General features: G+C 51.4%; 59 protein-coding genes and 1 pseudogene (1 of these 60 only partly in view). 19 read left to right on the plus strand and 41 right to left on the minus strand.

What is annotated here, in order from left to right:
* The first annotated feature begins 209 nt into the window (after positions 1-209).
* From V8G57_RS02465 to V8G57_RS02475, 3 genes are all read left to right on the plus strand, one after another.
* On the plus strand, positions 210-755 hold the full coding sequence (locus V8G57_RS02465; RefSeq protein WP_342828062.1) for a hypothetical protein: 546 nt from the start codon (positions 210-212) through the stop codon (positions 753-755).
* Positions 756-860: 105 nt separating this feature from the next.
* Positions 861-1,973: a SagB/ThcOx family dehydrogenase gene (locus V8G57_RS02470; RefSeq protein ID WP_342828063.1), complete on the plus strand. Its 1,113-nt coding sequence runs from the start codon at positions 861-863 to the stop codon at positions 1,971-1,973.
* The gene (locus V8G57_RS02475) at positions 1,970-2,455 is read left to right on the plus strand and encodes a GNAT family N-acetyltransferase (protein ID WP_342828064.1); all 486 of its coding nucleotides are present in this window, start codon (positions 1,970-1,972) and stop codon (positions 2,453-2,455) included. Before V8G57_RS02470 ends, V8G57_RS02475 begins: the two co-directional genes overlap by 4 nt.
* Positions 2,456-2,765: 310 nt before the next feature.
* Here the strand turns inward: V8G57_RS02475 and V8G57_RS02480 are convergent, their stop codons facing one another.
* The 16 genes and pseudogenes from V8G57_RS02480 to V8G57_RS02555 all read right to left on the minus strand — a co-directional run bounded on the left by V8G57_RS02480 (position 2,766) and on the right by V8G57_RS02555 (position 17,896).
* On the minus strand, positions 2,766-3,299 hold the full coding sequence (locus V8G57_RS02480) for a hypothetical protein (RefSeq protein WP_342828065.1): 534 nt from the start codon (positions 3,297-3,299) through the stop codon (positions 2,766-2,768).
* Between the two features lie 269 nt (positions 3,300-3,568).
* On the minus strand, positions 3,569-4,072 hold the full coding sequence (locus V8G57_RS02485) for a hypothetical protein (protein ID WP_342828066.1): 504 nt from the start codon (positions 4,070-4,072) through the stop codon (positions 3,569-3,571).
* A 2-nt stretch (positions 4,073-4,074) separates the two neighbouring features.
* Complete coding sequence (locus tag V8G57_RS02490; protein ID WP_342828067.1) at positions 4,075-5,073, minus strand: hypothetical protein; 999 nt, start codon at positions 5,071-5,073, stop codon at positions 4,075-4,077.
* Positions 5,073-5,372: a hypothetical protein gene (locus V8G57_RS02495; protein WP_092391854.1), complete on the minus strand. Its 300-nt coding sequence runs from the start codon at positions 5,370-5,372 to the stop codon at positions 5,073-5,075. The genes V8G57_RS02490 and V8G57_RS02495 overlap by 1 nt, the downstream gene beginning before the upstream one ends.
* Positions 5,369-5,971 (minus strand): tail fiber assembly protein, encoded by a 603-nt coding sequence (locus V8G57_RS02500; protein WP_342828068.1) that lies wholly within the window; start codon positions 5,969-5,971, stop codon positions 5,369-5,371. The genes V8G57_RS02495 and V8G57_RS02500 overlap by 4 nt, the downstream gene beginning before the upstream one ends.
* Before the next feature lie 11 nt (positions 5,972-5,982).
* Positions 5,983-7,425 (minus strand): phage tail protein, encoded by a 1,443-nt coding sequence (locus tag V8G57_RS02505; protein WP_342828069.1) that lies wholly within the window; start codon positions 7,423-7,425, stop codon positions 5,983-5,985.
* A 74-nt stretch (positions 7,426-7,499) separates the two neighbouring features.
* Positions 7,500-7,934: a hypothetical protein gene (locus V8G57_RS02510; RefSeq protein ID WP_342828070.1), complete on the minus strand. Its 435-nt coding sequence runs from the start codon at positions 7,932-7,934 to the stop codon at positions 7,500-7,502.
* Between the two features lie 53 nt (positions 7,935-7,987).
* Positions 7,988-8,746, minus strand: coding sequence for a hypothetical protein (locus V8G57_RS02515; protein WP_342828071.1), 759 nt, complete (start codon positions 8,744-8,746; stop codon positions 7,988-7,990).
* A gap of 7 nt (positions 8,747-8,753) precedes the next feature.
* The gene (locus V8G57_RS02520; protein ID WP_342828072.1) at positions 8,754-9,584 is read right to left on the minus strand and encodes a hypothetical protein; all 831 of its coding nucleotides are present in this window, start codon (positions 9,582-9,584) and stop codon (positions 8,754-8,756) included.
* Between the two features lie 14 nt (positions 9,585-9,598).
* Positions 9,599-10,243 carry a hypothetical protein gene (locus V8G57_RS02525; protein ID WP_342828073.1) on the minus strand — a complete coding sequence of 215 codons (645 nt, stop codon included), beginning with the start codon at positions 10,241-10,243 and terminating at the stop codon, positions 9,599-9,601.
* Positions 10,243-11,679 carry a hypothetical protein gene (locus V8G57_RS02530; protein ID WP_342828075.1) on the minus strand — a complete coding sequence of 479 codons (1,437 nt, stop codon included), beginning with the start codon at positions 11,677-11,679 and terminating at the stop codon, positions 10,243-10,245. The genes V8G57_RS02525 and V8G57_RS02530 overlap by 1 nt, the downstream gene beginning before the upstream one ends.
* Before the next feature lies 1 nt (position 11,680).
* Positions 11,681-11,968 carry a hypothetical protein gene (locus V8G57_RS02535; RefSeq protein ID WP_342828076.1) on the minus strand — a complete coding sequence of 96 codons (288 nt, stop codon included), beginning with the start codon at positions 11,966-11,968 and terminating at the stop codon, positions 11,681-11,683.
* A gap of 235 nt (positions 11,969-12,203) precedes the next feature.
* Complete coding sequence (locus V8G57_RS02540) at positions 12,204-12,503, minus strand: hypothetical protein (RefSeq protein WP_342828077.1); 300 nt, start codon at positions 12,501-12,503, stop codon at positions 12,204-12,206.
* An 869-nt stretch (positions 12,504-13,372) separates the two neighbouring features.
* Positions 13,373-14,692, minus strand: coding sequence for an SGNH/GDSL hydrolase family protein (locus V8G57_RS02545; protein WP_342828078.1), 1,320 nt, complete (start codon positions 14,690-14,692; stop codon positions 13,373-13,375).
* Between the two features lie 267 nt (positions 14,693-14,959).
* A pseudogene (locus V8G57_RS02550) lies at positions 14,960-15,578 on the minus strand (IS5 family transposase).
* Between the two features lie 47 nt (positions 15,579-15,625).
* Positions 15,626-17,896 carry a M9 family metallopeptidase gene (locus V8G57_RS02555; protein WP_342828080.1) on the minus strand — a complete coding sequence of 757 codons (2,271 nt, stop codon included), beginning with the start codon at positions 17,894-17,896 and terminating at the stop codon, positions 15,626-15,628.
* A gap of 1,131 nt (positions 17,897-19,027) precedes the next feature.
* On the opposite strand from V8G57_RS02555, the gene V8G57_RS02560 reads away from it, so the two are divergent.
* Complete coding sequence (locus tag V8G57_RS02560) at positions 19,028-19,462, plus strand: transposase (RefSeq protein WP_342828081.1); 435 nt, start codon at positions 19,028-19,030, stop codon at positions 19,460-19,462.
* A gap of 351 nt (positions 19,463-19,813) precedes the next feature.
* Positions 19,814-20,302 (plus strand): hypothetical protein, encoded by a 489-nt coding sequence (locus tag V8G57_RS02565; protein ID WP_342828082.1) that lies wholly within the window; start codon positions 19,814-19,816, stop codon positions 20,300-20,302.
* A gap of 268 nt (positions 20,303-20,570) precedes the next feature.
* Here the strand turns inward: V8G57_RS02565 and V8G57_RS02570 are convergent, their stop codons facing one another.
* Positions 20,571-21,470 (minus strand): hypothetical protein, encoded by a 900-nt coding sequence (locus V8G57_RS02570; protein WP_342828083.1) that lies wholly within the window; start codon positions 21,468-21,470, stop codon positions 20,571-20,573.
* Complete coding sequence (locus V8G57_RS02575; RefSeq protein ID WP_342828084.1) at positions 21,467-22,036, minus strand: DUF6932 family protein; 570 nt, start codon at positions 22,034-22,036, stop codon at positions 21,467-21,469. The genes V8G57_RS02570 and V8G57_RS02575 overlap by 4 nt, the downstream gene beginning before the upstream one ends.
* Before the next feature lie 203 nt (positions 22,037-22,239).
* Here V8G57_RS02575 and V8G57_RS02580 point away from each other — a divergent pair, with 203 nt between their 5' ends.
* Positions 22,240-23,880, plus strand: coding sequence for a P-loop ATPase, Sll1717 family (locus V8G57_RS02580; RefSeq protein ID WP_342828085.1), 1,641 nt, complete (start codon positions 22,240-22,242; stop codon positions 23,878-23,880).
* 399 nt (positions 23,881-24,279) lie between these two features.
* Here the strand turns inward: V8G57_RS02580 and V8G57_RS02585 are convergent, their stop codons facing one another.
* Positions 24,280-24,567, minus strand: coding sequence for a hypothetical protein (locus tag V8G57_RS02585; protein WP_342828086.1), 288 nt, complete (start codon positions 24,565-24,567; stop codon positions 24,280-24,282).
* A gap of 129 nt (positions 24,568-24,696) precedes the next feature.
* Here V8G57_RS02585 and V8G57_RS02590 point away from each other — a divergent pair, with 129 nt between their 5' ends.
* From V8G57_RS02590 to V8G57_RS02600, 3 genes are all read left to right on the plus strand, one after another.
* Positions 24,697-25,629, plus strand: coding sequence for a hypothetical protein (locus tag V8G57_RS02590; protein WP_342828087.1), 933 nt, complete (start codon positions 24,697-24,699; stop codon positions 25,627-25,629).
* Between the two features lie 373 nt (positions 25,630-26,002).
* Positions 26,003-26,311, plus strand: coding sequence for a DUF2471 family protein (locus V8G57_RS02595; RefSeq protein ID WP_342828088.1), 309 nt, complete (start codon positions 26,003-26,005; stop codon positions 26,309-26,311).
* Positions 26,312-26,411: 100 nt separating this feature from the next.
* Entirely contained in the window at positions 26,412-27,020 is a 609-nt protein-coding gene (locus V8G57_RS02600; protein ID WP_342828089.1) for a sce7726 family protein, read from the plus strand.
* On the opposite strand, the gene V8G57_RS02605 is transcribed toward V8G57_RS02600, so the two are convergent.
* The 10 genes from V8G57_RS02605 to V8G57_RS02650 form a co-directional block, all read right to left on the minus strand.
* Complete coding sequence (locus V8G57_RS02605; RefSeq protein WP_342828090.1) at positions 26,977-28,050, minus strand: beta family protein; 1,074 nt, start codon at positions 28,048-28,050, stop codon at positions 26,977-26,979. The genes V8G57_RS02600 and V8G57_RS02605 overlap by 44 nt on opposite strands.
* Positions 28,040-28,819, minus strand: a complete 780-nt coding sequence (locus tag V8G57_RS02610) for an ImmA/IrrE family metallo-endopeptidase (RefSeq protein WP_342828091.1) — start codon at positions 28,817-28,819, stop codon at positions 28,040-28,042. Before V8G57_RS02610 ends, V8G57_RS02605 begins: the two co-directional genes overlap by 11 nt.
* Before the next feature lie 89 nt (positions 28,820-28,908).
* Entirely contained in the window at positions 28,909-29,592 is a 684-nt protein-coding gene (locus tag V8G57_RS02615) for a hypothetical protein (protein WP_342828092.1), read from the minus strand.
* A 646-nt stretch (positions 29,593-30,238) separates the two neighbouring features.
* Positions 30,239-31,786: a hypothetical protein gene (locus V8G57_RS02620; protein WP_342828093.1), complete on the minus strand. Its 1,548-nt coding sequence runs from the start codon at positions 31,784-31,786 to the stop codon at positions 30,239-30,241.
* Positions 31,779-32,693: a terminase small subunit gene (locus tag V8G57_RS02625; RefSeq protein ID WP_342828094.1), complete on the minus strand. Its 915-nt coding sequence runs from the start codon at positions 32,691-32,693 to the stop codon at positions 31,779-31,781. The genes V8G57_RS02620 and V8G57_RS02625 overlap by 8 nt, the downstream gene beginning before the upstream one ends.
* Positions 32,686-32,928, minus strand: coding sequence for a helix-turn-helix transcriptional regulator (locus V8G57_RS02630; protein WP_342828095.1), 243 nt, complete (start codon positions 32,926-32,928; stop codon positions 32,686-32,688). Before V8G57_RS02630 ends, V8G57_RS02625 begins: the two co-directional genes overlap by 8 nt.
* Before the next feature lie 708 nt (positions 32,929-33,636).
* Positions 33,637-33,924, minus strand: coding sequence for a DUF4148 domain-containing protein (locus V8G57_RS02635; RefSeq protein ID WP_342828096.1), 288 nt, complete (start codon positions 33,922-33,924; stop codon positions 33,637-33,639).
* A gap of 124 nt (positions 33,925-34,048) precedes the next feature.
* On the minus strand, positions 34,049-34,450 hold the full coding sequence (locus V8G57_RS02640; RefSeq protein WP_342828098.1) for a YgiW/YdeI family stress tolerance OB fold protein: 402 nt from the start codon (positions 34,448-34,450) through the stop codon (positions 34,049-34,051).
* Positions 34,451-34,590: 140 nt separating this feature from the next.
* On the minus strand, positions 34,591-35,976 hold the full coding sequence (locus V8G57_RS02645) for an ATP-binding protein (protein ID WP_342828099.1): 1,386 nt from the start codon (positions 35,974-35,976) through the stop codon (positions 34,591-34,593).
* Positions 35,969-36,631 carry a response regulator gene (locus V8G57_RS02650; protein ID WP_342828100.1) on the minus strand — a complete coding sequence of 221 codons (663 nt, stop codon included), beginning with the start codon at positions 36,629-36,631 and terminating at the stop codon, positions 35,969-35,971. The genes V8G57_RS02645 and V8G57_RS02650 overlap by 8 nt, the downstream gene beginning before the upstream one ends.
* A 256-nt stretch (positions 36,632-36,887) precedes the next feature.
* Here V8G57_RS02650 and V8G57_RS02655 point away from each other — a divergent pair, with 256 nt between their 5' ends.
* On the plus strand, positions 36,888-37,319 hold the full coding sequence (locus V8G57_RS02655; RefSeq protein ID WP_342828101.1) for a universal stress protein: 432 nt from the start codon (positions 36,888-36,890) through the stop codon (positions 37,317-37,319).
* A 104-nt stretch (positions 37,320-37,423) separates the two neighbouring features.
* On the opposite strand, the gene V8G57_RS02660 is transcribed toward V8G57_RS02655, so the two are convergent.
* Both V8G57_RS02660 and V8G57_RS02665 read right to left on the minus strand, forming a co-directional pair.
* A complete protein-coding gene (locus V8G57_RS02660) occupies positions 37,424-38,866 on the minus strand; it encodes a hypothetical protein (RefSeq protein WP_342828102.1) in 1,443 nt (480 codons plus the stop codon).
* Positions 38,867-38,996: 130 nt separating this feature from the next.
* Positions 38,997-39,548: a TetR/AcrR family transcriptional regulator gene (locus V8G57_RS02665; protein ID WP_342828103.1), complete on the minus strand. Its 552-nt coding sequence runs from the start codon at positions 39,546-39,548 to the stop codon at positions 38,997-38,999.
* A gap of 133 nt (positions 39,549-39,681) precedes the next feature.
* Between V8G57_RS02665 and V8G57_RS02670 the strand changes: the two genes are divergently transcribed.
* Together V8G57_RS02670 and V8G57_RS02675 are read left to right on the plus strand one after the other, a co-directional pair.
* Positions 39,682-40,113 carry a VOC family protein gene (locus V8G57_RS02670; RefSeq protein WP_342828104.1) on the plus strand — a complete coding sequence of 144 codons (432 nt, stop codon included), beginning with the start codon at positions 39,682-39,684 and terminating at the stop codon, positions 40,111-40,113.
* A complete protein-coding gene (locus tag V8G57_RS02675) occupies positions 40,028-41,065 on the plus strand; it encodes a hypothetical protein (protein WP_342828105.1) in 1,038 nt (345 codons plus the stop codon). Before V8G57_RS02670 ends, V8G57_RS02675 begins: the two co-directional genes overlap by 86 nt.
* A 31-nt stretch (positions 41,066-41,096) precedes the next feature.
* Here the strand turns inward: V8G57_RS02675 and V8G57_RS02680 are convergent, their stop codons facing one another.
* The 8 genes from V8G57_RS02680 to V8G57_RS02715 form a co-directional block, all read right to left on the minus strand.
* Positions 41,097-41,744, minus strand: a complete 648-nt coding sequence (locus tag V8G57_RS02680) for a hypothetical protein (protein ID WP_342828106.1) — start codon at positions 41,742-41,744, stop codon at positions 41,097-41,099.
* 368 nt (positions 41,745-42,112) lie between these two features.
* Positions 42,113-42,817 carry a helix-turn-helix domain-containing protein gene (locus V8G57_RS02685; protein WP_342828107.1) on the minus strand — a complete coding sequence of 235 codons (705 nt, stop codon included), beginning with the start codon at positions 42,815-42,817 and terminating at the stop codon, positions 42,113-42,115.
* Positions 42,818-43,219: a hypothetical protein gene (locus tag V8G57_RS02690; RefSeq protein WP_342828108.1), complete on the minus strand. Its 402-nt coding sequence runs from the start codon at positions 43,217-43,219 to the stop codon at positions 42,818-42,820.
* Entirely contained in the window at positions 43,219-43,560 is a 342-nt protein-coding gene (locus V8G57_RS02695; protein ID WP_342828109.1) for a DUF1064 domain-containing protein, read from the minus strand. Before V8G57_RS02695 ends, V8G57_RS02690 begins: the two co-directional genes overlap by 1 nt.
* Positions 43,557-44,573 carry a helix-turn-helix domain-containing protein gene (locus V8G57_RS02700; RefSeq protein WP_342828110.1) on the minus strand — a complete coding sequence of 339 codons (1,017 nt, stop codon included), beginning with the start codon at positions 44,571-44,573 and terminating at the stop codon, positions 43,557-43,559. The genes V8G57_RS02695 and V8G57_RS02700 overlap by 4 nt, the downstream gene beginning before the upstream one ends.
* Positions 44,573-45,004 (minus strand): nuclease domain-containing protein, encoded by a 432-nt coding sequence (locus V8G57_RS02705; RefSeq protein WP_342828112.1) that lies wholly within the window; start codon positions 45,002-45,004, stop codon positions 44,573-44,575. The genes V8G57_RS02700 and V8G57_RS02705 overlap by 1 nt, the downstream gene beginning before the upstream one ends.
* A 14-nt stretch (positions 45,005-45,018) precedes the next feature.
* Entirely contained in the window at positions 45,019-46,095 is a 1,077-nt protein-coding gene (locus V8G57_RS02710; RefSeq protein WP_342828114.1) for a phosphoadenosine phosphosulfate reductase domain-containing protein, read from the minus strand.
* Between the two features lie 345 nt (positions 46,096-46,440).
* The gene (locus tag V8G57_RS02715) at positions 46,441-46,905 is read right to left on the minus strand and encodes a YmfL family putative regulatory protein (RefSeq protein WP_342828343.1); all 465 of its coding nucleotides are present in this window, start codon (positions 46,903-46,905) and stop codon (positions 46,441-46,443) included.
* Between the two features lie 1,123 nt (positions 46,906-48,028).
* Here V8G57_RS02715 and V8G57_RS02720 point away from each other — a divergent pair.
* Complete coding sequence (locus V8G57_RS02720) at positions 48,029-48,709, plus strand: S24 family peptidase (protein WP_342828115.1); 681 nt, start codon at positions 48,029-48,031, stop codon at positions 48,707-48,709.
* Between the two features lie 55 nt (positions 48,710-48,764).
* On the opposite strand, the gene mauJ is transcribed toward V8G57_RS02720, so the two are convergent.
* Both mauJ and V8G57_RS02730 read right to left on the minus strand, forming a co-directional pair.
* Entirely contained in the window at positions 48,765-50,015 is a 1,251-nt protein-coding gene (gene mauJ, locus V8G57_RS02725; protein WP_342828116.1) for a methylamine utilization protein MauJ, read from the minus strand.
* Positions 50,016-50,085: 70 nt separating this feature from the next.
* Positions 50,086-51,420 (minus strand): DUF4236 domain-containing protein, encoded by a 1,335-nt coding sequence (locus V8G57_RS02730; protein WP_342828117.1) that lies wholly within the window; start codon positions 51,418-51,420, stop codon positions 50,086-50,088.
* Between the two features lie 743 nt (positions 51,421-52,163).
* On the opposite strand from V8G57_RS02730, the gene V8G57_RS02735 reads away from it, so the two are divergent.
* From V8G57_RS02735 to V8G57_RS02760, 6 genes are all read left to right on the plus strand, one after another.
* Complete coding sequence (locus V8G57_RS02735; RefSeq protein WP_342828118.1) at positions 52,164-52,448, plus strand: hypothetical protein; 285 nt, start codon at positions 52,164-52,166, stop codon at positions 52,446-52,448.
* A 62-nt stretch (positions 52,449-52,510) separates the two neighbouring features.
* Complete coding sequence (locus V8G57_RS02740) at positions 52,511-53,524, plus strand: hypothetical protein (protein ID WP_342828119.1); 1,014 nt, start codon at positions 52,511-52,513, stop codon at positions 53,522-53,524.
* A complete protein-coding gene (locus tag V8G57_RS02745) occupies positions 53,524-54,105 on the plus strand; it encodes a hypothetical protein (protein ID WP_342828120.1) in 582 nt (193 codons plus the stop codon). The genes V8G57_RS02740 and V8G57_RS02745 overlap by 1 nt, the downstream gene beginning before the upstream one ends.
* Positions 54,092-54,970 carry a hypothetical protein gene (locus V8G57_RS02750; protein ID WP_342828121.1) on the plus strand — a complete coding sequence of 293 codons (879 nt, stop codon included), beginning with the start codon at positions 54,092-54,094 and terminating at the stop codon, positions 54,968-54,970. The genes V8G57_RS02745 and V8G57_RS02750 overlap by 14 nt, the downstream gene beginning before the upstream one ends.
* Before the next feature lie 25 nt (positions 54,971-54,995).
* Positions 54,996-55,346 (plus strand): hypothetical protein, encoded by a 351-nt coding sequence (locus tag V8G57_RS02755; protein ID WP_342828122.1) that lies wholly within the window; start codon positions 54,996-54,998, stop codon positions 55,344-55,346.
* 45 nt (positions 55,347-55,391) lie between these two features.
* Positions 55,392-55,566, plus strand: the 5' portion of a protein-coding gene (locus V8G57_RS02760; RefSeq protein ID WP_342828123.1) for a hypothetical protein. It continues 68 nt past the right edge of the window; the window shows 175 of its 243 coding nt (coding positions 1-175); its start codon is at positions 55,392-55,394; the stop codon falls past the right edge of the window.

Consider the following 55,566-nt stretch of genomic DNA (forward strand, 5'->3'; position numbering starts at 1 on the left):
CAGGCTTATCACCATCCGTCGCTAGCAGCGCATCATCCATCACAGGCTTATCACCATCCGTCGCTAGCAGCGCATCATCCATCACAGGCTTATCACCATCCGTCGCTAGCAGCGCATCACCCATCACAGGCTTATCACCATCCGTCGTTGAATGGCGTCGCTTTCTAGTTAAATTAGCCTGTACTCGTGTCTATTGACACGAGTACATCATGTCATTTTTATTAGGAGTAGATCTCATGCCAAATTCAAAAATTCCCAAAGAAAAGAACGAATCAGCTCCCGAATTGCATCATGCCAGTACCGAAACACAAATATCCGAAGACACAAAATCGGCCATTATCGATGCGGTTCAGGAATTTTCCGATTTAGTCAAAAAATATGGTGGTTCCAGCAGCGACCGCTTCGTGCTAACCGCGTTGCTCCATCAAGAGGTACAGCAAAGCTTTGCTCTCCGTATTGAAGCCAAAGACATGTTCATTGGCGTGCAATGCACGCCGTCGATTAGCGAAGAGGTTCACGTGGCATTTGACTTCCGCTGCACACCACCAAAAATTCGTTTTTTACCAACCAGCTTCTTAGTAGTATTGGATGCTTACACAGGGCGTTTGATCCGAATTGTTGACCCATTTAATTCTTTGATCGAACAACACAACAAAGACGCAGCGCGATCAGAAAACGTTTCGTTTAGCCGCCCCCCGTCTCCCCCACCACCACCTTTCTATCCACTTGGTAGGAATCCTTATTACTACGGCTGACCCAGCTCGCGAACTATGGGCACAGCCTAAACATCGCCGGCCCAATCGGCAGTCTTTGCTCGGCCATATCGGCCTATCTACTTACTAGTCTCGAAGGAGATATCGATGATTAGACGTGCGCGTACCATAATTTTGCGATATTCGGATTCGAATCTGGTCGCCGTAAACTATCTTGCAAAGACTTCAATCCAACTTTCCGAACTTGGACGTTGGGTGCTTGCACAGTGCGACCAGTGGCGCCTGCCGTTCACCTTATTTAAGGCGGCACCTACATCGGATCATTCTGCAATTGAGGCAGAACTAGAATTGTTGTCTGCCACATCCTTGCTAATATGGGCAGGTACTCATGCTGCAACACAAGATCTCGAATACGAAAAAAATTTCGCTTGGGGCGACGTGGCCGGTTATTACCATTTCTCTATCCGCAACAGCGAATACATGCACCCGATAATGAGTGCCAGTCGTTTGGCAGAAAAATCGGCAACTACAGAAGCCGTACCACTCTACCTAGACAATCAGGCTTTTGAAAAAATTACCCGTTTGCCACCGCCTGACTTGGATTCGGGGGTATTTCCAATAATGTGTCAACGTCGCAGTTACCGTGGATTTTCGGATGACGAAATTCCGTTAGCATATCTTGCCGAATGCCTGTTCGCAGGATTAGGCATAACAGGCTTCGTCAAACCCTTTGCAGAATCTGAGGAGCAATTGCCATTCAAGATGACGCCATCTGGTGGCGGGCGTAATCCTTACGAGGCATTTGTGTATGTAAGGCGAGTTAACGGATTGGTACCCGGGGTATACCATTACAGTGCCAAGGATCATTCTCTCGGCCTAGTACAAGATCGTGAGCAGCCGTCGGTCGGGGCTGTGGTGGCAGGCCAGGGTTGGTTTGAACATGCGGCGGTATTGGTTGTGCTGGTGGCCAATTTCGACCGCACAATGTGGAAATACCCACATCCAACAGGCTATCGGGTAGTATTGCTTGAAGCAGGTCACATCGCGCAGAATATGCTGCTAGCCGCAACCGCGCGTGGGCTCGCGTGTACACCGACCTGTGCAATTGATGATCGAGTAGCTGTCAAACTAACCGGCTGTGATCGACTCACACAGAGCCACGTTTATACTGTTGCACTAGGAAATCGTTCAGTCATTCCAACGGTAATGGACCCGCTGCAGATCGTGCCGAATGAAATTTCACCACTATTTTCCCAATGACTACCCCTATCATATTGCGCCGCATGGACAAGGAAGATTTCGACGTCTATAGCGTACGCGCGATTCCACTATTAGCAGCCGCTCAAGCGGCAGCATACGGCACAACGCTCGAAGGCGCACGCAACAGCGCTGAAACGGCCTTCCGAAAAATCGACGCCGATGCTGAACCGGCGGCGACAGGACAACACCTGTATGTTGTCGAAGCAGACGGCGCTCCCGTTGGTGCGGTGTGGTTTGATATTCGTCAGAGCGGTAAAGAGCACTATGCGTACTTATATGATTGGGTAATCTGGCCGGAACATCGCGGCAAAGGATATGGCAAGGCCGCAATGCAAGCGACTGAGCAACGTGCGCGCGAAAATAGCGCCAGCCGTCTGATGTTGAACGTCTTTACTCACAATCGCTTTGGCGCCGACTTATATCAACGCTATGGTTTCGTCACCGCATCTTCCATTCTAGTCAAGCGAATTGATACAGAATGAGATAGTGGTATGGACGCCCCTATCGAGGATAAAAAATCGCTTCGAGACGCGATCCCTGGCCGATCTTACCCGCTCCCCTAGCAATATTTAAGAACGGGAATCGACTACAAAGCCGCGCCATACATTGGAAACTAGGTGAGTTTGGGAAGCTTTAGAGCGAACGCTACGCATTTGCCGGATCTTGATCAATGTCGGAAATTTTTTCTTGCTTAAGGTGCCGTAGCTTAATCGGTGCGTCTTCACTACATGCGACAAGCCAAGATCAGAAACATAGTCGGTCCCGCGTTTCTTTTTTCATTCAACAGCGCTCTCACTTGCTAAACCATCGCTTGAATAACGATGGTCTGTCGACCCCATTCAATGGAACTTCCGTGCATCCATCACCATTTTCGTTCCATTTTGTAAGGATTGAGTTACCTTGAGAATCTCGGCCTGTGCAAAACGGAATCCCATATCGTGCACGGTCGCCTGTATCTATGATTCCTAAATAGGGGAAGCCATCACGCAGCGGAGCTGCCGGCTTGATCGTTTTGGTCGACCCGACAGTTTGTCCGTACCGAACGCAACTTTGCACAGTGGAAGGTTTTTCAGCTTTTTCAGGCGTGCTGATTACCCAAACCATACCTGCTGAACTGCCTTTGTTGATTTCCACGGTCAAGTTGTAACCGCTCCAGGGCCTTTCCCCAAAGTCTGAGAAAAAACACGGGGATCCATCTTTCAGAATCACCTGAGCCGGATGCTCGAAAGGACCCGACATCGCCATGGCGCCTGACATGGCCGCGATTGTCAGCACCAAGCCTAAGCTAGTCTTCAATATGAGTCGTTTTTGGAAGGGACGATGCATCTTTAGGATCTTTCAGGAAATTGACTAGTGAACGCGCGTAAAAATTCATATTTCCGACGTGCCGCGAATGGTCTCGGATTGAACCATCGTCGTCAAGAAACATGCCATCAAAAAAACTGGGGAGTATTGCAAGTGGGTAACGTCTAGTATTTAGGGGCTCTGCGGCGCTCTGGTGTGGTTTGTAATGGTTGAGGCGGCGGAAATCGAACCCGCGTCCGTCGTCTTCTTTCAGCTATGCAGATTACCCAAGATGCCAGCGCACAGGTTGTCTACTCATTTTTGAATCCATCGATATAAGTCAAGTCATCACGTTTGTGTAGTATGTATTTTCTGCTGTATGGCGCAATGTTGATATCGCCGTCAATTGCCACAACTTCGTAAGCGATCTTCACCTCCGCATGCAGCAGCATATAAAGCACGTCCTTAGTCTTCGCCGTAAAATGCGCAGGCCCCTCTACCGGTGTCAATGCTTCGATCAGAGCGAAAATTTGCGGCTCGGCATTGTCCAGTGCGTCCCCACGGTCAACAACCGTGGATGGCTGAAAATTTTCCACGATCAACAGCATGGCATCCCCAAGCAACTCCCATTCGACATCCGGCTCATCCGACGAGTCCAGCACACCAAGACCGCCCAGCGTCGGCATGCCGCCCATGTTGCCGTCGGCCTGACGCAAAACCCGTTGCCTGAAGGCGTGACATAGAATGCCATTGGGATGCCGCAATGTGACGATGCGCGCCGCCTTGTTAATTTGCATTGGTACACTGTGCAGCATGACTACCCCTTCAATTTCATCGTGATCACGTCAAAGTCCGCCTGAGAGAGCTGGCCGTCCTCTTTGAGTTTTTGCAGAGTCTTTTGTGCTTCAAAGACCGCCATACTTGCCGCCTTATCTGCCTTCTTTGCTGCGGCTATCACGGCGTTCTTCAGGCTTGCGGCAGATTTGCTCGGCTGCTTGACGTTGATCGCGCGATTTTTACGCGCTTGTGCTGCAGCAATCTCGCGTGCCTTGGTCTGCGCAATCACCGCTGACTGTTTGATAGCGCCCTTTTGTCCACGCTCAACCATGCCTGCCACAATGCCACGCACCGCCAAGCTGCTGCCGAATTCCTTCATCACGCGCAATGCATGCTTGCAAGCCACACCGCTCAACCTGGGATTGCGCAACTTGGGATACGCGGCTTCCTGCCGACCTTTGACGAATCCACCCACAGTAGCGATATAGCGATACCAATATGTGAACCGCCCACAGTCACATTCAAACTTTAAGGGACTGTCCTTGACGAGCCATTTAGCCAGGGCCTTGGGATCTGTTGGCGATGCAACCGCCGCATCAAAATTCATGATCTCAACCGATACATAGTGTCGGGCCACATCCGAGTCAGCTGATGCGTTAGTCACAAACCGGATGTCTCCCCTGTTCGTTCCCGCCGGAACTGCCATTCTGATCTGTTCATTGGCCCGTTCTCGGTCCTCCGGCAAAGACAGGTTGATAATTTGCTGCGCCGTCAGTCCAGGCTTGAGTTTGCTGCCCAACGCCTTGGCATTCTTCCTAAAAACCACGAGGTCATCGTTGGTAATCAGGCGAACCTGACCACCCAGGGAGGTAAGCAACAGCCTCTCAGCGCTGTATTCGCCTTTGACCTCATGCGGACGTAGAAGATTGACGGCCTTGGCACGACGCTCCGCATCGGCCTTCCGGAGTTGATCCGCTGCCTTTGCTGAACCACGAATGCCCAGCACCGCGGCTAATTTTGCGCTATTGATGTTTGCCATTATCCGAAATTTCCAAAACGCGCGGCCGTCTTGAGCGTCAGCAGCTGAGACTCTGTCGGCAACACCAGTAATTGTTCCGGTAGCTCCTGCTCAACGGAATCTAGGCCGGCGGCGGCCATTACGACCAAGAACTCATCCGGGCGCCCATAGATACGCCGCGAGATCAGGGTCATATCAAAACGCTCGTCCGGCTTCGTCTGGTAGCGGATTGCCATACCCCAAACCGGTGTTTTTGCGACGAAATCCCGAACCTGACGATAAAATATCGCCGTTGCGACCGTGTTCTTTTCTTGACTCATTCCGAGAGTCGCGATAAGGGTGCCAGAATAGGATCCTCGTCAGGTTCCGTCGGCCAAACGACAGCGTCGGGAAAGCCGTCTTGCTCAATCGCCCGCACAAGTGCTAGCTGATAGGCGGACCAGAGCCGGAAATGATCAATTTCCACTTCGGAAAGTAAACCAGCCGCATAGGCGTCAGCCCTGCCGGCGTTCTTCGCTCGGGCCAGTGTCATACGCCGCTCGAATTCGACCATCGCTGCTGCCCGTTGTTTTTGCGCGATCACGGCCGGATCGATTTTCCACTCGCCATCGCGCCAAGTGTGATTGTCCGAGGGGCGCGGCACGTCCGTTAAACCCTGTTCGGCGGGTGTCTGACCGGCGACAAGGATCTCGGCCGCCTCGCCGGTGTCCTGACGATACAGGATGCGGCCGCGATAGTCCGGCAGCAGGGTCCAGGCTCCATCACGATAAAACGGCCAGGACAGTGCTGTGCGTTCCGGCATCGTCTCCGTGGTGCTGAATGCTGGTATCAGCCAGCGGTCGAGGTGGCGTGGATCAGCATCGGCCAAACGACTGCTGTGATATTGGCCGTTGTGGTTGTCGTATTGATGAATCAGCATTTTTTTTCTCCTTAAACTGGATAGGCGCGGATCATCGCCAGCATGGCGAGGTTACGTGGGCGGGCTTCATTGCCACCGTCGAGGTTGACCGTAATGGTGTGGGTATGATTGCCGGCCCCGCCGACACCGATGTTGTGTTGGTGATTGCCGGCGCCATCGGTGTCAAACGTGTGGGAATGGCCGCCGGCAACACCGGTGGCCATGCTGCCGCCACTGCTCTGCACGCTGTTACCGCCGGGGGCACCCTGGCCGATACCTGGAGAACTGTTGACGGAGTGCGCGTGATCGCCGGCCCAGGTCGTGCCGCCATGGTGGCCGTGCCAGCCTTGAGCATCCGTCCATCCGGTGTGAATGTGATCGCCGACCGCTCCCGCGCTGGCAGTATGGCCGTGGAGTCGGTTCTGACTATCTTGCCAAGTACCGATACCGCGTGCGGCATCGACGCCGCGCCCATCGTCCCAGCAACGCAGCATTTCCCCACGCAATTCGGGAATGCGGAAATTGCTTGCACCGTCGCCGGTGGAGAAACAACCCCAGTTCCCATTTGCCCAAGTCGCTTCCGCAATGAGAGCGCCGCTTGCTTGAGCGTAGGTCCAGAGGTCGGGATAATCAGCGCGATTGAGCAGCGCGCCGTTGAGTTTCAGATAACCAGCGCGGGCGCTGGTGCGTGCCTCAATCACGATTTGCCCGATCACCACTTGAGTGATGGCCTTCTGTACAAAGGCTGTGTTGGCAATCTTAAGCGAGTTGTCGCCATTGGCTGGCGTCGGCGTCGTCGGTGTACCAGAAAGGGCAGGACTGTCAAGAGGCGCGAAGCGAGTCAAACACTGCGCCAATTTCTTTGCAGTGATCGCGCGCTCGTCATCAGTGCCCGCATCCGTTTCGGCTTGCGTGGCAATTTCGAGTACACCAGTGCGCGTCTCGGTGGCGAGCCTTCGATATTGTGGATGAGGGTCATTAGCGGTTTCATGTGCCCCAATCAGCTGTATGGCGGTATTAATGTTCGGATCAATCAGCACTGTCACGGTATCTGCCGGTAGCGCAAAGAAACCCAAAGTGTACGAGACGGTTGTGACACTATCGTCTGCAAAATAAAGTGTGGGTGCATCTGGCTTGCTATACACCGCAAATAAAATTTCATCGGCAAAAAATCCAACTTCGCCGCACCAGAATGGCGAACCGGTAGGTGCGATCGCTTCCGCATGTACCTGAATCTGCGTAGGGGAAACTTTACCGCCGCCGGCAATAGCAACCCGCATTATTTCGTCTTGCAAAGCTTTCTCAACACCGCTCGCCTTGTATTTCGCCAAACCGAAAGCAATGTGAGTAATCGCAATTTCAATACCAGTGTTCGCAGCATTGGTCGAGGCAATCAACCCTGCCTCTGTAATGGTCGGAATGATCGTTCTTGGTTGCGCCTTGGCTATAGCATTGGTCGAATTAAGGGCTGACATTCTGGCTGCCTTGGTTAAAAATATGAAAGCTATTTTCGGCCAAGCTCGCCCGTGCCATTGCGGCTGTTTTCCATTCAGATCGTCACGAACCCACCCTGGCCAGCAGCGAGAAACCAGTCCTGCATTTCCATCGCGCTGCCGATACCCAATGCCTTCTTGACATATAGCGCCGTCGCCAGCACCGCCACCTGCCCACAAGTGATGTCCGGTGATACGCGGTACAGCCGCTTGCCAAAATCGCTCATGCCATCCGGTTCCAGCTTCTGGCGTGGATCACAGCGCGCGGCCTTGTCGTCAATCAACAGCGTTTTACCGTTGGAGCGAATAAAAAACTCTTCGATGGCGTCCATGAAGTCGACATCGGCAAACAGGCTGTCACGCTCGGCCAGGCCAACGCCGCCGATCAAAATCGCATCGCTGAAGCGGTCGGCACGATATGGCGCTTCTTTACTGACCAGCAATATGTCCGACTCCACCTCGTAGAAGGAATACACCGTGGCTGGCGCCATACCATAGCCAGATATAGAGGCTTGGATTTTCATTATTCAGGTACACCCTGATGTCAGGACACATCTAACGTACCATCAGCAACATTGCTATGGACGTTCTGCACAAGATCGTACGAAACCATTTTCTTCAGCGCCGGATAGCCATGCGGATTGTCAGCGCTACCGTCGCCCTTCCCGTCATGCTCTTCGCCTGCTTTCGGCCCAGAAAACAATGGAATCGTCTCTTTCAAGGTCAAATCGATGGCCAAGATCGTCAGGTTTTTCTGTCCAGAGTCGATATTCATGGCCGGCACATCAGTCGCTTCCAGCATCACCGGCCATTGATGGTTGATACCGGCAAAGCGGTAAGTCGCATCAAACCGACGATTGACGACCGCCGCGATAAACAAAGTAAATTGAGCCGCCATGCTGCGCGCCGTCTCATCCTCGGCGGCGCAAATGACGATCTGCGCGCGGCGTTCACCCTGCATCTGCCGTAACTGAAAAATTCGGCTCAGTGGATCGCCTGGCAGCGTCACCCATTCCGGCTCCGGCACCTGGCGAGAAAAATCCCCCAGTACGGGCGAGTAGTCTTTGCCGGTCGCCACAATCATGACCGGCAGATGCGCGCTACTACCCGGGCCGCCGTCATTGTCATTCTTGCGCCAGGCTGCCAGCATGTCCTGCACCTGATCAATCATCCGATCTGGCGCCCAGACGATGCTTTTACTGATCCCGCGTTCGACAAACGACTTCATCGCTCTGGTGGTCGGCGTGAGTGATGCGTAATAACGCCCCATGTACCGGCCAAAGGCTTCTTTCAATTCAAGCATAGGATCCTCAGCGCCGCAGCAAACGATTGACCAGGTTGTCAACGCTACGTCCCTCTGTCTGATTTGGCACGACGATGCCAGGCAAGATCGCCCGTTTGAATTCAGCCGCATCCGCGCGCATTGCATTCACGCCGGCCTTACTGACCATCATGGGGAGCGATCCAGCCGAATCCAAGGTAGCCTGTCTGCCGGCCAGCATAGCGAGGTACTGTTCGTTTTCTTCCTCCAGCTTGGCGATAACCATCAGGGCACGCTCGTGGTCTGCCCGGACACCCCCTAAACTGGCTTGAGCGCTGTCCAGTAGTGCCAGCATGCCGTGCAGATTCTGGTTGTAGTCGGCAATCACAGCATCATCCAGAATCACACCGCCGTCGTCTGCGCCGGCTGCATCCAGCACATAGCCGCGGTTGTCATCGAAGTTGGGCTCATTGACGTAATCGAAGCCAAAGAAGCGCCCTTCGACCTCGCTCAGTGCCGAGGAGAAGCCACCTTTTTTGCTCTCGAACATCTTTTGCGCAGTACGGCCGGCATCCGTCGCCAGGAATTCTTCCTCATGCTCGATGGTGCCGTCTGGGAAGGCCTTTAGATGCACCGTCGCAATGGCCGGCTCCAATTTGACCAGCTTGCCCTGATAAATTCCCCCTTCCGGCGGCATCATGCCGAATTTGACGCGTGGCCAGTGGCCGTAATAGCCGAACATATCGCGCTTTTGAATGCGCTCCTGCGTTCTGGCGCCATTGATAAAGGCGGCTACCTTGCCAATATTGAATTGCCGCGGCTTCCCCGTCAGTTCGCGACCGCGATCATTGAGGTTGTACTGAATCACACCTGTTCGCATCCCACTCCCCCTGTCTAATGCGATGAAGGCAGCACTGCTTCGCCTTCAGCTCGATAAAATTGCTGCGCCATTGCGCCGTTAAATTGACCTATCTCGTTCTCAAAGCGCTTGAGCAGCGATAGCTGCAACACATACTTGGCGGCGATCACCGCGCGCAACGCGGGCGCTACCATCGGAATGCTCATTCCCATTTCCCCCTCATCATCGATCGACACCCGGATCCGGCTAGTCAGATAATGCGTGGCGCTGGGATCAACTCTGCCAATGCTGCTAGCGCTGCTCAAGGCCGTCGGATAGGGCTTGCTCTTATCCTGCCAAAGCTGCTCCACGATCCAGCCATTCGGCCAGAGCAGTTGCAGATACATCCGCAGAAAATGCAATCCTCGCTTGGGATTACGCGCGCGCCAGGCCTTGTACAGATAGCGCATGGCCGGTTCCTCGGTGCGGATTAGCGCCATCCCTTCCCGTTTTACGTGCCGCTCGATCAGCGACAAAGACCCTAGATGTGGCACGCCATAGACGTTTAGCTCGCGCTCGGCGTCACGCAAATGGGTCTCGAACAGGAACACCACCAGCTGCTTCAGTTCCGCTTCCAGTGCATTGGCGTCGTGGCTGTGCTGAAGCGGGGCAAGCGATGGGATTCTGCTGTCGGCGCTCATTACTGTCCCCAGGAACCAAGGTTGTAATTGGCCAGGGTCACGGACACATGTGCGCTATCCGGCGTCATATAGCGAAAATGTTCCGGGAGCTGCTTGCCCTGTATCGGTGTGATCGTTACTGAAAAATCACTCCCCGAATCCTGCAGCGCCTGGACGTTGTTCTTCAATAGCGCGTAGATCGCCTTGTATTTCACCGCTAGCATACCGGCTCGGATCGGCACGGCCTTCTCGCCGTATTCCTTCAGCAACACATCCAGAATCTGCTTTTTGACGGCTGCGGCGTCGTGAATGCGCGCCACCTCGGCGATGATCGTCATACCAATAACAAGAATGGCTGGAGTGACGAACACGATACGATAGGAGTCATCGGCAGCTTTGATCACGCGCGCAATCTCTTGCTCGATTGACTCACGCGTGGCGCCATCAGGTGGAACAAAGGAGACGAACAGTCGGTTGATATTGTCCAGACTTGGCTCGCGCACCAACTCTTCAATCGTTTCATTCCAGATCGAGAGAAATTTCAGCCCGGCGATATTGCGGCGAACCAGAAAATCAAACTCGCCTAGGTACACCGCTGTCTGGTCATAGGCTGACGGGTATTTACAGAGCTCCCGCAGCGTCGCGATATCGATAGGTGCAGCACCTGGGATCAGCAGCGAGTCCATCGTGATCTTGATTAGGCCGTCTTGCGGCGCTATCGCATAATCCAAGGCGAAGGGGCTGTCGGCCTCCGGTCGCACATCACCTGTCGTCTCATACACGGTCAGGGTCAGTACCTCACCGACATTGGGCTGATAACCAACATAACCGGCATAGCCAAATACTACGAACAAGCGCCGATATTCGTCGCATTCCACATGGAATACCTTGTCGCCGTTGGCAACATTCGTAAATTCCACACTATAGGTATACGGCGTACCCGCCGTGTCGGCTACGGAGATACCACTAATAAAACGCCCGTCCGTTGGCTGAGGCACCTCAATTTTATAAAATGCCTGCGAGACGGTCACTGCATGTTCGACGGAACGCACCTGCTTTTGGAGCAACTCAGCGTGCCCTACCCCACCGGCAGGCACCGTTATCGGCGAATCGGTAACGTACATGCGCCCGCTGGAATCCAGCAGCCCGCGACCAGCACCAATGGAAAAAGGCGCATTGGTTGGGTTCTCGACTTTCACCTTCACACGTGCAGGTATCGCCATCGGCATCAGGCCCTTCAGCGACGCATCCGCCAGCACCGTCGAATCCCGTACCTTGTCAAATGGCTCCATCGCACCCAGCTCGATCTGCTGCGACATCATCGCCATCATCTGCGCGATGGCAGACTGCGCCTGCAGCAAGCGCGGATCGCCCACCTGGTATAACGCGGCCAGCTCAGGGAACTGCGAGACAGAATTAACGATCACCCGGTCAAAGTCTTCTTTGGAATAGGCCATGTCAGCTCACGCGCTCCTGCCACCCAGCCACGTCGACAATCAGTTCGCGACGGTCCGGCGGAGCATCGACATAGAAAACATTGACGGCGTCAGCCTGCATCGCATCCAGCGCGGGTATATCCTCGCGCATCTTGCCAATGAACGCATCGCCGATACCGGCGGCCATGGGATTCTGCAGTAACGACTGGGGATCAGCGCCGTAATTCGAGCCGAGATAGGCGTTAGGCGGCGTACTCAGCCAATGGCTGACCATGGCTTGGATATCTTGGGCCGTAATGGTGGGTTTCATGGCGACGATGATAGAGCTATCGCCAACGGGAAAATGTGAGGATTTTCCGTTTTCTTATTTCGGAGACCTTAGATCGCGTCACCTCAGGTCTCGCCACAACTGCATCTATGAGTTAACGGCCTAGCGATGTGATCGCCGAAACAGATTTTCGACGATCACGTCAAGAACGACGCGGAGAACGTAGCCGGAAGGTATAGAGTCGTTCCGGTCGTTAGGCATTCACGAAATATTGTGGTTAAGCGATGTTACCGATGGCAATGAAACTGAAATTTCTATCGGTATAATGTCCCCCGCCATCACCTGTTTGAACGGTAGCACCGCCGCCAGACAAAGAAGGAAATATCACATTATCCAAGGTGCTTTCCCCACTCCCATATCCCCACTGGGCGCCTGTCATGGCCGGATTATTAGTGAATTGATTTTTGAACAAAATCGAATAATTGCCGGTACTCTCACGCTTCACGCTGAAGCCGCCGGATCCACTGACGATCGTTCCATCTTTTTCAATACTGCCCCACAGAGTAAGTTGAGTCATTGCTATTTCTCCTTCATTTTTAATAGGATTGAGGGTGGAAACTGCTGTGCTGACATCAATCAAAATTTGATTTTTTTAATACCGCAAACGCCGTTGCGTATTCGAGTCAGCAATTTGAGGCTACTCTCAATATTTCTTTATAGCACCTGTCAAAACGCGCAGTACCTCCGCGCGAGAAAGGGCACCCATTGCGACCTTGTGCGCCGTATTCATTCCATATCCGCATTAAGGCAGCCACGGTATTGCATGTGAAAGTAGCCACTCATTTGCATTGCAAAGTAGCCATCGTTGGCGCAGCGAAGATACCAGCGTTACAGAAACCAGGCCCCGTACGCCTGACGCTGAGCCACAGCTTCCGGGCCGATGATGACCTGGCCATCATCGAGCTTGGGGTGCAATGGAACAGCCATGTAAAGCTCAAAATAATGCAGAGAGTTTTAACCTGGCAGACGCGGTGCACGAAGCACAACGAGTGTGGAAGTCTTGTTTCCGCAGCCGGTAGCCGTCGCGATACGTCTCGTGAAGGGAGTAAGGCGCTTACTCCGTCGGGAGCCAGGATTCTTTGACACCCTGTTCTACATCACGTTCTGCAATTTGATAGTACTTGCCATCCAGATGCAAGTGCGGACGATATTGAGAAATGACAGGCAGTTGCGCGCCAGCTTTTCATAACGTGTTGCGATTCGTCGGATTTGCTTGATTCGATAAAAACATTCGGCCAAATTGTGGTCCTTATAGATGCCGATCATAATTACGCTGTACCAGACAATTGAACTTTGGCGAATCAACAGCCGTCGCACCGGCGGTAACGCCGATCTGTATATATGAAGCGGCCCGGCGCTGAGTGGCCGGACCGCTACAGTCGCGGCTTAAGGTTGCAGGCTGGCCTTGTAGAACGCCGTCACTGCATCGGCCAGCAGCTTGTGCGTATGCGTGGTCGGGTGCAGCATATCCCAGAATACGAAGCTGTCCGGATTGCTGCACTGTGGACGCGCCGCCTGCGTACTCAGGTAGTTGGTGCTGGAATTGGTATTGATGTTGAGGCAGGATTGGATAGTATTGCTGACCTGGTATTTGCCTGGATTGCTCAGCAGGTCGTTGAATAGCGCATAGGTGTCGAACAGCTGGATATGCAAGCTGCTCCCGTATTGCGCCTGCAAGGAACTGACCAGCGCCGCCAGCCGCGTATTGAGGTCGATCACCTGAGCGGCTACCGTCGCGCCGGTGGTCTTGATCCCGAATACCGGCGCCTTGGAAACGTCAGGCAGCTTGAGCAGCAGGATATTCCTGGCGCCGGCCTGGATCAGGCTTTGCAAGGCCTGGGTTTCGCCGCTGATCACCTGGTCGACCGTGCTGTTGTAGTTGACCAGGTCGTTGCCGCCGATGAGCATGGTGAACAAGGTGTTCTGCGGCTGGTAATTCTGCGCCTTCTGCATGTACTCGGTGTACGACTGCACTTGCTGGATCACGCCTGGAATCACCAGCTTTTGCGTATCTACGCCGGCGCCGCCAATGGCCCAGTTATACAAGGGAAGCTGCAGGTTGTTGGCGAAATATTCCACCCAGGTTTTGCCGTTGCTGAAACGCCCGAGGAACCAGCTGCTTGAATTCGGCAAAGTCCATTGCGAGGCGTTGAAGATATTCTGGGTATCGGACAGGCTATCGCCGAAGGCGACAATCTTATTGATGCCGCTCTGCGCCACGCTATCGTTGGTCCAAACAGTGTAGTTGAACGACAGCGCATTATCAGCGGCAGCGACCATCGCCACCGGCTGGCTAATACCCTTGGCGTTCAGCGTGCTTTGGCACACCGATTGCAGCGTGCTCTGCGCGACATCGCTGTAAAACATGTTTTCCCAGTTCAGCAGGCCGCCGGCCCACCAGTAGCCGTTGATGCGGTAATAATCGCCACTGGAAGGATCCTGGCCCCACGCATAGGTCGTGGTCGGCCTGCTTGCATCGTTGCCGGTGCGGTACCAGCAGCGCAGATAAGTGTAGGTGCTGGTGGCATTAGCGCCAATGCGCGCAACCGGCTTGCTGGCCGGCTTCTGCTTCAGCAGCTGCTCTTTGGAAAGCGGTCCGGAGGAGGACAGATGGTGGGTGTAAGCGGGATCGGGTTTTACATCGGCGGCAACTTGCGCCATCGCCATATTCGAACACAAAGCACAAAATACAAACAGAGTTTTCATTGCTAGATTCCTTGTTTTGCTCTCTTCGACTCACTGAGAAGGTCCGGCGCAATTTTCTGCGTTGGCGCCGGCAACGGAACGGGCCGCTGCCACCCTGCGAGAGCAAGGCGACAGTAAAAATAGGCCCGGACGAATATTCCACATGACAACAATTGAGAATTGACAGTCTCCCCCATTGGATTTTTGCTTCTCTTTCTCAATTGCATTTCCACCTACCCACAGAAAATGTGGTCATGATCATTGATAGCCCATGCGGCCTGTTAACAATCAAGCAATCCAGATGCAAGTGCAAACGATATTGAGAAACGGCAGGTAATTGCGCGCCAGCTTTTAACATAACGTGCTGCGATTAGTCGTAATTGCTTGATCCAATTAAAAACGTTCGATCAAATTGCGACCCTATAGATACTGATCATAACTACGCCGTAACAGACTATTGCGCTTAGGTGGAATAACAACCGTCGCGCCGGCGGCCCGAATGCCGACAATCAGGGCATCGACAATTGTGTGAACCTTGCTTGTCCATCCGCCACGCGAACGGCCTATCGCTTGCGGCCCTAGGCACCGGCAGAGTGCTGGTGTGCACGCACAGCCGTACTGTCGATCATCAGCGTTTCCAAATCGCTGTCGCCACTGACAATTTCGACGACCCGCAGCCATACACCGGACTCGCCCCAGCGCTTGAACCGCGTGCATGTCGTGTGCCAGTTGCCCAATTCTGCAGGAAGTCTCGCCACGGTGAATCAATGCGCGCGATCCACAACACGTTTCAAAAAAACATGCGATTATGCCGTGCAGTCGCCACAGGATTGCTCGGTTTACCCAGTAGTAACGGAGATAATTTCTCCCTTTGGACATCGCGCAGTAGCCTCCTGATTTCTTGCATCTTCGGACCTCCCAGTACGATCAGCGCGAGTCCATTTATCCGACACATTAATCGTAGGTAGCGCTCAGTGACACACCTTTAAATGTTTGCTTAGCGACGAGGAAAATGTAGTACCAACGTCCAGAAACTGGAGTTGCAAGAGTAATGTTTTCCCTGTTACCCGGATTGGAGGAGGCGACATCATAAGAACTGATGGTTGGATAACGATCAAGTGCAATATACATATCAACATTACCGCTACCGCCGCTAGTACGTAAATTAAGGTTCTTTGCTCCGTTCGGTAGTTGAATATAGGCATATACGCGATCAGAAGACGATAAGCCCTTGATTGAGCAATTCTTACCCAGATAACTGGATGATGCGCAGCTCGCCAGTAGCGGTTCATCAGGTAACGGCGGCTCACCCGCAGTGCTCGCAGTCTTGACCCAACTGACAAACTCACTGTCGTAGCGAGCACCTATGTAAGCCATTATATTTTGATAGCCGTCATAATCGCCGACGCGGAATCTAGTCACCAAGGTATCGACATCATTACGATGGCGTTCAACCATAAAACGAGTTGCCATATAGCCCCAACGATATGCTCGTGGCACATAATCCGTCATCGAATACGTATTGCCGAATATTTGGCTTAAGCTGTAAGCGCCAGATTGAGCGACATCGATCGCGTCCTGGTTGTCATTTTTCTTAGACAAATACTCGGCAATCCCTTCGATCCACCAAACGGCCGGCTTTGCTGTACTCTCGCTGAAATCTCCGAACATGTTGAAGCGGCCATCCAGATAATGGATATATTCGTGCTCCAAGTTCCATACCTGAAATGCCGGACGCATCCAAGATGCTTCGTGGGCAATAAATCGCGCCTGATTACCAGGTGCCTTAGGGCTGCCTTCCAGATACATCCCACCATTATTGGTACTGATCCCGTACATTACCCCGGCGTACTTGTTGTAGTTGGTGTAATCACCAAATACCACCACTTCAAGCGAAGCATTATGGTCGTTAGCCACAGGCGCACGATTAGTTTGCAGCATATCGTGGAAATAGGATTCTTCTCTTTGTATAACATCACACGACGATTTCATTTGCGCCGGCGTCATCTGCTGAGCACGGATGCGTATGGCAGGACTGCAGGAATATCTATTTTTCAGTACGACATCGGCGAGTCGAGTTTCGAAATCGCAGGTACCGTATTCTGCACAATTGGCATTGTCGTTATATTTCACCGCGGCCGCTGCAGCCAGCCAGAGATCGTTATCTGCGCCAGTCATGGTGGTTGTTGCCAACTGGTTCTTGATCATGATTTTGACGCTAGTTTTTTGCGTGGGGTATTGCATGAAACGAAATGCCTCGTTTGCTGCATCAGTCAATTGATACGCAGTTTCGCTCCCCAGGAGAGAAGCTTTGTTGTTAACGACAAAATTATTCAGCGCGACGGGATATGTCATATCCCTCTGGAGTATCAGTCTGCCATCCGCCCTGCCATGGGCATAGAACAGCACGGTTAGCACACCGGTAAAGCCGCCGGCAGCGGTCGGTTTTCGCAACGCATCGGCGGCATACGGGTTGCTGGTGCTGTTGGTGTAGCGCAACAACAGGTTCTTCATACCGTCCAGATAATAGGTTTCGTCGCTCATATTAGTGATGAGTTTCAGCACTTCGCTGGCAGTGCTCGACGCTATGGCGTTTTCCCGAAACAGGATATCGCCGTCGACTAATTGCCGGATTGACGGGCGCAGGGTAGCCAACAATAATGCAGATGGATTGGCAATCACATTGCTGCTGGCTAAGTAGTAGCCGGCGCGCAGATAGATTAGCAGATTGACTAAGACCCGGTTTGTGGCATTGTAGATGCGCGCTTCATGCACGAAACGGTTGGCGACAGCAGAGAAATTATCAGCCGCATAAATCTTGGCGGCTTGCGCGGCAGTCAGCGAGAACAAGCCGTAATGGCATTCATAGTCGGGCAGGTTAGCAATATAGTCTGCCAGGGCTCTGCCATCATATCCAGCGAGTATGTCCATGTCCTGGCAATTTGGCGCGATCGCCATTCGTTTGCTGCGCTGACCGGTCACTGATCGCTTTTGTGCTGGAACCAGATCGGTCCGCGGCTTTGTACTGGGCGCCAGATTAAATCTCGATTGCTCCTGTGATGGCGGTAAGGTTTGTCTCGCACGCGGCATTGGCGCCTGGGTGGTCTGCGTCGGTTCTGGCGTGGCTCCGGGGTTGGGAACGGGGGCACTGCTGGCATATGCGAAGGACGACAAGCAAACCAGCGTCAGAGCTGTCAGCCAGAAATTTTTACTCGGAATTGCCATCTATTAGTTATCCTCATGTGAATGGCGGGGACGCACCACGACACAAGAGTTCAATGGAGGCCGCAGCCGAATGAGAAAGTTACCTTAGCTGCGCAAACACCAATAGCTGTCAAATTTGGCAGGTAGAAAACATCGCGTTCCACAATAGGCATTCCCGTTATCAGCGACTCCGGCGCTTTGACCACACGCAGCTATCACATATATGCGCAAGCCTACTCAGACCATCCAGATAACCTTGGCCCGGTATCTCCCTCGACAGCATGAGGGCCGGTAGCCAGAGCGGTGTAGCGGATCGTGGCCGCTGTTCGACATAGCTACGATAGAAATCGAACTTCTGTTCTCGCGCCGGTATGGCCGTGAGTTCGGTTGCCATCCTGATTCTGCGGATGGTGGCTCACCGCATTACGTGAAACTCCCGTTTCTCTTGCAATCTCTCGCGTTGACACTTCGAGTTGCGCCAACATTTGAATTTCCACGATCATCTCTTTATTGAACAATGGCGTCCTCATTGCATAGGAGTCGCCTTAAAAGAGGTGGGCAATTTGTATGTTGCTGCCTGGGTCGGTTTTAAATTTTTCGCCGACAAAGCCAAAGCTGTAACGTTTGCCAGTTGAAAAATAACCGCAATTCCCGTCTCATTGATTTCGCGTTCTTCCTATTTATTTCTGAAATAGAAAAATCATGACGAAAAAAATTTTTGGCACTAAATTTTCTAGAACACCTATTGTGAGAGACGTTGATAATAGCCACGATTCTATTACCGTCGCCTGGTCTACCCACCATTATCGAACGACCGATCCCCCACTTATCAATTCATGATCAGAAAGGGTGCGTTCAACAAGGCCGAAGTGAATATCGACGAGTTTACTCAAGCCCAATAACTTTCCTCCATATCTCCACGAAATCCATTCTCCGACTTCTAAAACGGTCTACCACATTCAAGTACGACGAATCAGCTGCAGTGGTGACGCAAGTAGTTGGTCTAGACAGCAAGGTTACAGAACTCTGTGAAGTGCCACGCTTTCGAGTATCAAATGCCAAAGTGGTTGACCTCGAAATGCTCACGTATTTTCAGATAATGGTGTGCAAATAATTTTAATTCATTGAAAAATTTTCATCTCAAAGGAAAAAATGAAATCGATCAAATACACCGGAAAACTTCTCGACGAACAATGGGAAAAAGTGGCGCATATTCTATCCAGAGCGTCAGGGCTAAATCTAGCTCAGCATGATTATCGTATGTTTATTGAGGCCGTATTGTGGGTCATTTTAAATAAAAAAGCTTGGGTCGATATGCCAGATCATTTCGGAAGCGCAAAAAGCATCTATACGCGCTTTTATCGATGGAACGAAAACGCCGTCTGGTACCTGTTGGCACGTCGATCAACGGGTGATCAAGAATTACATGGGATGCTGACGAAAATTAATGATCGTTGTGATTTCCTGAACAGAAGAAGAGAACGTCGTTCACAAGACCGAACGGCAACTCATCCAGAAATTACCCTCCTTCCTACAAATTGCCAAAGTTACGTCCCCCAAAGTGACTTGATCAAATCCGCCACCTGAAAACTTTGACAGCTATGTGCGCCTGTAATGCACGAATACACTGGGGCCGTCGACGAAATGGGTGCCAACCAAAGTACGCTAAGCAATCAGCAGTCCCTCGGAATGGCGCGTTCAAATGAAAGAAGTGCAGCGGCTGCCGCCGGTGCTCGCTCGTCGAGAACTTGATGTACCAGCTCAAGACAATTACGTGTAATTGATCAAAGGTAGTACCGGTTCAAACTTCCCAGTCAGGGGAATTCCGAATTTGGGCGGGGTAGGTGCAGCCCCGTTCAAATGTTCTTGACGTAGGGAGCCGTTCAGGCGGATCCCATCGGCACGTTAACTTGTCACAAACCACAAAGGAGATTCAAAATGGCAAAGCTACCTATCATTCCTCAACCCGAATTCATTACCGCCCTGAACGTTACGATCTCGAGCAGCGGAAACGCAATGGGGACTCACCTCGCTGCTTATCACGGCAAGGCCTCCGATCCGGGAATCATCGTGCAAGCGTCCTACAGTGACAATCCTAATTGGGGCCAGTGGCACAAAGACACTGAGAGTCGGCTTTTTCTAAGACTGGACACTGGCGACCACTATCTTTGCTACGACGATCAGTCGGACACGCTCTCGCTGGAGAAAAAGAATTCCGCGAAATACAAGGACACCACCTGGGATGTAACCTACGGGAATCAAGCCCAAAAATATTATTTCCTTTATCCCACGAACGCACCGGCGGACTACGTGCTCGCGATCAAACCGAATTTCAACGGGAATTCTGGAGCTGCAAATTGCTTGCAGATCGTTCCCAAAGACGCGAACGATGCGCATACGATGTGGTACATGCAGGCATGGAATTAATCGATATTAAATGACGAAGGTGAGGCGTCTCTCCAACGCCTCACCTTTCCTTGCTAGCGCATGCTGCCGACTGTCATCGGTTGGTCTCATGGCGGTGACGATACCCATGGCATTACGACTCAGCAAATTTTTGAAAATTAATTAAACCCGAGCCTGCTCCTGGACTTGCATGGACAACTGCGGATCGCAGCGCAATTCTTGACGATGGTAAGCGGATTCTCATTCGAGCCTGCACCGGCGATCACATTTGACACTACTTAGTTAAGCCTCACCATGCCGGCGTTTCGAGCAAGCGATATCTTGGACGACCGGCTCCTACCTGCGTGCGTATAACTTTAATGACGACACTCTCGCGAAGATGAAGGTTAATTTCAGCAAGAGCATCTTCATCGATATCCGGCCCCGCTTTACCAGTAATCAGTTCGTCGTTAGTCAGGATAAAATCAAATGTCCTGCGGCTTGGAAGATATCCGTCAAAGTGTCCGTGCAAAACAATTTCCGCTTCTTGGATATTGTCGTGACTCAATCTCGCAAGGCTTGTTTTGACCTGCTCAATATTTGAAAAGCCGAAAGTGCGATCCCGAAATTCAAGCCCGACAAGTGCGTCATTATCTGCAAGCGTTTGCAGAAATGCCCGCATTTTATCTAACGCTCTTGGATCAGTCTCAGCGGCCGAATCTGCCAATTGATCGTCTGTTCCGACGGTACTTTCCAAAAAATTCTGTGTACGTTCAAGCGCAAGTACAACCAGGCTATCCCCCAGTGGAAGTCGGCTTGTGCAATATTCCTGAAGTTCAAAGCCAAACGATCCGATTGCAGTGTTTGTAATCAGAAGTTGCTGACCTCGATTTGGAATAGGTCCCATGGCCCGAAGCGGAGCGGATAGGGATGCGGCGATGGCGTCAACAGCCTCAGTAAACTTGCTGACGGCTTCAGTTCCGAACTGCGCGAAAACACCGTGACTACCAATGACTGGCCGCCCTTTGAAAGTCAAATTGATTTTAGCCGGCTCGCCCTCATCCACTGCAAGCGCCAGCTTTCCCGCAATGGTGCTGATTCGCGATTCTGTGCTCATGCGCATCAACCGGGCACTACCGGGTATCTTCGCTAATCGCTCTTGCAGAAACTTCTGCTCAGCCAACAAGTGCGAGCGTTCCGTATTGTTCATGACGTTGCCCCCTGCGGAACATCGAATTGACGGAGATATTCGGCAGCTTCACCATCCTCTGCCGGTGCCAAATCAACTTGCAGAAATCCTTTCCAATTTTGATTACGCCTATGCGACCACATGCTATACCAATAAGCAGACCAGAAAACGACTTCCCGAGGTAAGAGCGCTTCCAACTCCATAGTATACGCGTCAACACGATATGTGTTTTTCACAATGTCGTGCGCAAACAAATCACCAGTGGCCGACAAATCAATATGGGAGGATTTGTCAAAATGTGAGACGACATCGATGTCCTTTGGATGCCGATCTTCAAGCTTTTCGACATCTTCGGAAAAACTACCATTAATCCACTGAAAACCTTCAACGAGCCCAAGAGCATGCAGTGCAGCGCGATACGCGAGGAATCCTTTTAGGATTGCCCGACGCTCCGGGGACGTGCCATATGTTTTTATCAGGTCAACCAGGGAGACCTCATACGGTGATCGATTGAAGGACGTAGGGTCCGCCGGATCAATCGGCGGCACAACTCCCTGTGCATTCCACTTTGGTATAGCGACTGTCATTTTCGCGCTTGTTCATTATCAAGAGTTAAACTAAGCATAACATATTATCTTTAAGTAACTTTCACATTTGCAACAAGCTAATCCCTTACGCGACTATTTTTTGTTGCATTATCAACATCGATCAAAAAAGATGCTTTCCGGAAAATTAACTTAGTATTATGGAGACGCCACACAATAATTCATCAATTAAAACGGGGGCGAACATGAACGAACGAGACACGGGGATCAACTTTAGCTTTAAAAGGAACGACACTGTAGGCGCGGCCGATGCGGAGGCGGATGACACATATCTTTCGGAGTGCTTTGTTGAGACCGGCGATCTAGCGGTCTTGCAAGACACAACAAACGCCAAAAGAATAATCGTTGGCAGGACCGGCGCAGGAAAAAGCGCTTTGATTCGGAAGCTGAAGGAAGTTGAAGAACACGTCATTGACGTTCCCCCACAGAATCTATCGCTAAGTTACATTGCAAATTCCGACATCATTAATTTTTTCGAGTCCGCGGGCGTTAGCTTAGACTTGTTCTACCAACTTCTATGGAAGCACGTTCTTACAGTAGAGCTGCTCAAATATAAATTCAAAATCCATAATGAAGCCCAGAAGCAAAGTTTCCTCGCCAGCTTGACTTCGGTTTTCCGCCGCGACCATTCCAAAGAACAAGCAATTAATTATCTCCGAGAATGGGGTGAGAAATTTTGGAATGAAACTGAATATCGCGTGCAGGAGCTAACTACGAAAGTTGAAACCGACCTAAAGGCCGCAATAGGCGCGGATTTCGGAGGAATGAAACTAGACGCCTCGGCCGGCCGGAAATTGACCGAAGAAGACAAAAGAGAAGTAGTCCAACGAGGCAAGAAGGTTGTCAGTCAGATTCAAATAAAGGCCCTTTCTGACGTAGCTAGAATGCTCTCTGAAGACATCTTCAATGATCCTCAGCAAAAATATTTCATAACGATCGATGGTTTGGACGAGCATTGGGTAGAGGAGTCACTGCGATACAAGTTAATCCGGTCACTGATCGAAACTGTTCGCTCTTTTTTGAAATTGACGCATGTAAAGATTGTGATCGCATTGCGGGTCGACCTGTTAAATCGAGTGATATCAAAAACAAAGGATGCCGGGTTCCAGGAAGAAAAATATGAATCGCTTTATCTAAAACTTAGATGGTCGAGGCCCCAATTGGAGGAGTTGCTTGATCGACGAATAGAGAAGCTAGTTCGGCAGCGATACACTACAAGACCCGTTAAGCTGAAGGAGCTTTTTCCTCGTCAAATAGGGAAAATTACTTTTTTCGAATACCTAGTTGACCGAACTTTTCTGCGGCCACGAGATGCAATCTTGTTCGTCAACTTGTGCCTTGATCATGCTGAAAATCGAAACTCTGTAACTGCTCAAATCGTTTCTACAGCAGAGGGCGAGTATTCCGGCAAGAGAATGATTTCTCTGCAGGAGGAGTGGGGAGGGACTTATCCGTTCCTCAGTGATTATGCAACACTATTACAGGGACGGCCTTACACGTTCAGATATGCTGCGATAAATCGAGAAGCGTTTGAAGAATTTTTTTACGCACGATTTTCACACAATCTGGATTCCGACGACTCAGTGATTCAGTCCGCAAGTGATTTTATATTAAATGGAAAAGGCACGTTGCATTCTGTGTTGACAACCGTATTTCAAGTCTTCTATACGGTAGGCTTGATCGGTATCAAACCTGATTCTACAAGCGGCACATATTGGTCATTTCACAATAACGATGCGCCGAGTTTAGGCTCGATCAAACCGAATTCGTTTGCGTATGTTCATCCGACATTCTGGCGAACACTTGGAATAATAAATAGAGATTAGCTGAGGCAGTAAGAATGGGCATTGGGCTATCTCAAACGATCCTACGCTATGCCTCAGCAAAAGCGTCCTCTGCAGCTTTGCGCGCCGCGTCGACGCAGGATTGGCAAATGTCATAGTCTTCAGATCCAATGTAGTGTGCATTTTCCAGGAAGGCCATGCAAACGGTATCCCACAGGTCAGGCGACGGTATGCCTTCTTCCTTCATTTTGTCCTTCGGTTCGATGTGATACCTGGCCTTCTCATCGAAAAAATAGGGAATCTTTGACGCTCCGGTCGTGGGCGTCCTGGATATGCGGATAGCAAGTGTGGATCGCCCACCTGGTACAACCCCGCTAGTTCTGGGAACTGCAAGACCGAATTGACGACCACCCGATCAAAGCCTTCTTTAGAATGGCCATGTCAGCTCACCAGCTCCTGCCAGCCGGCCACGTCGACAATCAGCTCAAGGCGATCCGGTAGCGCGTCCACATAGAAGACATTCACGGCGTCAGCCGGCATCACATCCAGCACAGGCACATCTTCGCGCATCTCGCCGATGAAAGCGTCGCCAATGCCGGCGGCCATGGGATTTTGCAGTAGCGACTGGGGATCAGCGCCGTAATCCGAACCGAGATAGCCGTTAGGCGGCGTACTCAGCCAGTGGCTGACCATGGCTTGAATGTCTTGGGCGGTGATTATTGGTGTCATGACGATGATGATAGGACCATCGCCGAGGGTGAGATAAGGGGGTTTTCCTACTCATTCTGCCTCGCCTTAAAAGTTGCCAAACTGATATACTTTATCGTCTCTTACGGAAACCAGCTAGGACCAATCATAATGAACTTACTTACTGTCGCTCGTACATCAGGTTTTGGTCAGTCAATAAGAGAGCATTTTTCAAAAGTGAAAAAACAGCTTGATGACGGCTCCTCGTATTTTTCGGCGGTCAACAAATCTGTAGAACTAAGTGCCTCGCAACAGCTCTTCCACGAAGCAACATATCTAATAGGCTTAATGAGTATCGCCGAGGCTCTTTTGTTTGATTTGGCTCAAGAATATTTACTTCAAAATCCAGGTCATATTAAAGACAAAGGCCTGTCTCTAGATATGTTAGCCAAGTCTGGATCTCCTGCCGGAGTAATAGCAATTATGGCGGAGAAGACCGTTATCGAGTGGAGCTATGGGCGCTTTCAAGATTTCGTAAAACAAGTTGTCACTCTATACGCCGGTGACAAAACTATAAATTCAGGACCTCTGAATCAACTTTTGGAGATAAAAGCTACTAGGGACTTGTATGTTCATGCATCCGGGCTAGTCAATGAACTGTATATATCCAAAGCAGGCCCAAATATTAGAGGCGACAGAATTGGTGATCAAATCCCACTTGGAAAGAGTTATTTGCGCAAAGCCGAAAAAGCCATAAAAGAATTTGTTGTAGAGATGGAAGTATTAATCCTGCCAAAACTGAGAGGAGTTGGTCGTGCAACAGCGCTTCGAAGAATGTGGGATGCAACCGCGTTGGCAAAACGTGTCCCATTTGAAAAAGGTTGGCATGTTCTCAGCGAAGAAATGGTTATGCCAAACGATGAGGGACTTTCTTGGCGTTGGTCCGGGTCGGAGAAAATGCTTGTAGACTTTTTTCTCGGTATATACAATCAAGACTACCCAACAAGAACACATGACTTAATGTCCGCTCTTCGTCGCTGGCCACCATCCACCGACGAAGGAAAAGTTATGTTGTCATGGATTGACAATCCATTTTGGTTTTAAGTCGCCTCTGCTTCGCCGATGCTGCTGCGATGTCCCTCATCGCCCTAGACATCAACAAGTGCATCTGCCACTGCCCTAGTCACTCGAAGGCTCGTACGGTCCTCTTCTCGATTGCCCCAGTCCCGGCCTCCCCAGATATTCCCTACCATCGTCACAATCTGGTTTCGCCCATTCTCTCCGGTATCTCCGATTGTCAACTCCCAGTTTGCATCAACCCCTAAAGCAATTCCGGCCAGGGGATTCAGACGCCAGCCAAGCCTTTCTTGACGGTTAATTTTTTCACAATAAATTTTATTTCCATGACCTTAGCAAAAACCCGATAAGCGCATATACTGTACATACATACAGTATATTTTGCACTTTGGGGAACACCATGCGCCTTACCAATATGAGCGAATTTGATGCAGTCATTGCCCGGGCAGAGCCCATCATTGCCACGATAGTCACACGCCACCGTACGGCAGGCTTGCCCCTTACTTGGCGATTGATCCATTCAATTGAAGGAGAAGTTCTGGTCGAGTTGAATCGTGCAGACGACCTGCAGCCGGCCTATATCAACTTGATTAAGCATTCCGGGGTTTTCAACTACCCGATAAATGATGACCCGGTGGATTTTGACAAATCAAGTGCGATTGCCTGTGCGTTTTCGATGATCTACGAGACATATCACCGCCTACATTGACGTTTCGACGACAACGTCATGTCGGTGCAAGCAGTTAAACATGCAACGATGTTTGCCAACCGCTACAATTCATCCTTAATGAAAGAAAGCCGGGAATAACATGAATCCAATAGATGAGATTTCTTCGCCATTAGGCGATAAAGACATCAGGCGTTCGCTTATACGGAAGCTGTCAACGCAAGCCCCCAAAGCCATCATTGAAGAGTTACGCGTACATAATGGCAACGCTATTGCCGATGTGGTTACAGTTCACTCTGAGCCTCATTGCTACGAGATCAAAGGTGAAGGCGACAATATCCAAAGAATTTTGACGCAGGGGAAATTTTACGACCTAGTGTTCGGCAAGGTAACACTGGTAACAACGGAAAATCATTTAGCTAAAGCCTTGGCGCTGGCGCCTGAACATTGGGGAATCATAGTTGCTAAGCGTGCCGGCCAAGAGGTCAAATTATCACACTCACGTTCAGCAAAGAAAAATCCCGGCTTCAACAAGCAGCTAGCACTTCTTACCCTATGGCGATCTGAACTAGCAGAGGTCGCGATCAGCGTCACTGATGAAAAAATCTCCAAACTTACACGTGCATGCCTATCGCAAATCATTGCTGAGAATTTGGGACAAGAGAAGCTTATGAAAAATATCGGTGAAAAGCTTATTGCCAGATCAGCTAAACTTGAAAATCAAGACACATATAAGTCATATGCGCATTGATGGTGGGCTTTAAGATACTACTTGGGGTGACCTGTTTCCCCGTGAAGTTACTTTTTTCCAGTAAAAAATTATCTCCGAAAGAGTACGGCGCGCCTCGATAGAATGGTTTTGCAATTAAGGCTTGAGCGAGATCATTATATTGAAGCGCACCCCTTGCATGCCGTTGCAATGATCCCCCGCGAGTAACGTAGTGTGTATTATCAAACGAATACGCAATTTTAGGCGCGGTCACGTTTCGCATTGACTCTTTCGGAATATCTATGTCTGAGTACAACGGACTCACGACGGTGTAATCACCCAAATACAAATTTGGATGCGGCTGTTGCTGATGCACGAGCCGATAGATCGCAAGCTCAACTCTGGGGTGCAACAACTCTTGCTGGACCGCGATAATCTCCCCTATCGACGACGGGATGGAAGAGCCACAAACAACGATTTCGGCAAATGAAAATTTGCGTTTTGCCTTCGCAATGAATCGTAGTAATTCTGCCGAACGCCTATTGGCATCAACGTTAAGACACAGTCGATTGTCGAGAACTAGTGTCCACGATTTAAATAATTCGTGGCCCTGCTTCATTAATTCGCGGAGTTGGTCTTCGACTAACTCAAAAGTTTCAAAGTCCTCCTGCTGCAAGCGAATTGCGGCAGTAGATGACTTTATATTCCCCGCCACGACGTTGTCGAATACCACTTGATTGTGTCGCGGCGTTCGATCCAACCCTAGAACTGGTATAAAGTCGAGATCTCTGAATGCCTCGACAACGAACTGGTAATTATCATCACCGTTTACAAGCAATGCATCGTCAATGTCGTAGTTATCGAGAAAAAATGACTGGAATTTCGCAAGGTGCTTCCCAACGCTTTTTGCGGCCTTCTGTATCGATATGCAGAATTCCTCTTCATCGCTATTTTCTTTTTTTGGAAGATCCAAAAAGGGAATTACCTCCTTTTTAAGATCTGGCCAAAGCTCGGCAAGCGCACCAATTTCGTTGACTTTAAGTTTTAGGAAAGGACGATATTTATTCTTCATTGAGAAGAACCTTCCGAACGTTTACTTCGTTGATTATCGCGGTAAAGAGTGTGTGCCTATTGAGCTCTCTTCGCACCTTTCCTGCCACTATTGCAGGATGAATTCCCACCTTTTTAGCAAACGCCACAACATTCGCGTCTGAAGGACGAGTAACTGCATCACAAGTCCTCCAAATATGACGCGGGATAAGCGAATCGCCGGCAAGTTTGTCGGCTTGTTTCTCGATGAGAATCACCGGAATTTCTTCTAGATCATCTATGATTGGTTCGTTTAACGTCTCATAGTGAAGAATTACATGTGCCAGTTCATGCAAAAGAGTGAACCAGAAAATGTCGAGCCGAGAGTGCCGTAGACTCAGAGCTATTACCGGGTTTCCTGTCACCAATCGAAAGACCGCGCCATCGACTTTCATGCCGGGCAGCGACCGTTCAAAGATCAACACAATTCCCTTTTTCAACAAAACGTCTCTCAGGATATGAAGATTATCCACTTTCACGCTTAGCTTAGAAAACTCACTGAGAAAGCCTTGGTCAAGTCCGGCAAAGACCGCAACGTCTTCCGACGTTGCAATGAAAGCCTGTGCGAGTTGGCGAATTCGGGAAATCCACAATATCGACATCGCTTCTGTTGCGTCGGATCTTCTGCGAAACAATGCGCCACCTAATGATTGCGATGATTGGATTTCCCTAAAAAGTGCATAGAGCACTTCTTGATCCGCACCAGGGGTTTTCCGCTTTGGCAACCCAGCTGCCAGTTCCTTGGATTTCAAATAAGCTTCGTAAAATTTGTGCGCAGTTTCGCTACCGTAACTAGATACGGGAAATTCGTCTAAGTCGTCAGATTTACTAGAAGACCTTGTCATAACCCCGCCACGTAATTAGCTGCGCAGTCTTCCGTCATCTCGAAATATTTCAGCGGCGCTTTGTCGGACAGTGTATGCCCCACCATACCAAGTTTCTGATAGTAGCCTATGGCTCTTGGAAGAGCATGGAGTGAAAAACCATAACGGAGCTTTAGCTCACTATGAGCATAGCAAATAAGATGCTTAATCAAAATCGAGCCAACGGCCTTAAAAAGCCGGGACTCCATGGGGTTAGATCTATTCCACGGCGCAACTGCAATGTATTCAATATAGAAAATATCACCAGCACTAAGAACACTGGCTTTAGGATGATAAATGAGGCATGCCCCTTGAGGTTTTCCATCGGCAACTAAAAAGAGCCATTTGTACTCATCAGTTCTGTAGTGAGACGACTTAAGGAGCCAATCCCAATGAGCATCATCAATTTGTATTCCAGCAAGGACAGTCTTTAAGCGCCGATCATCATATTTCTGATCATCGATAAATTTCATCAAGGCGAGATTGTATTCGCGCCAGTGCTTATCGCACGCATGGCTAAGCGTAATATTCCAGCCCCGATGAATCGAGAAATCCGCAGTCCGTCCATCGCGATCAACCAATGAGCCTTTTTCGGCCAGGTTTTGGGGCGGCAAGTCTAACTCAACAGAATCTACAAGCGCTCTCAGCTCTTCTAAAGTCACGGCGGCGCCCCTCCTGCGGAATTATTTTTATAGCAATACGCTATTCTTGCACCATTCACATCAGATGATGGATGGTGAAAAACGTCTATCAATGTTTGTAACATAGATTGACTACGTGATAAATACTTTAAGGCAATAAATTAATTATACATTTATCTACGATTGATGCAATTTTTTTATTACTTTTGATCAAGACCCAGATTTTCATGATACAAGCCCTCCCCCGAATCGAAGCAGAATAAAAGGCCGGCCAGAACTCCTAGGCGGCGAAATAGATCGAATTAAGTACGAAGCGGCGGCGAATAAGGTGTAACGTTGCCACGGGGGAATATCCTCCCAAGATGGATCAAGGTCACCATCCTTGGTGATGCCTTTATCAGAAAGGACTACATCATGCTTCCAGCAGGAACCAAAGCCAAAACCGGCGAAAAATGCCCGCAGGGCGGAATCTGGCACCCAGTAGGCAATCCAAAAGAAACTAGGTCCATTGGAGTTAACAACGTAATGCCGCCAACCCCAGCTAGGGAAACGCATTGGGTACTCCAGAAACCCACCGGGGGCTAACCAATTTAGTTAATGGGTTCCATCCACAGCACGGGGCAAACTAAAAAACTTGTCCCGTTTTTTCTCTGTCAAAACCGCCAGCTCAAGCGTAAGCAAAAGCATCCTCAGCAGCCCGTCGCGCGGCTTCCACATTTGATTGGCTAGAGTCATAATCTGCAGAGCTGATGTAATGCGCGCTCTCCAGAAACGCCATGCAAACCGTATCCCATAGATCGGGCGATGGGATGCCCTCCTCTTTCATCTTGTCCTTCGGCTCAATGTGATACCTGGCCTTCTCATCGAAGAAATAGGGAATCTTGGAAGCTTGGTCGAGTAGGTCTTGGACATGCTGATTGGAAAATGTGATTCGAGTGTCCTTCACGGCCTCGGCAGCAAGGACGGAGCACTGAGCCCGGAGATTGAAGAAGCGATCCTTATTCTTCTTTTTGAAGCATGGATTACCCCAATTGATCTTGACGACGTTCGGGCAACCTAGGTTTTCTAGCATCTTCGCGAACTGGATACCCTGCCCGCCAACGTCGACCAGGATGGTGCAGTTGGATAGGCGCTGCGTGTAGTGGAAGACCTCGCCGGCAATATGCTGCCAGTCCAGAGCATTCGAGAAAATTGGCACGTCCATGATGTCCACGCGGCGCGGGTCGGCATCAATGCGGTCGCCGTTGCCAATCACCCGCGCGTAGGTACCGACGGTCTTGTCGCGGAACACGCCAGCGGCCACGTCGATGATGAACAAATTGCCATAGGGTTCGCCGGCGCTGATCGTGCGTTCGGCGCCAACCAGTTTCTCTACCTGGCTGCGACCTAACAGGAAGCGCTCGGACTGCTCAGGGAACAGGCCCAGCACGCGGATCTGATATTCGACCGAATCCCGGCCGCCGCTCTCCTTCTCCCGCTCGTTGAGCCATTTGGTTGTTGCAAACGGCGAGCGCTCAGAGTTGAAGCGTAGCGCATGCCATGAACCACCATTACGGGCCGACAGCTTGTGATGAGAGGCGTGGTGCCGTCCGCTGCTGCGGACGCCCTGAGAGGCGATCAACGTGCGGTTGCAAGGCTGCGTCTGCGTTCCATCGATCACATCGAAGTGGTCGTCGCTCACGCCGGCGGCCTCATCGACAATGATCAGCTGCGCCCAGCGGTGCTTACCGGCGATGCCGACAGACTGGCCTTTGGCGAGCGCGACGCGACCCACGAACCATTGTTCCTCGAAGCCTGTCACGTACACGCGGGTCTTCGTGATCATGAAATAGTCACACAGCCAGGAGTGCGGGCCGTTCGCCATGGCAATTTTTGAGTCCTGCATTTCCTTCCAGACGCCGTCCGCGACCTGCTGCAGATTCGGCGCACCGATGTAGGTGTTCGAACCGATCTCAAGCTTACCGTCGTAGACCGCATAGGGATAGCACAGCAGGTGCCAAAGGGCGATACGGCCAAACGAGTTAGTCTTGCCGGTGGAGGTGCCGGAGACCACGCTGACCTTGGCATCCATGGGTTCCATTGCCTGATACAGGTCAATCTGGTCCGCGCTGGGTGAAACGCCGCACACCTCGACGGCGAATCGCAGCGGGTCAAACTGATACCGCTCTACGAATTCCGGGTAACGCGGATCATCCAGCAGGCGTTTCTTAGCCATTCACGACCGTTCCGCGCTCTTCATCTACTTGGCGTTGACGCTCCTGGGCGCGCTGCATGGCACCGGCGAAACGTTCTTCTAGCGCTTCCCGGGTATAGCTCTTCTCCACGGCATCGGCCAACTTGTCTTTATATAGGCCAAAGTGGCGGGCCAGCTTATCCAGGGCATCGCTCTGGTTGTGCATCTGGATCTCCAGGCCGTCCTTGGTTTGCTTCACGCCGGCATACAGCGGCAAACTCTCGCGGCCTAGCTTACGAGTATCCGTGAAGAACGGGCGCCCAACGCCCTCGCCCCAACATTCCGGGCACTCTGGATGCGGATCGCGGTTGCCAACGAAGCCCAGCCCGCCCTTGTCGTCCCACATCAGCTCAGGGAGTTCGTCCAACACGCGTTTGGCGTTGCTATCGGCGAGCGCCTGCTTGGCATCTTCCATCTCAGCCGGTGTGAACTGATAGCGGTGACCTTCACCCCAACAATAGCGACAATTCACCCGCCGGTACTGTGTCAAGCTGTTCGGGTTAGCCTGCGAGATCTCCACCCACCGGGATATCACCATGTCGCCGTCAAAGATGCCCTGTTCGATGCGATCGTTCATCACTGCATCGACGGCTTGTTTCACCATAGCATTTGATAACAGCCTGGAAGACTGCTCCTGCGCCGCTTTGTGCGCATAGCCTGCACGAATCGCCGCCTGCGTAGCATTCATGTCTTTGGTGTATTCCACCACGAAGAGCTTCGTGCGAGCCGGCAGATCAAAACCGTTCACTATCTCTTGCGCACGGCGGAGACGCGCTTGTGCAGCACTGTCATCAACTGGCATCTCGGGGGCGACATCTTTAGCTGGATCCCTTATCGCCCTCTTGGTTGCCTTACGCGCCGGAGGTCCAGACTTAGTTACCTTAGTCATTCACATGTCCTACGCCCGCATGGCTGATTCGGCAAGCCTGAACACGGTTTTCTATCCACGCATCAATGTCGCTACATAACCAGCCAACAGCCCGGATGCCAACTTTAAAGCATTGCGAAAACATCCCATTCTTCATGTCGAGATAAATGGAAACGCGACTTCTTCCAGTTCTTTCCATGACGACAGGCAGGCGCTCAATCGATGACTTAACGAGCGTAATTTGACGATGACTCATTGTGAAACTTCATAAGAGCGAGGCGGGCCACTATTAGAATGCATAAAACCCGCGCCTCTTTGCAGGTTTTCCATTTTCTGACTAGTGTCTGACTACCCGACGGGGTCCTTTACAGACATTGCCCACTACGCTGACGACATATCAATCAAGCCCGTACAATTCAAACCAGCAAAACCTGCCACCGAACGTGCCAGGCTGACTGATTGACGATCCCACTGCTTTGCACGACACCGCCCGCAATCTGAACTGGCGGAGGTAGTTCCTTTCTTCAATCGATAAGTACCTCAATATTAAACGCAGCACCGTCGCCAACGGGAAAGAGCACGACAAGTGACACTTGGCGCGCTATTCTGCAATACAGATTGCCGAGACGACTACAAGAAGGAACAGGAGGCGCTCAGGCGCGCCGGACGTTGACGATACCCGTGTGCGGGTAAGGCGGTCTCGCTAATTCGACAGAACTAAATCTCGCCTTCATCGGTTCATGCTCAGCATCAAATCCTTTTATTCAGCAAGAATCGTGTTGGCCAGCATCGAGCTCATGCACATGATCCGCAAGAATCAACTCGCTGATTGTAAGCGGCAATACGATATCTTTTGCCAGCCAATTTTACCCACTGGCAGGAAAAATCTGGACTACGTGAGGGGGAGACCAACATCCCCCACGTCAAAATCCGTCAGTTTTTCGCCAACGCAACAGAATTTTTGTTAAGCGCCGTGATAGATTTTTGCGTCGGACTTCGCGATAGCAGACTCTTCGAAGCGCTTCTGCGCGTTGATTTTTTCCTGTGTGAGCGGTGCGACCATCAGTACGGGATAGCTGGCGTCGCTTTGATTCATCAGACCCTGTGCCTTAGCTTCTATCAATTCTGCTTGCACTTCAGCGCGTGCTTTTGTCGACACGAATGATGTTTCCGAAGGATAAGGGGCTTCAGCAAAAGCACTGCCAGCGGAAATAAGCACGATAAGACTTGCAATAATTTGTTTGTGATTCATGATTTTTTCAACTATAGATCGATGATGGAAATTTTCCAGAAAGAACCAGCCGCAGCATAGTTCGGCGGAGTCTGCCTTATGGCAAAACCGCAAGGGTCATGTACGTCAGCCGCTAGCGATTGGCTTATTTCGACACTACTTTGATTTGTTCGACTTCCAGCTTCGAGGTGCCGAAACGTTCCTTGTCGAATTTACCGGCCAACTCGACTGTGGTGTTGGCGTCGATGGTTTGATTCGCGGGAAAGCGCTTCGGTGAAATTTCGACCGGAATTTCGCCGCTAGTGTCAGCCAGAATGTAGTGCTTACCGCCAGTGTGACGCACCAATTTTCCGGTCAGGGTCACATATTGCTTATCCGCACCGTTGGCCAGTAATTGTTTGGCAGTCATGCTTGGCACAGTTGAGGGACCGGCATATTTATTGGCTGGAGCCGCAGTGGTGGTGGGGCCGTTATAGCCCTGTGCAAAGACTATGGTCGAGCTGGCTGCCAAAACGGAGATGACGATCAGTTTGTTAATGCGATTCATGGATGGTCCTTGATAACGATAGATAGGTGATTGAGAACATCGGTGCAGCGCGAGTGTTGTAGTGCGCTGACCTTGATGCCATTAGACCCTGCCAACCTTAACGTTATCTTAAGGATAAATAATTAATGCCCCTGTTTGCACTATAGTTGTTCTTGATGTGGAAAATCCAGGAAAACGCCGAGGCCGCGGCCATGTAAGCCGCTACCAAAAGACAACTTAGCGCCATGCAATTCAGCAATACGACGGACGATGGACAATCCCAGACCATTGCCGCTCTCTTCGCTGCCCAATACCCGAAAAAAACGCTCACTCAATCTGATGCGATGCGCTCCATCAACGCCCGGACCATCGTCTCGAATGGCAATGCGCAGAAGACCGAGTGTCTGGTTGGCTTCAATCTGGACAATGCTGCCTGCGGGACTGTAACGCAAGGCATTGTCGAGAAGATTGCGTAAGGCAATATGCATCATCTCGGGATTTAGGTTCATCTGATCGATGTCGCTGTCTAGTTGCAAGCGAATTCCGCGCTGTTCCGCTGTGGTGGTATGAGTTCGGATTAGTTCTCGCAGAAAGCGTTCAATGTCGACTGTCTGATGTTGCAAGCTGCCCGGATTGAGTGGGTCCAAGCGTGCCAGGACCAGTAAATTTTCAACAAGGGTGGTACTGCGGTCGATGTCATCGCGTAGTTTTTGAAACGGCAAAGAGAGCCCGCTATGCTGGCGCTGTAATAGTTGGACGTGCATGCGCAACGCGGCCAGCGGTGTGCGCAGTTCATGCGCTGCATCGGCAGTAAACCGACGTTCGGCCTGCAGCGCGCTATCTAATCGTAGCAACACTCCATTCAGGGCGTTGACGATCGGTTTCAATTCGCTCGGCTGGCTGTCCAGCAAGACCGGCGTCAGGTCGTCGCGGGATTTTTGTGTCAGCGCATAGGCGGTGTTGTTGATTGGCTTGATCACGCGACTAACACAATACCAACTGAGCACGGCTAACAAGGCCAGCAACAGCAAGACCGGCGGGGTCAGGCTACCAGCCAGTTCTTCCAAAATGTCTAGGCGTTTCTTGAATTTTTGCCCGACTTGGACCTCAAAACGCGTATCCTTGCTGCGCACCACGAATATGCGCCAGCGCTTGTTGTCGATCTCTATATTCTTGAAACCCTTTCGCTTCTCAAACTCAGGAACGAACGGCGTGGACGGCGCCTTGCTGGTCCGTTGGATCACCCTACCATTCATTACAATCTGATACTGCATATCGACTTTGCGCGGTTCACCTGTACCAACCCCAGCAGCGTTGAGCAAACCGCGTTCGTTGAAATCGGTGGTGGCTGCCAAAATCAGATAGCTGGATTCCTTCAATGCATCATCAAACACATCATTAGTTTCGTTCCAGGCGATGAAAACCATGATGCTGAGACTGGCCAGCCACAGCAGTGTACTTGTACCTAATATCGTCCACAGCAACCGCCAGCGTAATGAATACGAACGCGGTCCATTGCCGACATGGTCTTTAAGTGATTCAGGCATGTTCTTTTAAGCGATAGCCGAGGCCGCGCACGGTGACGATGGCCGCCGTACCGAGTTTTTTGCGGAGGTGGTGGATATGGACTTCGATGGCATTACTTTCGACCTCTTCGCCCCAGCCGTATAAGGTTTCCTCAATTTGCGCGCGCGTGACTATCTGTTCTCGGCGCAACATCAATGCCCGCAATACTGCAAATTCGCGTGCGGTCAGTTCTATCGTTATTCCATCTAGTAGCACGCGCTTGCTGAAGATGTCGAGTTCAATCGTGCCATGCGTTAGAAGATTATCGGCCTGCAGCCCATGACGGCGCACTGCGGCCCTGATACGAGCCGACATTTCTTCCAGATCAAATGGTTTCACTAGATAGTCGTCAGCGCCCAAGTCAAGGCCTGCGATACGGTCCATCAAGGTGTCGCGAGCGGTAATAATGAGTACCGGCACCACATCTTTAGCAGCGCGTAAATTCCTCAATAATTGGTCGCCTGATGCACCTGGCAAACCGCGGTCGAGCAATACGCAGTCATAGCGGTGCGTTTGCAAAGCAGTCGCTGCAGAATCGCCACGCAAGACCCAATCCACCGCATAGCCGTCCAGCTGGAGCCAGGATTGTACAGTGGCGCCAAGCGAGGGGTCGTCTTCTACTAGGAGGATGCGCATGATACGAATCCTAGCATGAGCCTGCTTAAGGCAGTCTTAAGGCTTCTGATAGTTATAAGCCGGCCTCCTCCCGCTCTGGCTCATTCGACAGCCCCAGGAGGTAATCAGCGCTCACCCCATAGGCAATATACGCACCCAATGACAGCTTTCAACCAGGAATATGCCTTGATGCGATTCGTCCTCTGAAAAGGGTGCACAATAACCCTATCGCTTGATCCATTCGTATGTAATGGGCCGGTCGAAGTGGGAGGATGTCATGTACAAGAAAATTTTGGTTGCCTATAACGGCTCACCAGAAAGTCTATCCGCGCTGCATGAATGTATACGCATCAACCCGCCACCTTCGACAGAAATCCATTTGCTGGCGGTAGTTCAGCTTTCGCCGTATGGCATGGCGGGCGGCTACGCACCTGAGATTGCATTCACTACTAAGCTGCAGATGATGGAGCAGGAGTTAGAGCGAGGGCGGACTCTGATGGTGTCTGCCGGACTCGATGTGACGCCTCATCTGCAGATGGGTGAGCCAGTCGAGGTCATCGGTGCGCTGGCTGATGCACTGGACATCGATCTCATTATTGTCGGCCATCCACACCGCAAGGCGCTAGCGATGCGTTGGTGGCGCGGGTCTATGGATGCACTGCTGATCGAGAGGGTTAAATCCAGCATCCTGGTTGCCGTTCATCCTTGACCGTATCTTCATAACACTTCCTGATGTTAGCCGCATTAGTGCCCCGTCTGGGGTCACAAGAAGAAGTGGCTGCTTTTGGCGCCGATTTCGGACGTTCAACCTGCCTAATTAGATTTGTTAGCCTTGTCCTGCTCCCAATGAGTAATACCGCTAACTTCTAGGATTTCGTCGCCAGATAACATTAAGGAGTGACGATAGATATCCATCAGATTTGGAATCCGAGCGAAGTGCTGTACCGTCTCCGCCCACTCGTATCTATTTTCAAACGAGTAGTAATTCACACTGTGAATCAGCACACCCAACACCGATGTCCCGGAAGCGTCGTACGTCATAAGGTTATCAAGATGTTTGGCATGCCGCATTTCTTCGATGCTAATTCCCTCAACCGTTTCGTACCAAACATGTACGACACCGGGTTTATCAGGAGGTATCTGGCTGGTCGCATTGTGGACCAGCCCTTTAAAATGCCGTGAGCGCCGTTCAAGCGAAATATCATGGTCACACCGCCATTGAGCCCCCACGCAGTTGGCAACGTCATCCAAAAAAATATTCAGAATGACGTCTGATTTACCCGGCCGGACGATACTCTCAGCGATCGTCGCAATGCTCCGCTTCTCATTGCTGTCCATGTCACCAAAGACCAGCAGTTCATGCTGGGGACTGTTCGGCCTTACGGAGTTTTCGCGATAATGACGTTCGAAGGACACCCGATCAATAGGGCTAATCTCTGCAGTGATCGAACCTTCCCGAACTTTGCCTGGTCCCCGCTCGATAGCCAGCCCCACCATTCTGATCACCTCATCGGGTGTTGCATCGACCACCTGACTGTGGAAGGTTAGATGAACGATGCTCCACGGCTCCGTCTCAAGTAGATAAGCGCTCAATCGGCTCCAGATCCTCGCCCAAGCCGCTTCTTCGATCTGCGAGTATTGTGTCTGCTTGTCAGCCCGCTTGCACTCTACGTACATCTCAACATCACCATTCCTGACAAGTAAGTCCGGCGACTTTTTCGTTTTCCCGTCCGGCCAATCGACGCTTTTTTCTGGGATGAAGGAAACCTCATAACCGTTTTTTAAATAAAACGATGCTGTAAGCAACTCAAAGATCTGCGACTCCGGCTTTGAACTATTTGCCAGCATCTTATCTAGAATCTGTTCTACATTGGGTATTCTCTTAAGCTGCTCTGAAAAGGCACCGATTGCCATTGCATACGGATATATTCGAGTGCTGCTATAGGAGCAGTCGCTATAAGGGGAGTCATAGGCCAACTCAGCTACAAGGATATACCAATCAATATCGTCCTCCAGCGGCACAAATAGCTGGGATTCGATCGGCATTTTTAGATCGATCTTTGACTCCTTCGTGCGTATACGTTCTACCAAAGAAGCCCTTCTCGTGGTCCAGGAATCTGCCCCAAGTCTATCTACTAGCAACTTATAAAAAGCCTTGGTTCTGGCACGTTCAATCTGGCTGACATCCATTTTATTTCTTTTCCGCATCAGTCTAAACAGTTGGCAAAGCCGCGCCAGAAAGTCGTCTCGATTCATGCCCCAATCTCCCAAGTAAATTCGCCCTCTGCTGGTAGTTGTGTTCTCAGTAGATTCTACGACTACGATGACGATGCTACGACCGCAATTGGCCGATGACTGTCTTTCCAGGCTGCGCGTTCAATGTCGCCTAATCCAACGCTGCAAGGACACTATTCCGTGCATGGAGCAGCACAGCTTTGATCTCCCCCGGGGAAACCTCCGCAAAACCGAGCCCGCTGAGCAGAAAAATACCTTCAACAGCCAGCAGTGCGTGACGGACTTCAGCAACCTCGCCATGTTCTGATCGAAACGGATCGAGCAGTGTGCGATAAAAGTGTCGCACCGGCCCTAGCATGTCAGGGGCATGCACGAGTGCCGTTACGAGGAAAGCCGCCATTTGCGTCGAGGCGTCGTCCTCGGCCAGTGCTTCCTCGATATGAGCGAGCGCCAATTGAATCGGCCCAGCTGGTCCGCTGCCGAGTCGCCGACGCACTGCCTCCTGAAAACGGTCGAGCTCTCGTTCTAATGCCGCGAGTATCAATACATCCTTAGTCGCAAAGGTATAGACGAGACCACCCTTGCTAATCCCCGCACGCTCTGCGACGGCATCGAGCGTGAAATTTCGGCCGCCAAATTCGAGGATGACAGCCTCGGCAGCATCCAAGACCCTGTCTCTGTCGATTACTTTCTTTCGTGTCACAACAACTCCTTGCTTTTTCGACTGGCCAGTCTGATAATATTTTCGACTGGCCAGTCAGATTAGCATGACGTTGCTTACGTAACAAGTTTGATTTTTTGTTGGCCCTCTAACGGACTTTATGAAAGGATTTGAAATGGAAGATTTTTTGCCTGCCGCTGCACTCGGTCACTTTGTTATGAAAGTGCAAAATATCGAGGAAAGTTATCAGTTTTATGTTGGTTTAGGTCTGCGCGCGTTCGACAAATTTCCCGGACTGGCGATCGTTGAGCTGCGCGGTGGTACACATTTACTGCTATTTCAAAAGGACGATAGCCAGAGTCGCACTTTACAGAATAGTCATGTCGGACAACGACCAGATTTTGGCAGCGAAAAAATAGACCTGATGATCGCTGGGCGCACAAAAGCAGAGCTGGAACTCTATAGGATCGGCCTGATCGACAAAGGATATTCACCGTCCGTCATCCCAGATGACGACCTATATGGCCATCATTATTTCTCGATACAAGATCCTGATGGCAATGGTGTCAGTTTCTACACCAACCACTGCAGCGACAAGCCCGTTTGAACTCTCCGCTGATCAACAGAAGCGATGGGCGCCACGCAGCAACGTCAAAGGCGCCCGTGTCTCTGATGGCAGAAGCACAGCGCGGTCATACTTCCCTCTTCATGCAAAGCGTGGTCTTATAATTCGCGATAAATATCGCATTTTCGCTGTATTTGGAGGAGCGGGCATGGATCAGGGGAAGTCGAGCAATACGGGCATCTGTGCTCTCTGCAAGCAGACGAGAATACTACAGAACAGTCATTTGATGCCCAAGTGGGCGTACAAGAGGCTACAGAAAACACCACTGGGGCGGGAAGACCCAATACGCGTCAGCGACGGATCAGCGCTATACACCAGCGAGCAAGTTACGCGGCACCTGCTATGCGAAGACTGCGAGAACCGGTTCTCCCAGCGTGAAGATTACGTGGCCGAGATAACCAAAATTGATGCCAACGGGAATCTCAAGATATTGCAGGGCATCAAGCGCCTAAACGCGCCAGAGCGATTTTTGATCGAGCTGGACAATAGCATTGACGCGGAGAAGCTTGCGTACTTTTCTGCGAGTATCATATGGCGCGCAGGGGCTATGGGTCTTGATTGTCGGTTGGGATTGTATGAACCGGAATTTCGCGGCTACCTGTTGGGGAATGCCGATTTTCCCGCATCTGCTGCTGTGGGAATGGCCTTACTTGAGTCATCCCTATTGATCGCTAACCCCGAGAACTGGGTCAGCCTTCCATCCTCGGTTCACGCGTACCCCGTATGGATTCACGGCTTTATCGTTTGCGGCTTGGCTTTTCGTTGTCATGTAGGTCGTGCGCTTGACCCGAAAATGAAGCATGTTTGTTTGGTGAGAGCGAATCCGAAGAAATACGCCGCGCTTCTGCCAGCCGACAAGCTTGGTGATTTTCGGGCGGTTTTTGATAAGTTGGCATCCGCGATACCGCGCGGGAAATTGGCAGGCAAACCTTAGCGCCTATCGCGCTGACCTATATTCATTAGGATCAGATACGTCCGCCCCCTGATGCAATAACTTCCTCGACGAGCCTCTTCGCAAGCTGTCTAGCGATGGACTCGTACCTAGAAACGAACGCTTGGTGTAGCGAATCGTCTCGAAGATAACGGGCCTCTTCTTTCTTATCTTGAGCACTGCAAACTGACGAAGGAAACTCTAGCTTGAGAAATTCGATAACCTTCGTATGATCCACTTTGGAGTGCGAGACGAAATCTCTTACGCATTTTAGATCTTTGTATCCTTGATCGGCCGTGTTTGTATCAAGTTCTTCGATAATGAGGAACCACCGTTTGAGTTGCTCGTCCGCACGGTATTCCGATTCGCTATCAAGTGCTTCAGCCTGAAGCACGGTCCGTATAAATCTCTTGAGAATTAGTGGAATCGAAGGCATGTCCTGTGGAAGCGGTACGGGAGAACTATACCCCGACGAACTTATAAGAAACGCAGGCATTTTCAGATTGCAATAATTGTAAATTTCCCCACGCGCGCGACGAATAATTGCTTCAATGTCGCAATCGTCTGCAATCTTGTGCATTTCACCCGAAGCCGAAATGTAGGTTAGGGTTTCGTCGGTTACCGAAAGACCGGCATTTCCCAGGTACTGCATTGCGAGAACAAATGATTTTGCTCGCCGCATTATTTCTCCCTGCCAACTTCTCAGCGAATCGGGGTCAACGTGATCCACCCAAATAGTGAAGTAACCTATCTGGGGGGACATCCCCACAGGAACCTCAAAACGTGACGAGGTGTTTACCCATAAAATCGACGCGGGCGCATATGGAACTGTGAGTTGCGTGCAAGTACACCTATACTCCAACTTTCTCCGATGGTCTTCCATTTCTGCCCTCTATGGCGCGATCAATTCCCGGCGGCAACTGTCATCGCCAGTCAAAAACCAAGCGCGAATGACTGCTATATAGCAAATTTCCGAGCTTCCGCTTGTGGCCGGTTACGGTCAATCACATCGGCGGCCCATCTTGACTTGACCTGACAGTTTATATCAGGTCAAGTTTGAGCCAACACAAATAATGGATAGCTGCTATCGTCCGTCGCCGCCTTCGCGCGGAAATCGGCAATCATCGACCGGCGCTCCACAAACTGCTTTGCCTTGCACGCGGCGTCGCCAGCGGCGTCAACCGCTGTTTCCAGAATCGAGCCGGCCAGGACATCGTTCTGAAACGCTTCATTCTTGCGACATACCTTGTCGTATGCTTCCTGCAGCTGACTGATTCGCTGGCTCAAGCTCTCCAGGTGCGAGCGCAATGGCGCGACCTCTCCGGCGTTCTTCAGCAAGACAGTGACCATCGCGGCGACGTTCTGCTCGACAGCTCCCTGTACCGACCGCAACACCGCTACCTGCTCAGCGGTGCGAGGATCCCGTTCAGGTTCATTCGACAGCCCCAGGAGGTAATCGGCGCTCACTCCATACGCGATAGCCGCACGCACAATGAACTCTCTCGATACGCTGGCCTGGCCGGCTTCAATCTTGGATAGCTGCGACGAATTGCTATAACCTAAAGTCTTCGCCGCCTCGCGCTGATCCAGATGGTTGAGTTTCCTAGCCAGGATGAGCCGGCGGCAGATCTCCTCACCTCTATCGCCAACCTGGGCGCCCGCGCCGGCACGCCTGTCCACCGATGCCGAAAACGCCGCAATATCATTAACGTATCCCATCATGTCCCCCGCCTTCATTTTGCCTTTCCAATTCATTCATACGCCCAGCTCCTGGCACTGAATACTCACTACGGCAACGGCAGCAGTAAATACGTTGATGGGGATGTGACTGAGCATTTCATCCAATCCGCCAGCCGCACAACGAAGCGACGCAGCCTCATCCACCGACACACCAACCTTGCCAACCCTATCGAAGCGATCACAGATTGCCAGCATGGTGTTGTTGGCTCTTGCCAGCGACACGCCGCGGGCGCCAGTATTTCCCATAGCCAGCAGCATCTTGGATAGCTGGTTATAGGCGTCCGGGCTTGGCTCCGCAATCAACAGCTCAATCGCCAGCCTCAGTTCCAGCGCCAGGTCGTTGCGGGTGCATCGCATCATCGGAACGAATACTCCTCTCGACTTATATGCCTTGCGCGGTCTCTTGGTGCCGGCCATTACTTAGTCTCCAATATGTCGATGCCATGCACGGCCTTCATTAAATGGCGCTTGATTTTATAGACAGGAGTCAATACTCCTTTTACGTCTTCCACCACTTGACGGTTAGACCCCGTTTCCGTATATCCAAAATCAGCGCGATAAATCAGCGAGCGCTTCGCCACCCCATTGATCACAACCTTGGGAGCTAGGATAAACGACACTTGCCGCGTCAATCCGGTGATGTGCCCGGCTCGCTCCAGCATTTGCAACTGGCGATAGCGATTAAATTCTGCAATCGAATCAAATTTTTCGTCGCCGCGGCGCACCCTCGCATTCCCATATTTGGAATGACGTCTCATGTTGCTACCCTCGGAATTTCTTTGGCACGTTCATTGGCAGCTAACTGCCCCTTCGATTTAATCAACGCTTTCAAATTCAGGCCATTCGGTTTAGTGCCGCGCGCGTCATCGGCTTTTCGGCGGATTGCTGTGATTCTGCTTGGCGGTGGAGGCGGCACCTGGCCGCCGTTATCGATGGTCGCTTGCACGCGCCCCTTGAAGGCCGGCATCGATTCGCCTGCCAGCGGCTTGAGGCCATATTCAGCGCCTTTGGCCATCACGGAATCATCGGTTGCCCACCACGCCCCTTGGCCGGCAGGCTTGCCCGCTACCAGCGGCTTCTCGTTGCGGCACCAGTTGCGCCAGGTCGCCGGCCAATCCGTTTTCCTGGCGGCCTTACCGGCAACGGCGACCCAGTAGTCTCGGAATTTGTCCGCAACACGACGGACATGCTCCGGCGTCCAGGTCGGCTGCTCCTCCAGCGCCCAATCCCCCAGAACTTTCGACAAGGTCCAGTCTTTCGGCAAGCGCTTGCCGCGAGCGTCCTGATGATTCTCTGATGGTTCATGATGATTAATGACGGTTATATGTGGGTGCAAAAGCTTTGCACCCTTTACGTCGTCAGTTGCACCCTTTGCGCTTTGGATTGCACCCTTTTGACCGTCAATTGCACCCTTATTTTCTTGGGGTGCAATTTCTGCACCCTTTACAGAAATCTCTCCTATGGGAATTTTGGATAAGGGTGCAATATTTGCACCCTTCAACCAATCAGTAGAAATGCGATACTCGCGGCGAGCACCACGGCCACCATTCCCAAAGTTGACTAGGATCAGCCATCCGCTCCTCTCCATCGCCCGTAACTGGTATTGCACGGTACGTTCCGACTGGCGCGTTTTATAGGCTAACTGCTCAATGGATGGATAAATGCTGGTCCCATCATCATGGGCGTGATCGGCCAGTGCTAACGCCAGGAGCATCTCACCGCCGCCGTTTTGATAACGCTCAAACACCATCGACATAATACGAACACTCACTAAATTGCCTCCATCAGTCCCAGGCGGCGCAAAATCGCATTCGTCCGTGCGACGCCGTTATAAAATAAATCGATCATCACCTCGTAGCTCATCCCAACGGGACGCTTTGCGCGACCATCAAGGACGTCGTGACAGCGGCAGCAGCCGTACGCCCCCTTCTCGTCTGGCGCCTTGATGCCATAGCCCTTGCCATCCTCAAGCAAATTGGAGTGGCAGAGAACCGTCGTGTCGGTACGGTAGTTGCAAACACCAGGAAAGCGCAGCGTGCATTCCTGGTCGCGCGCGGATGCGCGGATCTTGGTCAACGGCTTATGTCGTGCCTTGATAGGTTTCTTCTGCTTCGCGGATCGCTGAAAGGAAGACGAAGACAGCATGCCCGTCAGGCCGTGCGACATGGCCGTGCGACGCATCGGCGTGGCCGATGACTTCATTGGACTGCGGCGCATCATTCGCACAACCCATACGCGGAAGAACAAGCGGTCGGCACATCCAGTTGCTCCAGCAGGGAAAACTGCTTGCCGCCGCGGGTGGTGCGCGACCATTCGATGACCGTTTCCATTTTGCAGCGCGAGTAAATCGACGGTGGCGAACCACTAAGATCATCTACCTTGTGGAAGAATGTGGAAAATCCTCGTTTGCTGCATTGAGAAACGATCTCTTCCCACTTAGCGAGCCGTGCCGGATGCTCCGGAAAGCGGACGGCCACCTCTCTAATCTCTTCTTTTCTGGCATTGATGCAATACATACAGCCAACACGAGTCATGCCCTGGCGGTATAACGGGTTGGGCTGGAGATTTCTCGCGGTGCAATAAGCGAAAACGTCGGCAGCAGACCACTCCACTAAAGGTCGGTAGATATACAGGCCACCGCCGACAACCTCAAACTTCAATGCATCCCGACGCTTCACTGACTCATCTCGACGTACACCTTGCCAGGAAACCACTGTGTAGCCTTGCGCGATCAGTTCGAGCTGAAACGACACGGCAATGTCGCGTTTCAGCTGCTCAGTACAAAATTGTGCCTTTCGGGACGGAAAACGCCCCTTCCACATGCAAAGGTCGAGGAACGGATTGCCAGAAGGATGTAATGCGGCCAATGCACGACGCTTGGCCTTGTTGGTCCAGCGTACCAAGCGGCCGCCGCCAGTCTTTCGCTCTTTCTGGACCGGCTCGCCTTTCTTGTTCAGCACGACCTGGCCGCGCCCATCGCGCTTCAGTACAGGTGTTTTCCCATCGGCTTCGAATACTGGCACCGTGTCGTACTCACGCCGCGTGCGCCGGTCGCGTGCGATGAACGTGCGCTTACTGGCGATCTCGGCATCAAAATTCGCCTTTAGGCGCGTGATCTTAATATCGAGCGCCAGCTCCAGATAATCCAGGTATTCATAGACGGCTTGATGCTCATTGCCGGTATCACAGAAAATCGGCACAATGCTTTCACGACTGAACCGCTCCAACGCGATCAATAGCGTTGCAGCACTGTCTTTGCCACCGGAAACGGATACAACGTGGCGGATAGTCATGCGCGCAACCTACACATCCTGCATAAATCGTCCCCGCACACGAATTGCCCGACACTCTTTCTCTTGCGGCATGCCCCTTTGCAGACTTGTTGGGCATGATTGAAAACAACCATCTTCGCCGTGCGTTCGGCATACCGATCTGCCGCATGCCGTGGATCACCTACAGACACAGGAATCATGCTGCCACCATTTCACGTAGCTCCTTCTTACGCGCGTAATACGCAACGTGCCAACGCTCTGCCGCTTCAGAATAAAATGGATACCGACAGACGCTTGCTGGCCTGCCCTGCTCCGCCGCTTCATGCGCGTGCTGGATGATGCCGGCGATAGATACAATTGGTTCGCTCACGCTGCCACCTTCTCTTCTTCACCGCGACAGTAAATACGGAACGTCAGCGCCAGCAGCTCCTGGGTATGCCGATGGATTTCGTCCCCAATAGCAGCTAAGTCAGCACGCTCGCGCTTGTCGATCTCGCCGTCTTCCGTAGCCTCATTGAAGCGGCGGGACAACAAACCAATATGAGTGTGCAGCTTGTTGAACTTGCTCAGCAGCGCTTCATTGTCGATTTCACTCGACTCCGGCAACATCACAAAAACTCCACCACTTAGAGTCGCGATGGCTTCTGCGAACAGCTTCGTGTCAGAGATTGATTGCATCTGCAAGGCAGTCTCCACCGTCAGCGACTGCCCCTTCTTTTCGTATACACGATTTTCCAGCGCATCTCGCGAGTACCCGAGAATGGCGCACATTGCGTCCCACCCACCTGTAACCGCCCTGATCATGCCCAGATACGACCGACGTAAAATCATCACTACTTTTCCTTCTTTGTGGTGGTTTCTCTTGGGTGTGAAAAAAGCTAAAGTTCAACCAAGGAAAACGATTTGTAAGTTTTAAAAAAATTAACAGCATCTCAGTCGTGGTAAATTTTCAGCTCCACTGAAATTTTCACGAAAGAGACCATCAATGACAAAATGTCCCAAATGCGAAAAATTAATATCGCGCCTCGAGATCGACACAATGAGCGGAATGTCTGCCGGCAAAAGCTGGAAATGCATTTCCCTGAACTGTCCGCTTTGCCACACATCACTCGGCGCGCAGATCGATCCTGTAATCATTCATGCCGAGACACTGAAGGCTATCCAACGCAATTAGCCGCAGTCCGACACCAACATTTTTCCGCTGGCCCTGTACTCGCACAGAGGGCCGCATGCTGGATAGCTTCAGGAGAAATTTCATTAGCATCACAATTGGATAGCGACCGTCGTAGCTCTACCAGCTCGGCCCGGAGTACGGGCCGCAACAAAATCCCTGCGCAATAGATGTAAAGTGCTTTTATACACAGACTTTCTTTACCAAATCGCACTGCTAGCCTTTCCTTGATCATGCCTAAATACGACTGGCGTAAATTCATCCCTACTTTCCTTCTTTATGGTGGTTTTAATTCTGTCGAACTGGCATTACAGTTCTCCAATGGGAAATCAATCCGAACATCTAAAATTTGCACCATGGGCAAACGACAATGGACTGAAGTCCTTCGTGCAGAAATTGCGAAAGGGGTTTAAATAGCAACCTGTAGAACGAAGCTACTTAGGAACGAGATGCGAGTTCACAGTATCCCCTCTCATAAAACATGGACGGGAGTGCACCGTCACGGATGTGAGTTGCAGACAACTTTATACAAATTCAAAATTGCTAAACGCGTCCTTCCCATGCAATCCGCCTGCCCCTTAAGAATTCGATTCACAGTGGGCTGGGAGACGCCTATTTTTGTCGCGATAATTGGCTCACTCCATCTCGTTTTAACTTTGATTTCTCTTAACGTAGTGCTGATGTCTTTTTCCATACACGCATAATATACGCGAACGAATAATTTATCAATGCGCGATCGAATAGGAATTTGCTCCTATCTATACGTGGATGTATATTTCGAACATGACAATCGCCAAACGACTTGATGCCGCAATGAGAGCAGCTGGATTCGAAACGCAAAGTGCGCTTTCGCGTAAATCTGGCGTTCCGCAGCCCACAATCAATCGGATATTGAAGGGCCTTGGGAAAAAGGGGCCAGAAACAGAGACGATTAAAAAACTGGCCGCTGCGTGCAATGTCAGTGCTTCATGGCTAATCGACGAAACAAACGAAACCAGGCAGACAAGTGGCGACGCATATAACGCAGGACCAGAACAAAATCTACCTAAAGGGAAGTACGTGGCAATAGTGGGAATTGGGCAAGGTGGAGCTGATGGTTATATCAGCATTAATGACTACCTACCCGGCGACGGCGACGGCTATATCTATACATATAGTCGTGATCCAGGTGCATATGGTCTTCGCGTTCGTGGAGATAGTATGAGGCCGCGTATCAAAAGCGGTGAATTTTTAGTCGTTGAGCCTACCAGCGAAGCTCAACCTGGCGATGACGTTGTCGTAAAATTGAACAACGACAAGGCTCTTGTAAAAGAAATGCTTTGGGTGCGTGAGGATGAAGTGTCCCTAGGCTCCATCAACAATGGGATTCCACCGATTACAATTCAATTAGCCGATATTCGCAGCATCCATCGTGTTGCCGCCATCGTGCCACGTGGATCAGCTCTGCTAAAAGCCCGAGAATGAACCTCAAGTTTTCCGCGACTGAGGACGGCATTCGTTGTCATCATCGTTTTAGCTCCTAGCCGATCGAGTCATCTGACTTACTGTCGCCGAGTATCTCTCGAAATAAGTCCTGCCAGCCCCCAGTGTCACCACGTTTCATCGTGTCAAGTATTCGCACCATGTCAGTCGAAAGCACAACGGTCGTCATCTGTTCCCCGTGGGTTTCTGCATGCTGAATCATTCGGCGACACATCTCCTGGTGATCACCCTTTTCGTAGCAAAGATGCTCGAGTCGCTTGTGCTGGTCCAAAGTCATAACTAGAAGAGTGGGTCTTGCGCTTTGAGGAGAAACATCGGAGACCATCGATATCTTGGTGCCCGAAAAGCTGAGGTCGAACTCGCCGTCCACGTCCACCGGAACAACGGTTTGAAGATGCGCAACTCCCGTTAGAGTGCGATGGACATAGGTCGATGGACTACCGAAGACGACTTTCTCATTAAAAGTCTCTTTCGGAAATTGATTGACCAGTACCATAAAGACAATTTTTCCTAAAACGTCAACTATTTCTTCGCGCGAATTAGGAAGCTCCTCTTCGATCTCCCTCAGCGTGGCCCCATGCATTAGCGAATTCCTTGCCTTTCCCAACATTTCTATAGTTGCATCATCGCAGTCCTTGTCCACATTCTTGATCAGCTCTCTGATGCCTTGTTTTTCATACGGCTTATGGACTGGATGCTTCTTACAAGTCTCACAGTACAGCGCGGATCTACAGTGAGGACACTGGTCCGGCACCTTTTTCGAGGATTTTTGTGAGATAGCAATGAGCTCCAAAGCAAACCAAAAGCACTGAAACTGATCATCCAGAAACGCCGAGTTAATGCCCATGCGATACCACCGCATCGCTCGGCGCATTACAGGAGGCGCATCAAATGTTAGCAAGTGATCTATAGAGTCTGTGATCTGCTGATCAAGAAAAGGGGCCGGATCTTCGTGCCCTATTGAGTCTCCCCACATTAGGCAAGACCGCATCTGCAGGCCGGGCGTGCAGTCAACAATCTGCCGAATCCGATGCCGTACGAAACTGGAACCAGTTGTGAAAGCAAGCATACTTAGACAATCAACAAGCTGTTCCTCGGCGACTTCCGCTGCCTCTTCGAGATTTGGAGCTTCAAACGTAAGATGCAAGGACAACAGAAAAGGTATCGAAAAATCACTGCGCACGATGTTACGGATACGCGCGCGGAACAATCCTTTTGGATGTTGCAGTTTCAGCCATCGGCCGTCCTCGACGACAGACAATTCTGACCGAATTTCGTAATTAGCCACGCATTGCATTATGTCTCCCAGCGGGATTCGCACTCCGGCAATCGTCGTATAGGCACAAAAGTATGATCAGCTAGTTCGTCTCGACATTGCCAGTCTCCACGATTTGCAAGAGCGCAGCTTTCTGATCGACGTACCAACGCACAACGCAGTCTCGATCATGACAATTCTTCTCGCGATAGTTCCAGGCCTTCCGGGCGCGCTCCTTGAAAGCGGTACGATTGGTGGCCGCAGCTTTTGCTTTGGAAAATATACTTGCCAGCTCAAGGTCATCCGCTGCTAGCTCTCTGTCTCCGCAAATCATGCGCTCTACGTTTGAACGTGCTTTGGTGCAATCAAAGCTGGCTTGAAGTGTAGGCAGCGAGGATTTAGAAGGCGATGCTGAATTTGGCAACGCAGGCACGGCGTCGCTCTGGACACTATTATCAACCGGGTTTGAATTTTCCGACGAAATTAACGCCGAACGCTCACTACTTTGCGAATAATAAACGACGGCGATCAACGCGAGCACCATGGTAATTCCTGCAAGCATCAATGCGCTAACTTGGGCACTATCCTTAGGGTTCAACACGGTCGGGCGCGGAGAAATTTCGCACGTAACCAATGAATCAAACTTGGCATCCGCCTCAACAATTTCATCCAGCACTAAAGCCTTCTTTTTTTCGAAAGATTTCAGCTTGAAGATCCCATAAGCGGCCGAGCCCACAATCAAAATCGATCCGAAGGTGAAATTTCCTATTGAAAGGAGTAAACACCCCAGGAGACTGACAAGAAATGGCCCGACAAAAGAAGGCAACGCGGGCCATGCTCGAACTTTGTTTCGCAACGAGGTTGCAGCATCCTCTAACTCGCTACGATCACCCTGATGATCTTCACACTTCCGCTCTATCTCATACAGTGCGAGCATCGCCTTTTCTTTTTCGGCAAGCGATATCGATCCGATATCAATCGCGAGCTTAATTGCTTTGGTTGTTACCTCAAACTCTCGCGTAAGACTTCCGAGAAACTCTTGATGATCTTCAAGTGCTACAGCTTCTGCGAGATCCTTTGCGACGACATAAACGCCGTATGTAATGAAGTATTGTCGGAGTACCTTTGTCGTTCGATCTTGCACTTGTGCCACAAAGTCCCGCGATGCCTGTTCGCGTTTTGACAATTGGGCTGTGCCAGCAGAATCAATACGTTTACTCGCCGCGACAGCAGAGCGATTGGGCGTTGCTGTCCTACGAACGTTCAGATTTTGGGTATGCCGAATTCCTGTTCCGGGTATGCTAGTGGTGAGACGTCCGCGAGTATTGTAGGTAAACCCTTTCCCGCCAATTGAGGTACTCACACCGCTTTTGCTCAAGTTTATCCGCACACCAGGTGCGATTTTTATACTTCTCCTGAAGCTCCAGCCCATTTTCATCCCCTATATTTGCAATCCCAACAGACTCAATGCTATTTGAACAGTTGTCAGCCAAACGTGACGTCCACGTGCTCTAACTTTTTCCTGCAATCACCCTGAAAACTCAAGATCGAGGAGAGCATATTTTTGAATTGGTGAATTCACGTTCACTCGCTCATCATGTGACACGCTCTCCTCGTGCAGCATAAATAAAATAGCCTCAAAATCCCATGTTCCGATCTAGATTCACAAACGAGGTTTAATCTGCGGAGCGCCAATGATCCGGATTCCCCTTGCTCGTGACACGAACTCGGGCCACTAATGGCTTATGACCTAATGCTTTCGCCTCGGCTATTGCAAGATCTTGCCGTGGGTAAATTTTGTTGGTTAATTTAACGTCATGGGCGTGCTCAAGGACATATCCCTCAATTGGCCCCTCTCGTCCCTTCGGGACCGGCTCAACATATACGTTTGACATATATAGCCTCCAGATTTCCGACGGCATTGTCGGTAAAGCATAATCGCACCACAATTAACATACAGCAACAAAAATTGCCGTTACTAACTATGGGATTTTGTTGACAGCGCTATATTTCTGAACGTCCTTCTCCCATTTTTTCCCTTCCTTAAAACCTCGATTCAGCTCGTGCCAACTTTGATAATTATTTACATGCAAAAATATTTATCCATTCGCGCATTGTTTTATTTATCCATTTGCGTATAATTAATTCCATCAACACAACAAAGTCGATGAGAGGTTACTTATGAGATTTTTGATGGGCAACATAGCAAAATCTAATTTGAACAACGCGAACTTGAGGCACGTCAAGGACGTCCTCTGTACCGTCGCATTCGTCGCTTTACTCGGCCTAGCGAACGCACTAGCGACCAATGCCGGCGACTACGCCGCCCCCACGCAAGAAGAGATCGACGCCGACATCGAGGCACAACGTGTCGACCTATGCGATGCCGATGGTTGGCCGGACGACGAGAACAGCAGATTGGCGTTTCGCCGCGCGTGCCACACAGAACTGAAGCGCGCTCAGTAACAGCGCCCGTTCACTCCACGGCGCTTTGGCGCCAAAAAATTCAACAAATCGAGGGTAATCACATGGAAGTCCAAGACATCATGACGATCGAAAGCGGCACGATTGCGCTGCTGAACAAGTCGGAAATCGAACAGCAGGTCACGACAGCGCACAAATTCCCGCGCTCCATCAAGAAATTTCGTGACGAAGCCATGCAGATGGTGACGCTGACGGAAAAGGTAGCTGGCGAGTGCATCTACTCCCTGCCCCGCGCAGGAAAAACCATCGAAGGCCCGAGCGCTCGCTTTGCCGAAGTGATCGCCTCAGCCTGGGGTAATAGCCGCGCCGGCGCCCGCGTCGTTAGCGATCAGGGTGAGTTCGTCACCACGCAAGGCGTTTTCCACGACTTGGAAAAGAATGTTGCCATCACCTACGAGGTGCAACGGCGTATTACCGACAGCCGAGGGAAGCGCTACAACGCTGACATGATCGGCGTCACGGCGAATGCGGCCTGCTCCATTGCGTTGCGTAATGCGATTTTGAAGGGTGTGCCGAAAGCATTCTGGGCTGATATGTACGACGCGGCGCGCGCGACCGTCATGGGCGACTTCAAGACCTTGGCGAATCGGCGCGCCGACGCCATCAAGGCGTTTCAGTCCTACGGCGTGACGCAAGATCAAATCTGCTCAACGCTGGGCGTGTCCGGCACAGATGACATTGGCCTTGAAAAGCTCGTGACCTTGCGCGGAATCCTGACGGCCATTAAAGAAGGCGACACGACGCCTGAACAAGCTTTCGCGAATGCCGACCTTCCACCCGCGCCGCCGAAGATGCCGCAATCCAAGTCAGCAAAGGCGGCGGAACCGGCCATGGCGCCCGAAAGCATCCCAGAACCAAAAACTGGCGAGCTGCCGCTCCAAGAGCCGAAGAACGAATCACCGCTTTCCGAGGCGCAGTTTGACTACCTCAAGATGAAGCTGGAAACAGCCGCCCTGAGCTCGACCGACATTCAGAGACAGTTTGGCTTTGCCATGGCTGACATCACGAACGCCAATTTCAATGACGTTCTGGCCTGGATCAAGAATCCGGCGGCCTGATGCTTACTTTCGACGAACCCAGCCACGTGTACCGCTGGCATGGCGAGATTGTGCCGAGCGTGACGCAAATCCTCAGCCCCTTGGTGAATTACGCCATGGTGCCGCCCGAAGCATTGGAGCGCGCCCGACTGCTGGGCCAGGCAGTCCACCGCATGACCGAGCTGCACGACCTGGACGATCTTGACGAAGACACCTTGGCGCCGGAAATGATGCCGTACCTGGCCGGCTGGAAGAAGTTTCGGACAGATACCGGCTTCATTCCAGACACCATCGAGAAGCGCATGTATCACCCGCTCCACGGCTATTGCGGTACGTCCGATCGCACTGGTGCTGTCCGTGGCAGGCGTGCCGTCCTCGACATCAAGAAGATGTTGACGCTGGGGCCAGTGATTGGGCCACAACTCGCCGCCTACCAGGCAACCCACAACTTGGAAGGCGCAGCGATTGTCGACCGCTACGCTTTGGGATTGCGCCCCGATGGGACGTACCGGCTGGTTCCCTATACCGACCCAACAGATTTTGCAGCATTTATATCACTTTTAACTTTACGGAAATGGAAAGAAAGACATGGAATTAGCTGAAGACATCCGCCCCGCCACCCTACCCGCTCTGCCTCAGAAGGCTGCATTGGAAAAAGTCGCAGATAGCGTGAATGCCGTCGCGAATTCAATCACGATCAATTCTCCGGCCATGTATGAGATTGCCGTCGAAGAGCTTACGGACCTGCAGCGCAAGGTGGACGACCTGAATGAGCAGCGGTTCAAGATCACCCGCCCGATGGATGCGTCGAAGAAGGAAGTCATGGATCTGTTCCGTGGTCCGATTGAACGTTGCGAAGCCGCCATCGTGTTTCTGAAGAAACTGATGCTCGACTACGTGACGGCAGAGAAGAAGCGAGCTGCTGAAGCCCAGCGCATCGCTGACGAGCAGGCCCGCCAAGAGCGTTTCCGCCTGGAGAACGAAGCCCGCGATCAGCAAGCGGCGGCAGAGCAGAAGGTTCGTGAAGCCCAGGCCGCAGCAGAGAAAGCAGCAGCAGCTACCAAGGCCGCCGAAGAAGCTACCGCAGCCGGCGATATCGCGGCAGCAAACAAGGCCAGTGCTGAAGCACTCGCCGCCAACCAGGTTCAAGCAGCGGCTCACGCAGATGCCCAAGTAGCCCACGCACGCGTCACGCTGAACCAGACCATCGCCAGCGTCATGACCGCTCCGATCGTCGCCAGCGCGGCGCCAAAGATTGCCGGCGTGTCGACTTCAGAACGTTGGACGGCAGAGGTCACCGACCTGCTGACGCTGGTCAAGTTTGTGGCTGCCAACCCGCAATACATCACGTTCTTGCAAGCGAACATGACGCCGATCAAGCAGATGGCGACTTCGTTGAAGGCGAACATGAAGATTGATGGCGTGCGTGCCTTCCCACAGGCCGGCATCACCGCCCGCCGCAGGTAATTCAGCCCTTAGATAGGAACACATCATGACCGACACAAGGATAGACCACTTCAGCGACGAAGCCGCTCAGAAAGCTCTCGACTTCCTGCGTTTTCAGGCGGGTGAAGCCGCGATCTCCCGCGCCAATCGTATCTACATGGAAGAATTTCGGAAGACAATCAAGGCCAACTGCATGGCCGCCAGTCCCGAGAAGACCCTCACAGCTCAAGAGCGCGACGCCTACTCCAGCCCCGAATATATCGCCCACCTTGAAGCCATGCGAGCCGCGATTGAACTGGATGAGGTCCATCGCTGGAAGATGGTCGCTGCTCAGGCAACGATTGAAGCATGGCGGACGCACCAGGCGAACCGCCGCGGCGAACAGAAGATGCAGTAACCGAACCGACACCCAAAATTTAACGAATCTACTATAAGGACCGCAATGAAAACCAACGAAACAACGAACTCCGCCGCTCACATGCTCGATACCGTATTGGAGCTGCTGCAGTTGAAGAATGATGCAGCCCTTTCTCGGGCAATCGAAGTCGCGCCGCCAGTCATCAGCAAGGTACGCAATGGAGTGCAACCACTCGGTTCTACATTGCTTGTGAAACTGC

This window comes from Collimonas rhizosphaerae (genome assembly GCF_038896935.1).
Taxonomy (GTDB): Bacteria; Pseudomonadota; Gammaproteobacteria; order Burkholderiales; family Burkholderiaceae_D; genus Collimonas; species Collimonas rhizosphaerae.

What these genes read in the sequence shown, in the direction of transcription:
- V8G57_RS02600 (WP_342828089.1), top strand. Translation starts at nt 26,412, where the DNA reads ATGAATCCAATAGATGAGATTTCTTCGCCATTAGGCGATAAAGACATC.
- V8G57_RS02695 (WP_342828109.1), bottom strand. Translation starts at nt 43,560, where the DNA reads ATGAGACGTCATTCCAAATATGGGAATGCGAGGGTGCGCCGCGGCGAC.
- V8G57_RS02740 (WP_342828119.1), top strand. Translation starts at nt 52,511, where the DNA reads ATGGAAGTCCAAGACATCATGACGATCGAAAGCGGCACGATTGCGCTG.
- V8G57_RS02590 (WP_342828087.1), top strand. Translation starts at nt 24,697, where the DNA reads ATGAACTTACTTACTGTCGCTCGTACATCAGGTTTTGGTCAGTCAATA.
- V8G57_RS02465 (WP_342828062.1), top strand. Translation starts at nt 210, where the DNA reads ATGTCATTTTTATTAGGAGTAGATCTCATGCCAAATTCAAAAATTCCC.
- V8G57_RS02595 (WP_342828088.1), top strand. Translation starts at nt 26,003, where the DNA reads ATGCGCCTTACCAATATGAGCGAATTTGATGCAGTCATTGCCCGGGCA.
- V8G57_RS02705 (WP_342828112.1), bottom strand. Translation starts at nt 45,004, where the DNA reads ATGAAGTCATCGGCCACGCCGATGCGTCGCACGGCCATGTCGCACGGC.
- V8G57_RS02480 (WP_342828065.1), bottom strand. Translation starts at nt 3,299, where the DNA reads ATGCATCGTCCCTTCCAAAAACGACTCATATTGAAGACTAGCTTAGGC.
- V8G57_RS02495 (WP_092391854.1), bottom strand. Translation starts at nt 5,372, where the DNA reads ATGAGTCAAGAAAAGAACACGGTCGCAACGGCGATATTTTATCGTCAG.
- V8G57_RS02570 (WP_342828083.1), bottom strand. Translation starts at nt 21,470, where the DNA reads ATGAACAATACGGAACGCTCGCACTTGTTGGCTGAGCAGAAGTTTCTG.
- V8G57_RS02470 (WP_342828063.1), top strand. Translation starts at nt 861, where the DNA reads ATGATTAGACGTGCGCGTACCATAATTTTGCGATATTCGGATTCGAAT.
- V8G57_RS02575 (WP_342828084.1), bottom strand. Translation starts at nt 22,036, where the DNA reads ATGACAGTCGCTATACCAAAGTGGAATGCACAGGGAGTTGTGCCGCCG.
- V8G57_RS02625 (WP_342828094.1), bottom strand. Translation starts at nt 32,693, where the DNA reads ATGACTAAGGTAACTAAGTCTGGACCTCCGGCGCGTAAGGCAACCAAG.
- V8G57_RS02715 (WP_342828343.1), bottom strand. Translation starts at nt 46,905, where the DNA reads ATGATTTTACGTCGGTCGTATCTGGGCATGATCAGGGCGGTTACAGGT.
- V8G57_RS02750 (WP_342828121.1), top strand. Translation starts at nt 54,092, where the DNA reads ATGGAATTAGCTGAAGACATCCGCCCCGCCACCCTACCCGCTCTGCCT.
- V8G57_RS02635 (WP_342828096.1), bottom strand. Translation starts at nt 33,924, where the DNA reads ATGAATCACAAACAAATTATTGCAAGTCTTATCGTGCTTATTTCCGCT.
- V8G57_RS02475 (WP_342828064.1), top strand. Translation starts at nt 1,970, where the DNA reads ATGACTACCCCTATCATATTGCGCCGCATGGACAAGGAAGATTTCGAC.
- V8G57_RS02500 (WP_342828068.1), bottom strand. Translation starts at nt 5,971, where the DNA reads ATGCTGATTCATCAATACGACAACCACAACGGCCAATATCACAGCAGT.
- V8G57_RS02580 (WP_342828085.1), top strand. Translation starts at nt 22,240, where the DNA reads ATGAACGAACGAGACACGGGGATCAACTTTAGCTTTAAAAGGAACGAC.
- V8G57_RS02585 (WP_342828086.1), bottom strand. Translation starts at nt 24,567, where the DNA reads ATGACACCAATAATCACCGCCCAAGACATTCAAGCCATGGTCAGCCAC.
- V8G57_RS02735 (WP_342828118.1), top strand. Translation starts at nt 52,164, where the DNA reads ATGAGATTTTTGATGGGCAACATAGCAAAATCTAATTTGAACAACGCG.
- V8G57_RS02530 (WP_342828075.1), bottom strand. Translation starts at nt 11,679, where the DNA reads ATGGCCTATTCCAAAGAAGACTTTGACCGGGTGATCGTTAATTCTGTC.
- V8G57_RS02620 (WP_342828093.1), bottom strand. Translation starts at nt 31,786, where the DNA reads ATGGCTAAGAAACGCCTGCTGGATGATCCGCGTTACCCGGAATTCGTA.
- V8G57_RS02710 (WP_342828114.1), bottom strand. Translation starts at nt 46,095, where the DNA reads ATGACTATCCGCCACGTTGTATCCGTTTCCGGTGGCAAAGACAGTGCT.
- V8G57_RS02720 (WP_342828115.1), top strand. Translation starts at nt 48,029, where the DNA reads ATGACAATCGCCAAACGACTTGATGCCGCAATGAGAGCAGCTGGATTC.
- V8G57_RS02490 (WP_342828067.1), bottom strand. Translation starts at nt 5,073, where the DNA reads ATGGCAAACATCAATAGCGCAAAATTAGCCGCGGTGCTGGGCATTCGT.
- V8G57_RS02670 (WP_342828104.1), top strand. Translation starts at nt 39,682, where the DNA reads ATGGAAGATTTTTTGCCTGCCGCTGCACTCGGTCACTTTGTTATGAAA.
- V8G57_RS02745 (WP_342828120.1), top strand. Translation starts at nt 53,524, where the DNA reads ATGCTTACTTTCGACGAACCCAGCCACGTGTACCGCTGGCATGGCGAG.
- V8G57_RS02630 (WP_342828095.1), bottom strand. Translation starts at nt 32,928, where the DNA reads ATGAGTCATCGTCAAATTACGCTCGTTAAGTCATCGATTGAGCGCCTG.
- V8G57_RS02555 (WP_342828080.1), bottom strand. Translation starts at nt 17,896, where the DNA reads ATGGCAATTCCGAGTAAAAATTTCTGGCTGACAGCTCTGACGCTGGTT.
- V8G57_RS02755 (WP_342828122.1), top strand. Translation starts at nt 54,996, where the DNA reads ATGACCGACACAAGGATAGACCACTTCAGCGACGAAGCCGCTCAGAAA.
- V8G57_RS02485 (WP_342828066.1), bottom strand. Translation starts at nt 4,072, where the DNA reads ATGCTGCACAGTGTACCAATGCAAATTAACAAGGCGGCGCGCATCGTC.
- V8G57_RS02640 (WP_342828098.1), bottom strand. Translation starts at nt 34,450, where the DNA reads ATGAATCGCATTAACAAACTGATCGTCATCTCCGTTTTGGCAGCCAGC.
- V8G57_RS02645 (WP_342828099.1), bottom strand. Translation starts at nt 35,976, where the DNA reads ATGCCTGAATCACTTAAAGACCATGTCGGCAATGGACCGCGTTCGTAT.
- V8G57_RS02565 (WP_342828082.1), top strand. Translation starts at nt 19,814, where the DNA reads ATGGCAAAGCTACCTATCATTCCTCAACCCGAATTCATTACCGCCCTG.
- V8G57_RS02535 (WP_342828076.1), bottom strand. Translation starts at nt 11,968, where the DNA reads ATGAAACCCACCATTACGGCCCAAGATATCCAAGCCATGGTCAGCCAT.
- V8G57_RS02545 (WP_342828078.1), bottom strand. Translation starts at nt 14,692, where the DNA reads ATGAAAACTCTGTTTGTATTTTGTGCTTTGTGTTCGAATATGGCGATG.
- V8G57_RS02690 (WP_342828108.1), bottom strand. Translation starts at nt 43,219, where the DNA reads ATGGCCGGCACCAAGAGACCGCGCAAGGCATATAAGTCGAGAGGAGTA.
- V8G57_RS02525 (WP_342828073.1), bottom strand. Translation starts at nt 10,243, where the DNA reads ATGAGCGCCGACAGCAGAATCCCATCGCTTGCCCCGCTTCAGCACAGC.
- V8G57_RS02685 (WP_342828107.1), bottom strand. Translation starts at nt 42,817, where the DNA reads ATGAATTGGAAAGGCAAAATGAAGGCGGGGGACATGATGGGATACGTT.
- V8G57_RS02730 (WP_342828117.1), bottom strand. Translation starts at nt 51,420, where the DNA reads ATGAAAATGGGCTGGAGCTTCAGGAGAAGTATAAAAATCGCACCTGGT.
- V8G57_RS02650 (WP_342828100.1), bottom strand. Translation starts at nt 36,631, where the DNA reads ATGCGCATCCTCCTAGTAGAAGACGACCCCTCGCTTGGCGCCACTGTA.
- V8G57_RS02540 (WP_342828077.1), bottom strand. Translation starts at nt 12,503, where the DNA reads ATGACTCAACTTACTCTGTGGGGCAGTATTGAAAAAGATGGAACGATC.
- V8G57_RS02560 (WP_342828081.1), top strand. Translation starts at nt 19,028, where the DNA reads ATGAAATCGATCAAATACACCGGAAAACTTCTCGACGAACAATGGGAA.
- V8G57_RS02655 (WP_342828101.1), top strand. Translation starts at nt 36,888, where the DNA reads ATGTACAAGAAAATTTTGGTTGCCTATAACGGCTCACCAGAAAGTCTA.
- V8G57_RS02680 (WP_342828106.1), bottom strand. Translation starts at nt 41,744, where the DNA reads ATGCGGCGAGCAAAATCATTTGTTCTCGCAATGCAGTACCTGGGAAAT.
- V8G57_RS02605 (WP_342828090.1), bottom strand. Translation starts at nt 28,050, where the DNA reads ATGAAGAATAAATATCGTCCTTTCCTAAAACTTAAAGTCAACGAAATT.
- V8G57_RS02505 (WP_342828069.1), bottom strand. Translation starts at nt 7,425, where the DNA reads ATGTCAGCCCTTAATTCGACCAATGCTATAGCCAAGGCGCAACCAAGA.
- V8G57_RS02520 (WP_342828072.1), bottom strand. Translation starts at nt 9,584, where the DNA reads ATGCGAACAGGTGTGATTCAGTACAACCTCAATGATCGCGGTCGCGAA.
- V8G57_RS02515 (WP_342828071.1), bottom strand. Translation starts at nt 8,746, where the DNA reads ATGCTTGAATTGAAAGAAGCCTTTGGCCGGTACATGGGGCGTTATTAC.
- V8G57_RS02660 (WP_342828102.1), bottom strand. Translation starts at nt 38,866, where the DNA reads ATGAATCGAGACGACTTTCTGGCGCGGCTTTGCCAACTGTTTAGACTG.
- V8G57_RS02675 (WP_342828105.1), top strand. Translation starts at nt 40,028, where the DNA reads ATGGCCATCATTATTTCTCGATACAAGATCCTGATGGCAATGGTGTCA.
- V8G57_RS02510 (WP_342828070.1), bottom strand. Translation starts at nt 7,934, where the DNA reads ATGGCGCCAGCCACGGTGTATTCCTTCTACGAGGTGGAGTCGGACATA.